Annotated in this window: 64 protein-coding genes and 2 tRNA genes (2 of these 66 running past the window's edge); 21 read left to right on the top strand and 45 right to left on the bottom strand. The window is 63.3% G+C overall.

The window, feature by feature from the left end; translation table 11 throughout:
• From FJ954_RS27580 to FJ954_RS27560, 5 genes are all read left to right on the top strand, one after another.
• Positions 1 to 567: the final stretch of a cystathionine beta-lyase gene (locus FJ954_RS27580; RefSeq protein WP_140664758.1), read on the top strand. The gene continues 621 nt to the left of window position 1, outside the view; the window shows 567 of its 1,188 coding nt (coding positions 622–1,188); the start codon falls outside the window, past its left edge; the stop codon is at positions 565 to 567.
• A 207-nt stretch (positions 568 to 774) separates the two neighbouring features.
• The gene (locus FJ954_RS27575; protein WP_015318418.1) at positions 775 to 1,854 is read left to right on the top strand and encodes an HPP family protein; all 1,080 of its coding nucleotides are present in this window, start codon (positions 775 to 777) and stop codon (positions 1,852 to 1,854) included.
• Between the two features lie 89 nt (positions 1,855 to 1,943).
• Positions 1,944 to 2,630: an RNA polymerase sigma factor gene (locus tag FJ954_RS27570; RefSeq protein WP_015318419.1), complete on the top strand. Its 687-nt coding sequence runs from the start codon at positions 1,944 to 1,946 to the stop codon at positions 2,628 to 2,630.
• A gap of 106 nt (positions 2,631 to 2,736) precedes the next feature.
• Positions 2,737 to 3,261, top strand: coding sequence for a DUF4142 domain-containing protein (locus tag FJ954_RS27565; protein ID WP_015318420.1), 525 nt, complete (start codon positions 2,737 to 2,739; stop codon positions 3,259 to 3,261).
• Positions 3,258 to 3,578 (top strand): cupredoxin family copper-binding protein, encoded by a 321-nt coding sequence (locus FJ954_RS27560; protein WP_181171288.1) that lies wholly within the window; start codon positions 3,258 to 3,260, stop codon positions 3,576 to 3,578. Before FJ954_RS27565 ends, FJ954_RS27560 begins: the two co-directional genes overlap by 4 nt.
• On the opposite strand, the gene FJ954_RS27555 is transcribed toward FJ954_RS27560, so the two are convergent.
• Positions 3,524 to 4,420, bottom strand: coding sequence for a crotonase/enoyl-CoA hydratase family protein (locus tag FJ954_RS27555; RefSeq protein WP_140664757.1), 897 nt, complete (start codon positions 4,418 to 4,420; stop codon positions 3,524 to 3,526). The genes FJ954_RS27560 and FJ954_RS27555 overlap by 55 nt on opposite strands.
• 84 nt (positions 4,421 to 4,504) lie before the next feature.
• Between FJ954_RS27555 and FJ954_RS27550 the strand changes: the two genes are divergently transcribed.
• On the top strand, positions 4,505 to 5,092 hold the full coding sequence (locus FJ954_RS27550) for a TetR/AcrR family transcriptional regulator (RefSeq protein WP_181177932.1): 588 nt from the start codon (positions 4,505 to 4,507) through the stop codon (positions 5,090 to 5,092).
• Between the two features lie 3 nt (positions 5,093 to 5,095).
• Here the strand turns inward: FJ954_RS27550 and FJ954_RS27545 are convergent, their stop codons facing one another.
• The 6 genes from FJ954_RS27545 to FJ954_RS27520 form a co-directional block, all read right to left on the bottom strand.
• Entirely contained in the window at positions 5,096 to 6,322 is a 1,227-nt protein-coding gene (locus FJ954_RS27545) for an anion transporter (RefSeq protein WP_140664755.1), read from the bottom strand.
• A gap of 153 nt (positions 6,323 to 6,475) precedes the next feature.
• On the bottom strand, positions 6,476 to 7,474 hold the full coding sequence (locus FJ954_RS27540) for a glycosyltransferase family 4 protein (RefSeq protein WP_246681161.1): 999 nt from the start codon (positions 7,472 to 7,474) through the stop codon (positions 6,476 to 6,478).
• A 168-nt stretch (positions 7,475 to 7,642) separates the two neighbouring features.
• Positions 7,643 to 8,431: a GGDEF domain-containing protein gene (locus FJ954_RS27535; protein ID WP_140664753.1), complete on the bottom strand. Its 789-nt coding sequence runs from the start codon at positions 8,429 to 8,431 to the stop codon at positions 7,643 to 7,645.
• Positions 8,432 to 8,631: 200 nt separating this feature from the next.
• The gene (locus FJ954_RS27530) at positions 8,632 to 8,853 is read right to left on the bottom strand and encodes a hypothetical protein (protein WP_015318427.1); all 222 of its coding nucleotides are present in this window, start codon (positions 8,851 to 8,853) and stop codon (positions 8,632 to 8,634) included.
• Positions 8,854 to 9,121: 268 nt separating this feature from the next.
• Positions 9,122 to 9,198 (bottom strand) — tRNA-Arg (locus FJ954_RS27525).
• A 44-nt stretch (positions 9,199 to 9,242) separates the two neighbouring features.
• Positions 9,243 to 9,548, bottom strand: coding sequence for an ETC complex I subunit (locus FJ954_RS27520; protein WP_015318428.1), 306 nt, complete (start codon positions 9,546 to 9,548; stop codon positions 9,243 to 9,245).
• Positions 9,549 to 9,673: 125 nt separating this feature from the next.
• Between FJ954_RS27520 and FJ954_RS27515 the strand changes: the two genes are divergently transcribed.
• A tRNA-Pro gene (locus tag FJ954_RS27515) sits at positions 9,674 to 9,750 on the top strand.
• A 24-nt stretch (positions 9,751 to 9,774) separates the two neighbouring features.
• Complete coding sequence (locus FJ954_RS27510; protein WP_224622123.1) at positions 9,775 to 10,155, top strand: hypothetical protein; 381 nt, start codon at positions 9,775 to 9,777, stop codon at positions 10,153 to 10,155.
• A gap of 28 nt (positions 10,156 to 10,183) precedes the next feature.
• On the opposite strand, the gene FJ954_RS27505 is transcribed toward FJ954_RS27510, so the two are convergent.
• From FJ954_RS27505 to FJ954_RS27485, 5 genes are all read right to left on the bottom strand, one after another.
• A complete protein-coding gene (locus FJ954_RS27505) occupies positions 10,184 to 10,573 on the bottom strand; it encodes a type II toxin-antitoxin system VapC family toxin (RefSeq protein WP_015318430.1) in 390 nt (129 codons plus the stop codon).
• Positions 10,570 to 10,827 (bottom strand): type II toxin-antitoxin system prevent-host-death family antitoxin, encoded by a 258-nt coding sequence (locus tag FJ954_RS27500; RefSeq protein ID WP_015318431.1) that lies wholly within the window; start codon positions 10,825 to 10,827, stop codon positions 10,570 to 10,572. Before FJ954_RS27500 ends, FJ954_RS27505 begins: the two co-directional genes overlap by 4 nt.
• A 331-nt stretch (positions 10,828 to 11,158) precedes the next feature.
• Positions 11,159 to 11,863 (bottom strand): DnaA regulatory inactivator HdaA, encoded by a 705-nt coding sequence (gene hdaA / locus FJ954_RS27495; RefSeq protein WP_140617264.1) that lies wholly within the window; start codon positions 11,861 to 11,863, stop codon positions 11,159 to 11,161.
• Position 11,864: 1 nt separating this feature from the next.
• Complete coding sequence (locus FJ954_RS27490) at positions 11,865 to 13,040, bottom strand: AI-2E family transporter (RefSeq protein WP_041163870.1); 1,176 nt, start codon at positions 13,038 to 13,040, stop codon at positions 11,865 to 11,867.
• A 79-nt stretch (positions 13,041 to 13,119) separates the two neighbouring features.
• Positions 13,120 to 13,674 (bottom strand): CDP-alcohol phosphatidyltransferase family protein, encoded by a 555-nt coding sequence (locus FJ954_RS27485; protein ID WP_015318434.1) that lies wholly within the window; start codon positions 13,672 to 13,674, stop codon positions 13,120 to 13,122.
• A 208-nt stretch (positions 13,675 to 13,882) separates the two neighbouring features.
• Between FJ954_RS27485 and purM the strand changes: the two genes are divergently transcribed.
• Genes purM through FJ954_RS27470 form a run of 3 tightly spaced genes read left to right on the top strand, consistent with a single transcriptional unit; the run spans position 13,883 to position 16,226 of the window.
• Positions 13,883 to 14,992 carry a phosphoribosylformylglycinamidine cyclo-ligase gene (gene purM / locus FJ954_RS27480; protein ID WP_140617178.1) on the top strand — a complete coding sequence of 370 codons (1,110 nt, stop codon included), beginning with the start codon at positions 13,883 to 13,885 and terminating at the stop codon, positions 14,990 to 14,992.
• Positions 14,989 to 15,702, top strand: coding sequence for a phosphoribosylglycinamide formyltransferase (gene purN, locus FJ954_RS27475; protein ID WP_015318436.1), 714 nt, complete (start codon positions 14,989 to 14,991; stop codon positions 15,700 to 15,702). Before purM ends, purN begins: the two co-directional genes overlap by 4 nt.
• Positions 15,703 to 15,716: 14 nt before the next feature.
• The gene (locus FJ954_RS27470; protein WP_015318437.1) at positions 15,717 to 16,226 is read left to right on the top strand and encodes a histidine phosphatase family protein; all 510 of its coding nucleotides are present in this window, start codon (positions 15,717 to 15,719) and stop codon (positions 16,224 to 16,226) included.
• A 50-nt stretch (positions 16,227 to 16,276) separates the two neighbouring features.
• Here FJ954_RS27470 and FJ954_RS27465 read toward each other — a convergent pair whose 3' ends face one another.
• The 4 genes from FJ954_RS27465 to FJ954_RS27450 form a co-directional block, all read right to left on the bottom strand.
• The gene (locus FJ954_RS27465; protein ID WP_140664751.1) at positions 16,277 to 16,516 is read right to left on the bottom strand and encodes a DUF680 domain-containing protein; all 240 of its coding nucleotides are present in this window, start codon (positions 16,514 to 16,516) and stop codon (positions 16,277 to 16,279) included.
• Between the two features lie 205 nt (positions 16,517 to 16,721).
• Entirely contained in the window at positions 16,722 to 16,955 is a 234-nt protein-coding gene (locus FJ954_RS27460) for a DUF680 domain-containing protein (RefSeq protein WP_015318439.1), read from the bottom strand.
• A 442-nt stretch (positions 16,956 to 17,397) separates the two neighbouring features.
• Complete coding sequence (locus FJ954_RS27455) at positions 17,398 to 17,625, bottom strand: DUF680 domain-containing protein (protein ID WP_015318440.1); 228 nt, start codon at positions 17,623 to 17,625, stop codon at positions 17,398 to 17,400.
• A 45-nt stretch (positions 17,626 to 17,670) separates the two neighbouring features.
• Complete coding sequence (locus FJ954_RS27450) at positions 17,671 to 17,871, bottom strand: DUF680 domain-containing protein (RefSeq protein WP_015318441.1); 201 nt, start codon at positions 17,869 to 17,871, stop codon at positions 17,671 to 17,673.
• 479 nt (positions 17,872 to 18,350) lie between these two features.
• Here FJ954_RS27450 and FJ954_RS27445 point away from each other — a divergent pair, with 479 nt between their 5' ends.
• Both FJ954_RS27445 and FJ954_RS27440 read left to right on the top strand, forming a co-directional pair.
• A complete protein-coding gene (locus FJ954_RS27445) occupies positions 18,351 to 19,028 on the top strand; it encodes a response regulator (RefSeq protein ID WP_140617181.1) in 678 nt (225 codons plus the stop codon).
• Between the two features lie 12 nt (positions 19,029 to 19,040).
• Positions 19,041 to 20,393, top strand: coding sequence for a sensor histidine kinase (locus FJ954_RS27440; RefSeq protein WP_140664749.1), 1,353 nt, complete (start codon positions 19,041 to 19,043; stop codon positions 20,391 to 20,393).
• A 45-nt stretch (positions 20,394 to 20,438) separates the two neighbouring features.
• Here FJ954_RS27440 and FJ954_RS27435 read toward each other — a convergent pair whose 3' ends face one another.
• The 6 genes from FJ954_RS27435 to FJ954_RS31750 all read right to left on the bottom strand — a co-directional run bounded on the left by FJ954_RS27435 (position 20,439) and on the right by FJ954_RS31750 (position 26,660).
• On the bottom strand, positions 20,439 to 21,317 hold the full coding sequence (locus FJ954_RS27435; protein ID WP_140664748.1) for an ABC transporter permease: 879 nt from the start codon (positions 21,315 to 21,317) through the stop codon (positions 20,439 to 20,441).
• Between the two features lie 14 nt (positions 21,318 to 21,331).
• Entirely contained in the window at positions 21,332 to 22,186 is an 855-nt protein-coding gene (locus tag FJ954_RS27430) for an ABC transporter ATP-binding protein (protein WP_015318445.1), read from the bottom strand.
• Positions 22,187 to 22,346: 160 nt separating this feature from the next.
• A complete protein-coding gene (locus tag FJ954_RS27425) occupies positions 22,347 to 23,360 on the bottom strand; it encodes an ABC transporter substrate-binding protein (protein ID WP_015318446.1) in 1,014 nt (337 codons plus the stop codon).
• Between the two features lie 175 nt (positions 23,361 to 23,535).
• Entirely contained in the window at positions 23,536 to 24,315 is a 780-nt protein-coding gene (gene dapB / locus FJ954_RS27420; protein ID WP_140664746.1) for a 4-hydroxy-tetrahydrodipicolinate reductase, read from the bottom strand.
• Positions 24,316 to 24,324: 9 nt separating this feature from the next.
• Positions 24,325 to 26,418, bottom strand: a complete 2,094-nt coding sequence (locus FJ954_RS27415; protein WP_140664744.1) for an ATP-dependent helicase — start codon at positions 26,416 to 26,418, stop codon at positions 24,325 to 24,327.
• Positions 26,419 to 26,486: 68 nt separating this feature from the next.
• Entirely contained in the window at positions 26,487 to 26,660 is a 174-nt protein-coding gene (locus FJ954_RS31750) for a hypothetical protein (RefSeq protein WP_015318449.1), read from the bottom strand.
• 109 nt (positions 26,661 to 26,769) lie between these two features.
• Between FJ954_RS31750 and FJ954_RS31745 the strand changes: the two genes are divergently transcribed.
• A complete protein-coding gene (locus FJ954_RS31745; RefSeq protein ID WP_015318450.1) occupies positions 26,770 to 26,910 on the top strand; it encodes a hypothetical protein in 141 nt (46 codons plus the stop codon).
• 33 nt (positions 26,911 to 26,943) lie between these two features.
• Here the strand turns inward: FJ954_RS31745 and FJ954_RS27410 are convergent, their stop codons facing one another.
• The 4 genes from FJ954_RS27410 to FJ954_RS27395 all read right to left on the bottom strand — a co-directional run bounded on the left by FJ954_RS27410 (position 26,944) and on the right by FJ954_RS27395 (position 31,047).
• Complete coding sequence (locus tag FJ954_RS27410) at positions 26,944 to 27,114, bottom strand: hypothetical protein (RefSeq protein ID WP_224525574.1); 171 nt, start codon at positions 27,112 to 27,114, stop codon at positions 26,944 to 26,946.
• A 309-nt stretch (positions 27,115 to 27,423) separates the two neighbouring features.
• Positions 27,424 to 28,584 (bottom strand): M20 aminoacylase family protein, encoded by a 1,161-nt coding sequence (locus FJ954_RS27405; RefSeq protein WP_140664743.1) that lies wholly within the window; start codon positions 28,582 to 28,584, stop codon positions 27,424 to 27,426.
• Positions 28,577 to 29,824 carry a Zn-dependent hydrolase gene (locus tag FJ954_RS27400; RefSeq protein WP_041163871.1) on the bottom strand — a complete coding sequence of 416 codons (1,248 nt, stop codon included), beginning with the start codon at positions 29,822 to 29,824 and terminating at the stop codon, positions 28,577 to 28,579. Before FJ954_RS27400 ends, FJ954_RS27405 begins: the two co-directional genes overlap by 8 nt.
• Positions 29,825 to 29,838: 14 nt before the next feature.
• A complete protein-coding gene (locus FJ954_RS27395) occupies positions 29,839 to 31,047 on the bottom strand; it encodes a diaminopropionate ammonia-lyase (protein WP_140664741.1) in 1,209 nt (402 codons plus the stop codon).
• 104 nt (positions 31,048 to 31,151) lie between these two features.
• Between FJ954_RS27395 and FJ954_RS27390 the strand changes: the two genes are divergently transcribed.
• Positions 31,152 to 31,631, top strand: a complete 480-nt coding sequence (locus tag FJ954_RS27390) for an Lrp/AsnC family transcriptional regulator (protein ID WP_140664738.1) — start codon at positions 31,152 to 31,154, stop codon at positions 31,629 to 31,631.
• Between the two features lie 61 nt (positions 31,632 to 31,692).
• A complete protein-coding gene (locus tag FJ954_RS27385; RefSeq protein ID WP_140664736.1) occupies positions 31,693 to 32,835 on the top strand; it encodes an NAD(P)/FAD-dependent oxidoreductase in 1,143 nt (380 codons plus the stop codon).
• A 14-nt stretch (positions 32,836 to 32,849) separates the two neighbouring features.
• On the opposite strand, the gene speB is transcribed toward FJ954_RS27385, so the two are convergent.
• The 7 genes from speB to FJ954_RS31740 form a co-directional block, all read right to left on the bottom strand.
• Complete coding sequence (gene speB / locus FJ954_RS27380; protein WP_140664733.1) at positions 32,850 to 33,659, bottom strand: agmatinase; 810 nt, start codon at positions 33,657 to 33,659, stop codon at positions 32,850 to 32,852.
• A 59-nt stretch (positions 33,660 to 33,718) separates the two neighbouring features.
• Entirely contained in the window at positions 33,719 to 35,839 is a 2,121-nt protein-coding gene (locus FJ954_RS27375) for a molybdopterin oxidoreductase family protein (RefSeq protein ID WP_140664730.1), read from the bottom strand.
• 82 nt (positions 35,840 to 35,921) lie between these two features.
• Complete coding sequence (locus FJ954_RS27370; protein WP_140664728.1) at positions 35,922 to 37,799, bottom strand: ABC-F family ATP-binding cassette domain-containing protein; 1,878 nt, start codon at positions 37,797 to 37,799, stop codon at positions 35,922 to 35,924.
• A 133-nt stretch (positions 37,800 to 37,932) separates the two neighbouring features.
• Positions 37,933 to 38,385, bottom strand: a complete 453-nt coding sequence (locus FJ954_RS27365) for a MucR family transcriptional regulator (protein WP_140664810.1) — start codon at positions 38,383 to 38,385, stop codon at positions 37,933 to 37,935.
• 161 nt (positions 38,386 to 38,546) lie between these two features.
• Positions 38,547 to 38,750, bottom strand: coding sequence for a hypothetical protein (locus FJ954_RS27360; RefSeq protein WP_015318460.1), 204 nt, complete (start codon positions 38,748 to 38,750; stop codon positions 38,547 to 38,549).
• Positions 38,743 to 39,669, bottom strand: coding sequence for a DMT family transporter (locus FJ954_RS27355; RefSeq protein WP_140664725.1), 927 nt, complete (start codon positions 39,667 to 39,669; stop codon positions 38,743 to 38,745). The genes FJ954_RS27360 and FJ954_RS27355 overlap by 8 nt, the downstream gene beginning before the upstream one ends.
• Before the next feature lie 42 nt (positions 39,670 to 39,711).
• Entirely contained in the window at positions 39,712 to 40,545 is an 834-nt protein-coding gene (locus FJ954_RS31740) for a hypothetical protein (protein WP_181177931.1), read from the bottom strand.
• Positions 40,546 to 40,655: 110 nt separating this feature from the next.
• Here FJ954_RS31740 and FJ954_RS27340 point away from each other — a divergent pair, with 110 nt between their 5' ends.
• Positions 40,656 to 41,615, top strand: a complete 960-nt coding sequence (locus FJ954_RS27340) for a LysR substrate-binding domain-containing protein (protein ID WP_015318463.1) — start codon at positions 40,656 to 40,658, stop codon at positions 41,613 to 41,615.
• Positions 41,616 to 41,675: 60 nt separating this feature from the next.
• On the opposite strand, the gene FJ954_RS27335 is transcribed toward FJ954_RS27340, so the two are convergent.
• Positions 41,676 to 42,188 carry a DinB family protein gene (locus FJ954_RS27335; RefSeq protein ID WP_140664719.1) on the bottom strand — a complete coding sequence of 171 codons (513 nt, stop codon included), beginning with the start codon at positions 42,186 to 42,188 and terminating at the stop codon, positions 41,676 to 41,678.
• A gap of 64 nt (positions 42,189 to 42,252) precedes the next feature.
• Here FJ954_RS27335 and FJ954_RS27330 point away from each other — a divergent pair, with 64 nt between their 5' ends.
• Positions 42,253 to 42,945 carry a glutathione S-transferase family protein gene (locus FJ954_RS27330; RefSeq protein WP_140664716.1) on the top strand — a complete coding sequence of 231 codons (693 nt, stop codon included), beginning with the start codon at positions 42,253 to 42,255 and terminating at the stop codon, positions 42,943 to 42,945.
• Between the two features lie 91 nt (positions 42,946 to 43,036).
• Here the strand turns inward: FJ954_RS27330 and FJ954_RS27325 are convergent, their stop codons facing one another.
• Positions 43,037 to 43,309 (bottom strand): DUF2934 domain-containing protein, encoded by a 273-nt coding sequence (locus FJ954_RS27325; RefSeq protein ID WP_140664713.1) that lies wholly within the window; start codon positions 43,307 to 43,309, stop codon positions 43,037 to 43,039.
• 292 nt (positions 43,310 to 43,601) lie between these two features.
• Here FJ954_RS27325 and ndk point away from each other — a divergent pair, with 292 nt between their 5' ends.
• The gene (ndk, locus tag FJ954_RS27320; protein WP_015318467.1) at positions 43,602 to 44,024 is read left to right on the top strand and encodes a nucleoside-diphosphate kinase; all 423 of its coding nucleotides are present in this window, start codon (positions 43,602 to 43,604) and stop codon (positions 44,022 to 44,024) included.
• On the opposite strand, the gene FJ954_RS31870 is transcribed toward ndk, so the two are convergent.
• From FJ954_RS31870 to FJ954_RS27290, 6 genes are all read right to left on the bottom strand, one after another.
• On the bottom strand, positions 43,987 to 44,274 hold the full coding sequence (locus FJ954_RS31870; RefSeq protein WP_140664710.1) for an alpha/beta hydrolase: 288 nt from the start codon (positions 44,272 to 44,274) through the stop codon (positions 43,987 to 43,989). The two genes, ndk and FJ954_RS31870, sit on opposite strands and share 38 nt — an antisense overlap.
• A 4-nt stretch (positions 44,275 to 44,278) precedes the next feature.
• Entirely contained in the window at positions 44,279 to 44,761 is a 483-nt protein-coding gene (locus FJ954_RS27310) for a molybdenum cofactor biosynthesis protein MoaE (RefSeq protein ID WP_140664708.1), read from the bottom strand.
• 5 nt (positions 44,762 to 44,766) lie between these two features.
• Positions 44,767 to 45,024: a molybdopterin converting factor subunit 1 gene (gene moaD, locus FJ954_RS27305; protein WP_140664705.1), complete on the bottom strand. Its 258-nt coding sequence runs from the start codon at positions 45,022 to 45,024 to the stop codon at positions 44,767 to 44,769.
• 1 nt (position 45,025) lies between these two features.
• A complete protein-coding gene (gene pgsA, locus FJ954_RS27300) occupies positions 45,026 to 45,622 on the bottom strand; it encodes a CDP-diacylglycerol--glycerol-3-phosphate 3-phosphatidyltransferase (protein WP_015318470.1) in 597 nt (198 codons plus the stop codon).
• Between the two features lie 98 nt (positions 45,623 to 45,720).
• Positions 45,721 to 47,805, bottom strand: coding sequence for an excinuclease ABC subunit UvrC (gene uvrC / locus FJ954_RS27295; protein ID WP_140664702.1), 2,085 nt, complete (start codon positions 47,803 to 47,805; stop codon positions 45,721 to 45,723).
• Positions 47,802 to 48,566 (bottom strand): SDR family oxidoreductase, encoded by a 765-nt coding sequence (locus tag FJ954_RS27290; RefSeq protein ID WP_140664699.1) that lies wholly within the window; start codon positions 48,564 to 48,566, stop codon positions 47,802 to 47,804. Before FJ954_RS27290 ends, uvrC begins: the two co-directional genes overlap by 4 nt.
• Before the next feature lie 412 nt (positions 48,567 to 48,978).
• Here FJ954_RS27290 and FJ954_RS27285 point away from each other — a divergent pair, with 412 nt between their 5' ends.
• Positions 48,979 to 49,635 (top strand): outer membrane protein, encoded by a 657-nt coding sequence (locus FJ954_RS27285; protein WP_015318473.1) that lies wholly within the window; start codon positions 48,979 to 48,981, stop codon positions 49,633 to 49,635.
• 60 nt (positions 49,636 to 49,695) lie between these two features.
• Here FJ954_RS27285 and FJ954_RS27280 read toward each other — a convergent pair whose 3' ends face one another.
• Both FJ954_RS27280 and FJ954_RS27275 read right to left on the bottom strand, forming a co-directional pair.
• Positions 49,696 to 50,292, bottom strand: coding sequence for a glutathione S-transferase family protein (locus FJ954_RS27280; RefSeq protein WP_140664697.1), 597 nt, complete (start codon positions 50,290 to 50,292; stop codon positions 49,696 to 49,698).
• Positions 50,293 to 50,726: 434 nt separating this feature from the next.
• Complete coding sequence (locus FJ954_RS27275; protein WP_181177930.1) at positions 50,727 to 51,104, bottom strand: hypothetical protein; 378 nt, start codon at positions 51,102 to 51,104, stop codon at positions 50,727 to 50,729.
• A gap of 634 nt (positions 51,105 to 51,738) precedes the next feature.
• Between FJ954_RS27275 and FJ954_RS27270 the strand changes: the two genes are divergently transcribed.
• On the top strand, positions 51,739 to 52,050 hold the full coding sequence (locus tag FJ954_RS27270; RefSeq protein WP_140664692.1) for a transcriptional regulator: 312 nt from the start codon (positions 51,739 to 51,741) through the stop codon (positions 52,048 to 52,050).
• Positions 52,051 to 52,291: 241 nt separating this feature from the next.
• Here FJ954_RS27270 and FJ954_RS27260 read toward each other — a convergent pair whose 3' ends face one another.
• A complete protein-coding gene (locus FJ954_RS27260; protein WP_140664686.1) occupies positions 52,292 to 52,744 on the bottom strand; it encodes a hypothetical protein in 453 nt (150 codons plus the stop codon).
• A 184-nt stretch (positions 52,745 to 52,928) separates the two neighbouring features.
• On the bottom strand, positions 52,929 to 53,089 hold the 3' end of the coding sequence (locus FJ954_RS27255) for a 23S rRNA (adenine(2030)-N(6))-methyltransferase RlmJ (protein ID WP_140664684.1). It continues 706 nt past the right edge of the window; only the last 161 of its 867 coding nucleotides appear in the window; its start codon lies beyond the right edge, outside the window; it ends in the stop codon at positions 52,929 to 52,931.

The following is a 53,089-nucleotide window of genomic DNA, read 5'->3' as shown; positions in this document are numbered from 1 at the left end:
CATGCGGCGACGAAATATCCGGCGGGCCATTCCGACGTGCTGCTCGGCACGGTCTCGGCCAATGAGGCCTGCTGGACGCAACTCTACGAGAGCTTTTGCACGCTTGGCTGCTGTGCTGGACCCGACGACGTCTACCAGGTGCTGCGCGGCCTGCGCACGATGGGTGTGCGGCTGGACCGTCACCAGCGCAGCGCACTCGCCATCGCCTCGTGGCTCGAAGGCGAAAAGGGCGTGGCGCGCGTGCTCCACCCTGCCCTTCCCAGCCATCCCGACCACGATCTCTGGAAGCGCGACTTCCGCGGTTCGAGCGGCATCTTTTCCATCGTGCTGGCCGGTGGTGGCCAGCAGGAGCAGCACGCTTTCCTCGACGCACTGCGGATCTTCGGTCTCGGCTACTCCTGGGGAGGCTATGAGAGCCTCGCGGTGCCGGTCTGGCTTGGCGACCGCGTCGTTGCGAAAGGCCCTTACGAAGGTCCGCTGATACGACTGCAGATCGGCCTCGAGGATATCGACGACTTGAAAGCCGACATCCGGCGCGGGCTTGCGGCAGCGGCGCGCGCGGGCTGACCTCAAACAGAGTCAGCAAAGGGCCGCAAGCCCTTGACGCTGATGACAAAGCGCGAGGCGCTGCCAGCACTCCGGCGAAGATCGGTGCGCAATATTATTCTCCTACGTCATGACTTTACGGATTTGTTTGACTTTCAAATCGGCGAATTCGGCTGCATTGCGTGCCGCACGCATCCTCGACAGATTCAGTCCTCGCAAAGTTTTCCAATGGCCTTTCGTCTTTTTGTCCCCATCCTCGCCGGCGCCACGCTGCGCGAACGCATCCTGGCGTGTATCGGCGCCACGATCGGCATCGCGCTGACGGGCGTGATCAGCGGGCTGGCGATGGGCGGCGGCCCGCATGTGGCCCTGCTGGTCGCGCCGATGGGCGCATCCGCCGTGCTTCTGTTCGCCGTACCGGCCAGCCCGTTGGCGCAACCCTGGTCGATCATCGGCGGAAATTCCATATCGGCGCTGGTCGGCGTGACCGTGGCGCATTTCATCCATGATCCGGTGATGGCCTCAGGGCTCGCGGTGGCGCTCGCCATCGCCGCGATGTCGTTCACGCGCTGTCTTCATCCGCCAGGCGGCGCCGCCGCGCTGACGGCGGTGCTCGGCGGCCCGGCCGTCATCAGCGCGGGCTTCCTGTTCCCGTTCGTGCCGGTGGCCTTGAATTCGACCATACTGGTGGCGCTTGGCTTCCTTTTCCACAAGCTGGCGCGGCGCAATTACCCGCATGTCGCGGCACCAGCCGCCAACAGCCACGGCACCGCCGATCCGCCGGCTCAGCAGCGCGTCGGTTTCCGGCCCGAGGATATCGACGCGGCGCTGACCACACTTGACGAGACCTTCGACATCGACCGCGACGACCTCGAACGGTTGCTGAGACAAGTCGAACTGCAGGCCATGGTGCGCTCGCACCGCACGCTGCTGTGCGAGGACATCATGTCGCGCGACGTGGTTTCGGTGTCCGAGCAAGCCACCGCCGACGAGGCGCGCCAGCAACTGATCGATCACAATATCCGTACCTTGCCGGTGGTCGACGCGGATGCCCGGCTGGTTGGCGCCGTTGGCCTGCGCGAGCTGACGAAAGCTACCGACACGGTGAAGAGCGTCATGGCAAAAGCCGGCACCGCCTCGCCCGAGACACCGGCGATGAGCCTGCTCCCAGTGCTGACCGACGGCCGCAGCCATGCCGTGGTCATCGTCGACGGCGAGCGGCATATTCTCGGCCTGATCACGCAGACCGACCTCTTGGCGGTGGCCGCACGCATGCAGCGGGCAGACAAGGGATTGGCGGCAGCCTAGAATAGGGAACCCGGATCCCTCTGGCCCGGGAACCTTTTGCCGGCAGGCGCATCCAATGTGCAGCATTTGCACGAGGAGATCCGGTCGCGATGAGCAAGCAGCCAATGCCCGCCACGGTGCCCGCGGTTGCCGAAAGCCTTTCCGGCGACATGCAGCTCGTCCACCGCGCGCTGACCCGTGACCCGGATGCATTTCGCGCCATCATGAAGGTATACAACCAGCGGCTCTACCGCATCGCGCGCGGCATTCTGCGCAACGACGCCGAAGCCGAGGACGTCGTCCAGGAGGCCTATGTCAGCGCCTTCGCCAGCCTGGCGGCGTTTCGCGGCCAATCCACGCTCGCCACCTGGCTGTCGCGCATCGTCATCAACGAAGCGCTCGGCCGCCTGCGCAAGAGACGTCGCACGGTGGAGATGCCTGCCGATCCGGAAGCGCGGATAATCAGGTTTCCCCTCAAATCCAACGACGATCCGGAGCGGACGATGGCGCAGCGGCAGATTCTCGCACTTGTCGAACGGGCGACCGACAGCCTGCCCGACATCTACCGCATGGTCTTCGTCGCCCGCGTCATCGAGGGCCTGAGCATGGAGGAAACCGCCGATTTGCTTGGCGTGCGGCCAGAGACCGTCAAGACGAGGCTGCACCGGGCGCGCGCCCTGTTGCGCAAGGCGCTGGACGATGAAATCGGCCCTGTGCTGCTCGATGCCTTCCCCTTCGCCGGTCGGCGCTGCGAGCGACTGACCCAGGCGGTGATGGGACGGCTGGGTTTCGAATGATGCCGTCCTGATTTTCCGGGAACGTTTCTCCCCGCCCCGCATCCAATGAGCGTCAACTGCAAATTCGAGCCCGGCGCCTCCGCGCGGCCGGGCCAAGGAGGATGCCATGTTCACCCGATATACCGTCGCCCTTGCCGCCCTGCTTCTCGTCGGCGCTGCCCCGGTCTCGCAAGCCGCCGACAAGCCGACCGACCCGCAGATCGCCCATATCGCCTATACAGCAGGCGTCCTCGACATCGAGGCGGCCAAGCAGGCGATCAAGAAGTCAAAGAGCAAGGAGGTCGTCGATTTCGCCAAGGACATGGAGCGCGACCACGAAGCGGTGAACAAGCAGGCGCTCGATCTCGTCAAGAAGCTCAAGGTGAAGCCCGAGGACAACGCTACCAGCCAGGCGCTGACGAAGGCGGCGAAGGAGGAACGTGCCAAGCTCGCCAAGCTGAAAGGGGCGGCCTTCGACAAGGCTTATATCGAAAACGAGGTCGCCTATCACAAGCAGGTCAATGGCGCGCTCGAAACCCTGCTCATACCGTCGGCCAGCAATGCCGAGTTGAAGAGCCTGCTCGAGACCGGCCTCAAGATCTTCCAGGGCCATGAGCAGCATGCCGAACACGTCGCCGGCATGCTGAAATGAAAACGGGCGCCTTGGATCATCTGGCGCTGCTGGTCGTGCTGGCGTTGGTATTCACAGCGCCGGCAGCGGCGGCAACCATCCAGGTCACCGTCGACAAGCTCGTCTTTTCGCCGGCCAGCGTCGATGCCAAGGTCGGCGACACGATCGAGTGGGTGAACAAGGATGTGATCGCCCACACGGCCACCGTGAAGGGCGGCTGGGAGGTGATAATCCCGCCGAAGAAGTCGGCAAGCATGACGCTGAAGACGGCGCAAACGGTCGACTATTTCTGCCGCTTCCACCCCAACATGAAAGGACGCTTGCTGGTGGCGCCGTGATCCAGGGCCGAGGAGGCCCGCCTTGCCTCCTCGGGCCGCGCGACATGCGTCCAGGACCCGTCGTGTCCAGGCCTGTGCCTGCTGATCCAGGCATCTAGCGCCTCGTGCAAATCGGCTGTCGGGGCCATACGGGCGAACTGCTCGGCCTCGACCAGCAAGCCTTCGGCGATGCTCAGATTGAGCCCTCGCGTTACCGCCGTGAGGATGCCCGCAGCTGCCAGTCCGGAGTGCCGAAGGATACGCCTGGCCAGATTGAACGCAGCCGGCATCAGATCGTCATGCGGGACCACCTGATTGACGAGGCCAAGGTCAAGAGCCCGCTGTGGCGGAAACCAGTCGCCGGTCAAAAGCAGTTCGAGCGCGCGCTTGCGCCCGGCGAGCCTGGGCAGGCGCTGCGTTCCGCCGAAAGTCGGCGGCATTGCCAGAGTGATCTCCGGCTTGGCGAACAGCGCGCGGTCGCTGGCAATTGCTAGCGGCACGGCCTCCGTGATTTCGCAGCCGCCGCCGAAGGCGAGGCCGTTGACGGCTGCGATGACAGGCTTGCGAAAGCCTTCCAGCCTTGCCGTCAGCCGTTGTCCCCGCATGACGAAGTCTCGCAGCGCTGTCTCGGCGCCCAGCGCCACGCTGGCCGAGAACTCCTCTATGTCGGCGCCCGCCGAGAAGGCCCGCTCGCCGGCGCCCGTCAGAATGACTGCCCGGATGCGGTCGTCGACTTCAATGTCGTCGAGTGTCGCGAGCAGGCGATCGATCAGCGCATAGTTCAACGCGTTCAGCTTTTCCGGGCGGTTGAGGGAAAGGACGGCAATGCCTTCCCTGTTTTCGTTCAGGACAAGATCGGTCATCTGGCTTCCTCCAGCATGGTGATGAGATGGAAGGTTACGCCATTCGCGCCTTGTGTATATTCACTAGTCGGTATACTTAAACCCATGCCCGAAGCACAAAGTCCTACCCGCAAGCGCATTGTCGACGCAGCAACCAGGTTGTTTTACGCGGAGGGGATCGGCCGTGTCAGCGTCGATGCCGTCGCCGAGGAAGCGGGTCTCACGAAGCGGACGCTCTACTACCACTTCAAGAGCAAGGACGACCTCATCGCAGCCTATCTCGACGGCCGCGATCAGCCCAATCTGAAACGGATGGCCGGCTGGTTCGAGGCTGAACAAGGTGGTGTGGACAGCAAGGTCCAAGCCATCTTCGCCAACCTGGCCCGGGCCACGCGCCATCCGAAATGGAAGGGATGCGGCTTCCTGCGCACCGCCGCGGAGCTTGCCTCGATGCCAGGGCACCCGGCGGTCAAGGTCGGGGCGCGCCACAAAAGCAATTTCGAGACATGGCTGGCGGCAGAATTGTCCGGCCACCATGTCGAGGGGCCGCGGGCGCTGGCGCGCGAGATCGTGCTGCTGATCGACGGCTGCTTTTCGATCATGCTCATCCATCGCAACCCCGACTACGTCGAAGCAGCCGGACGAGCCGCGGCCACGCTTGTCAGGGCGCGAATGTCGGGCAGCCAGGCCTAGGGGCTACCCCCCGAACGCCAGCCATCCCGTACCGGCCAAGAGCGTAATCAACGTCAGCGGCAGGCCGACCTTGAAGAAGGCGCCGAAAGACAACGGCGTGCCTGCGGCCTTGGACTGCTCGGCGACGATCAGATTGGCGACCGAGCCGAGCAACGTGAAGTTACCGGCGAGCGTCGAGCTCATGGCCACGACCAGCCAGGCGCGCTCGGGGTTTTCCAGGCCGGGTATGAAAGGCCTGAGCGCCAGCACGGCCGGAACATTGCTCATGACGTTGGACAACACGGCGGTGAAACCCGACAGCCTCCAGACATCGTCGAGCCCGATGTTCTTGGCCGAGGCGATCATCTCAGGTGTCAGCAGCGTCTTTTCCGCGCCGGCAACCACCACGAACAGTCCCGCGAACATGAACAGCAGCGGTCCGTCGATCTCGCGGTAGATGCGCGATGGCTTGATGGCGCGGGTCAGCAGCAGAATGGCGCCGCCGATGAGCGCCGCCTTGGCTACGGGAACACCAGCGAAGAAGGCGATCGCCAGTCCGACGCAGACGACCACCGCCTTCAGCACCTGGCCGCGATGCATGCGGCCGCGCGAGATGTGTGGCGTCAGTTCGCCGTTGCGGGTAAATTCGGCACGGTAGACGATGCGCACGATGACGATGACCGCGACAAGGCCGAACAAGGCGACCGGCGCGAGTGCCGCCGAAAAGGCCGGATAGGAAATGCCCGACAGCGCGCCGATGACCATGTTCTGCGGATTGCCCGTGATGGTGGCGACGCTGCCGCAGTTCGAAGCGGTGGCGGTGGCGATCAGATAGGGGATCGGATTGCGGTTGATAACGCGGGTAACGTGGACGACGATCGGCGCCATGACCAGGCAGATGGCATCGTTGACCAGGAAGGCCGACAGCACGCCGGTGAGGAGCGTCACCATCACCAGCAGCATGAACGGTGCATGCGCGTGCTCGATGGCGACGGCGCCAAGACCGCGAAAGGCACCCGACACCTTCAGATGAGCCACGACGATCATCATGCCGAGCAGAAGCGTGATGGTGTCGAAATTTATGGCCCGGTAGGCATCCTCCATGCTGAGCGCGCCGATGGCGATCATGGCCGCGCCGCCAAGCAGCGCGATACCTGCCCGGTCGAGCCGCAAGCCGGGTATGCGGCCGATTGCGACGCCGGCGTAAGTCAAGATCAGGATCAGCAGTGCCGCGGCGCCCGTCAATGTCATCGATAGAAGCCCTGCTCGATCTGTCTGCGCGCCGATGCCGGCCGCCCCGCGATTCACGTGATGCCAGCTTTAGCGCGATGTCGGGATCGATGCCAAACGGGGTACGTGGATTGCTGGCCGAGGGTGTCTGGAAAGCCGGACGGCGTGGCGCCGCTAACGCCGATAGAAGTCCAACCGCTGTTGCACCGCCCGCGGTGAAAACAGCTGCTCGACGGTTCGCCGCGCCTTCTGACCGACGGCCAACCGCAGTGCCGGGTCGGCTTTAAGCTCGGCCAGGATCCGTGCTGCCTGTTGCGTCGTTTCGAACAGGAAACCGTTTTCGCCATGCCTGATATGATCGGCGTAGCCGCCATGCGAATGGCAAACGACCGGCAGGCCGCAGGCCATCGCCTCGAACACCACACGGCCGAACGTCTCCACATGCGAGCCGGTGCGATAATAGAAGACGTCGAGCGTCGGCAAAAACTGTTCGGCGGCAAATTCACCCTGCGGCAGGAGCTCGAGTTGCGAATGCGGCGCGAGCCTGTCCTTGAGCGGCATGCCGCCCTGAATCCGCACCGCATCGCCATCGGCCAGCAATGCCTCATAGAGCGCCACATCGTCAGCATGATGCTTGTCCGCCGTATCGCGGCTCAGTCGCCCCACCGTGAACGGACCGTTTGGCCTTACCTGCCGTGGCGAGAAGCGCTCGATGTCGATGGGTGACGGATGCACGACGCCCTCGACCCGCAGCATGCGCTTCTGAAAGTCGGAGATCAGCACCAGTTCGGCACCGGGCCAACCCAGCAGGCGCGGCCTGTGGGTCGTCAGGGCGATGATCTTGGGATGAAAGGTGTTGAAGACATAGATCAGCCGGCGCGGTCGCGGGATCAGATAAGGCCACATCTTGTTGCGCCAATGCGCACCGAGAAAGACATAGGTGCCGCCAGCCGGCACATTGCGTGTTGCCGGCGAGACGCGGCGTATCGGAAATTCCTGCATCAGGCCTTCGGATACGCGCGACGAGGTCGCCCAGAGGCGCACCTGGGGTTCGGCGCTCAACAGCCGATACAACTCCAGGGTTTCGCGCTCACTGCCGCCAAACGGGTTCTGAAAGCCGTTGAATAAGTGGATCATGATCGCGGTGCTTACCGGCCCGGGGCGTTTGGCCATTCAATTCCCTGCATCCGCGGGCCGTGCCGTGCCCGCGAACCGCACGATCGAGGGACTCAAGAAGCAGGAGTGTTTCTGGCGATGCTCCATACATCACTTGCGCGGAGGAAGCACACAGACAGGTATGCGTCAAGGAAGCGGTCGTGCCAGCCGGCTGCGAGGCTGCCCTCAGTGGACGGTGGCGGCGCTGAGCGGAGACACTAGAGCGGCTTCCGCCGGATCGAAGCTGACCTGATCGCGTCCATTCGACTTGGCGGCATAAAGCCGTCTGTCGGCGGCGGAGAATATTGCCTCGTAGGTGGTCGGCCCGCTGAAGCTGGTGCCGCCGATGCTGACGGAAAGCGGACAGGACCGGCCATCCGGCGAAAAGTCCATTTCGCGTATCCGTCGGCGGATGCCTTCGGCAACCAGCCAGGATTGCGAGGGGTCGACGCCGGGAAGGAATACACCGAACTCCTCACCGCCGATCCGGCCGACGATATCGGTGCCACGCAGCTGGCCTTTGATCGCCTGCGCGATCAGTTTGAGCGCCTGGTCGCCGCAATCATGGCCGAGGCGGTCGTTGATCGACTTGAAGTGGTCGGCATCGATGATCAGCAGCGCGCCGGTACGGGTCTCTTCCTGCTTGCGGGTCTGTTCGAGATAGGCCTCGACCAGCATCGAGAAGGCGCCGCGGTTCAGCACCGCCGTCAGGCTGTCCGTCGCGGCAATGACGCTGAGGTCGCGCTGAGCTATCGCCAGTTGGCGGATCTTCCACATCAGGAAAAACAGAAACGAGCCGCCGAGCACCAAGGGCAGCAGAAGGTCGGTCAGCTTAGCGCGCCAGACAGACTCGGGCGAAAGATACGGGAAATTGAACGAATCGACGAAAAACGCCACGGCAATGAAGAATGCCGTGCCGGCGGCGGTGACGGCCATCACCCTGCCCCAGCTGGTGGGCGACAGGTCCAGCTTCATCCCTTTTCACTCCGTTAGCCGTCCCTACTATGACGTGCCAACGCAAACAAAATGATAAGACTTTCCTTTCAATTCGAGATCAGGTGACGACGAGACGAGATCAGGGGCCGGGCGCTGGAGCACGATCGCCCAACAGGCGGCCGTGCCCCAATGGAGGACGCGATTTGCTCACCGGATTTCGGACAAGGGAAATTCCGAAGTCAGCGGCTGGGCGCCGGCCCAACCGCTTCGGCGACGAAGGATGCCGCGATCAGGTCGTCGGCATCCAGTTGCAAGGAACCGTCGCCAGATCCCATGATGGCGGCCACCTTGTGAAAGGTTTTCATTTCATGGCCGGAAATTTCGGCGTCTTGCATTCGGGCCCTGAGATCGGCGATACGCCGCCCCAAGGCAGGGGACGTTCCAATTTCACGTTTCGACATAGCCTTGTTTCTCCTCCCCCAACCCGCGCTTGTTTTGCCCACCCGTTCGCTTGCCCGCATAGTGCCTTTTATGAGGCTCCACGAATACAAGGCCCCGAACGCGTAGTCTTGGCCAAGGTTCCAACAGGGCCGGATCACGAAATAATTCCAGAGCCCTGTGCGGGCCGAACTCTGTTCCGGCTTCCGGTAAGCGGCGTGGCAGCACTGGCAGGCAGGGGTAGGATCGCGCGACCGCGTGAGGTCATGCAACATAAGCCATTGAAATTATTGGCGATCCCGACAGGATTCGAACCTGTGACCATCGGCTTAGAAGGCCGGTGCTCTATCCAGCTGAGCTACGGGACCGTCGGCCGGCCAACGGCCGGCTGGATGCTTGGGCCTGCCGCCTTTCAGTGCGTCCAGGGCGTCCTGCGGTCATAGCGGAAATTCTCCGCATAAGAAATCTGGCGGCGCTTGGTCTCTTTCGGTTCCTCGACACGGAAGGCGAGCCCTTCCTTTTCGGCGTAGGCGACCGCTTCTTCGCGCGTGTCGAAGGTGAGCCGGATCTGGCTTCTCATGTCACCCGACGTGGTGTAGCCCATCAAGGGATCGATCTTCTTGCGCATCTCGGGGTCGAATTCCAGCACCCAATGGCCGGTCTTGGCCTTGCCGGACTGCATCGCGGTTTTGGCTGGGCTGAAAATGCGCGCGGACATGGCCACCTCTTTGTTGTGCAAGGCGGCATCGCCGCCTCTTCGCCCGTCATTACTGCGCATTGGCAGCGGCGGCAAGGTTTTTGCACTTGCCATGTACCACCGAAATGAATAGGCAACAGACCGTTCGGAGTGTAGCGCAGGCTGGTAGCGCATCTGGTTTGGGACCAGAGGGTCGGGAGTTCGAATCTCTCCACTCCGACCATTTCTCATTTAAAATGCGACACCGATGGCACCGAAGGGGTTTTGGCCCTTATCCGCGTGTCATTATTTCAGGCTCGCTTCCATCGCCATTGCTGGCTTAAGCTGCGGCAAACGGGGGGTGGCGGTGCTTGGGATAGATGCTTGGGTGTCGCTGTTCGGGCCGGCCTATTTCGCGTATGCGGGCGTGACGGTTCCGTTCATGGTGGCATGGGCGATCGCCTGTGCCGCCTTGGCGACGTGGAACAATCGCGAGAGCCGCAGGCACGGCAGGCTCGCACCTGGCATCGTCGCCTCCCGTTCGTGGGCAGCCAGCATCGGGATTTTTGTGCTGGTCGCGGCCTGCTATATTGCCGCGCACTCGGCCGTCTATCTGTTGGTCCGGCATTTCGTCAGAATGTGGCTGTGATTGGCCGCAAGCTCACCGGCCGGCAGTGTTACGTTGAGAGCACACCCTCTATATCGGTTTTCGAAAAATCGGCTCCGACATACAACAGCCGGCAAGCGTGCTCCTTCGCCACCTCGTAGGAGAAACAATCGCCGAAATTGAGCGCGGCCGGATGGCTGCCCTTGCCCCATCGCGCATAGGCTTCGGCGATACGCCGGGCCGAGGCCGGCGTTACCACCACCACCTCGAAACCAAGCCCGTCAATCAGGCTGGACAGCTCGGCGGCGACGCCACGATGGGCCGCGACGATCAGCGCCTCGGCAACGGTGCCGGCGGAGATCAGGAGGTCGTTCTCGGCTGCGAGCGCGGCCATGCAGGCGTCGGCCTGAAGTTCATTCAGGACGATCGCCATAAGCGCCGACGTATCGACCGCGATCATTCTGGCATGCCGTCATCGCCATAAAGGAAGTCCTGGCTGCGGGCAGCGGATGGTCCGGCCTTCATCTTGGCCGCCCCTGCCGCACGCGCCGCTTCCATGAGCGTCCGGCGACCTTCCTTGCCGGGCATTGCCTTGATGGGAACCAGCCGCACGGCCGCATGGCCGTGACGGGTCAGAATGACCTCGTCGCCCGCCTCAGCGCGGCGCACCAGCTCGGTCAGCTGTCCCTTGGCGTCGGTAACGGATACCTGCATCGAATACTCCGCATGGACCATTCTCCGGTCCAAATCTTTCAATCGAGAAATAGACCATCGAGTGGTCTATTTCAAGAGTTTCGACAATGCGGGGGTGGTCCGTGTCGTTGGGATGGATGTCCGCTGCGGCGGCACCCGCTCGACGCATTTTGAACGCAAGCTCGCCGGGCGAGAACCCCAAGCGCCTCATTCCCGGCGAGCCTACAACCTGATTTGGAACGCAATCAGGACCGGGGTCAGCCGGCAAGCTCACGCAGCAAGATGGATGCCAGTCTTGTTTCCCAAAATGGGACTGAGGTCGAGACGGAGGACCGCCGGAACCCTGAAGTCATCAAATCTCGAACTCGCCCTGCCCTTCGTCCATGGCATTGACGGTTTCGGCGGCCAATGCCCTGGTGATCGGCATCTTGCGCTCCAGGGCGGTACGATCCAGGCGCTCCACCACACGCATCGCGGTTGCCAGAGAACGCTCGATGCGCCGCACCAAATACTGCACGACATGCGGCTCGACCTCGACCTGGCGGTCGGCGAACAGCTTGGTGATGACACCGGCGAGCAGGAGATCATCGGGCTCATGGATCTCGACGGTCGCCGCAGCCTTGAGCCGCGATGCAAGATCGGGCAGCGATACACCCCAGGCCGAGGGAAAGCGGCGTGCGGTCAAAAGCAGCGTCGAGCCGGCGCCACGCACCGCATTGATGAGATGGAACAGGCCCAGTTCGTCGACCGCGCGTGCGTCGACATCATCGATCAGGGCCGGGCGGGCACCAAGATTTGCGATGCTGTCGCCAATGCGCCTGGCGTCGACAGTCACCGCCTTGGCGCGCGCACCCCAGATCGAGGCCAGATGCGTCTTGCCGGAGCCGGCTGGGCCCGCCAGCACGACCACCGGTGCTGGCCAATCCGGCCAGCGGTCGACCAGTGCGGCCGCCTGGTTGTTGGTACCGGAGACGACCAGCTCGTCACGCGAGTAACCGGTGCCATGGCCGAGATCGAGCGGCAACTGGCGTGGCGGGTCGGTTCGCTGCGCGGTCACTTCAGCGACGCGGTTGCGAGCGGTGGCCGCCGCCGCGATCGGCTGGCAATGCCGGCGCGGGTTCTGTCGCATGGCCTTTGTAGAGCGGCGATTCGAGATAACGGGCGATGGCAAATCGCACCAGCACCGCAACCGCCGCCGAAGCCGGCACGGCAATCAAAAGGCCGACGAAGCCGAACAGAGCGCCGAAGGCGAACAGCGCGAACATCAGCCATACAGGATGCAGGCCGACGCTTTTGCCGACCAGCCTGGGCTGCAGGATGTTGCCTTCGATGAACTGGCCGATGAAGAAGACCACCGCAACCGCGACGATCATCGTCCAGTCCGGCCAGAACTGAACGAAGGCGACGCCGACGGCCAGCACCAGCCCGGTCAATGAGCCGACATAGGGGATGAAGGAGATCAGCCCGGCGAACAGGCCGATGAGGATGGCGAAGTTCAGCCCGGTCAGCGTAAGGCCGGTGGCGTACATGGCGCCCAGCACCAGGCAGAGCGTACCCTGGCCGCGCACGAAGCCAGCGGTGGCGGTGTTGACGTCGCGCGCGATGGCGCGGACCGTGGCGACGTTGTCGCGCGGCACCCAGCTGTCGATGACCGCCACCATGCGGTCCCAGTCGAGCAGCATGTAGAAGGCCACGACCGGCGTCACCACGAACAGGCTGACCACCGAGACCAGCGCCACGCCCGAACTCCAGATCGAAGTGAAAACCGTCGTGAGCAGGCCGAAACCGGAGGTCAGCAGCGAGTTCAGCCCATCGCGCAAGCCATTGGCGTTGACGCCGAATTTCTGTTCCAGCCACTTCGGATCAAAGGAGGTGATCAGGCTCTGCAGCCGGGTCAGGTACTCCGGCAGCTTGCCGGCGAAATCGGCCATCTGTGTCGCCAGCACCGGAATGAGGATGACGAAGGCCAGCACCAGCACGATCAGGAAGGTGATGAGGATGACCACCGTCGCCATGAAGCGGCTGAGGCCGAGCCGCTGCAGACGGTCGGCGACCGGATCGAGGAAATAGGCAAGCACCATGCCGGCGACGAAGGGCAGCAGGATGTCGCTGAACACATAAAGGAAGAGCGCCAGGATCGCGGCCCCCGCCAGCCAGAAGAATATCTGGCGGCGGAACGTGGACGAGGCCTCGGCCTCTGCCGCCGTCTCGCCTTCCGGCACGACGACAACCATCTGGCCGTCGTCGGTCTTGCCCAGCGCCGCCGCCTTGCGGGCGGCCGGCTTGCGGGCAGGCTTGCCGTCGATGGGCTTGTCAGCCTGATTTACCGCCTTCGCCATAGCCGCTCATATGCCTCAGCCAAGCCACGAGATAGGCCGCGGCCGAAGCCACGGTCAAGACCCCGGACAGCAATATGAGGCCTGGCCGCAGAGGGTCGAGGTGCACGGCAAAGGCGAGTTCGCCCAGCACAACCGCCGCCAGCACGATCTGGACGGCGGTATTCGCCTTGGAGACCAGGAACGGTTTGATCTCGACCGGATGGGCCATCGCCGTGGACAACAGGACCGCGCAGACGATCAAGGCGTCACGCGACACCATGGTGACGACCAGCCACAGCGGCAACTGCCCGATGATGCCCATGACGACGAACACCGAAACCAGCAGCAGCTTGTCGGCGATCGGATCGAGATAGGCGCCGAACCTGGACTGCTGGTTGAAGCGGCGGGCGATGAAGCCGTCGACGCCGTCGGAAATGCCGGCAACGACGAAGCCGGCAAAGGCCCAGTCCCAACGCGCCTGCAGCATGGCCAACACCACGGCAGGCACCAGGACAACGCGCAGCATGGTGATCAGGTTGGGGATGGTCAACGCATTGTCCCGCCGTATTATGCGTTGAGATAGATGAGGGAGATGGAGGGCCGAGGCAAGGGAGAGCCGGCTGGCCAGCCGCAAGCACTGAGTGCGATGCCCCCGGCTATCCACGCTTTTGTCGGCCAAACGAAGCCCGGTTCGGCCGTTATCCTTGCGGACCGAAACCGTTCATGCGAAGAGCCCGCAAACGAGCAGGAACATTGCGATGAGCAAGCGCGAAACCGGCCAGCATAAAACGGGCCAGAACAAAACGGCCAAGCGCGGAAACGGGCTCACCTATGCGCAGGCGGGCGTCGATATCGATGCCGGCAACCTCATGGTCGAGAAGATCAAGCCGCTGGTGCGCGCGACGCGCAGGCCGGGCGCGGATGGCGAGATCGGCGGCTTCGGCGGCCTGTTCGATCTGAAAGCGGCCGGTTTCACCGATCCGGTGCTGGTAGCAGCCAATGACGGCGTCGGCACCAAGCTCAAGATCGCCATCGAGGCGGGAAAACACGACACGATCGGCATCGACCTTGTCGCCATGTGCGTCAACGACATCGTCGTGCAGGGCGCCGAACCGCTGTTCTTCCTCGACTATTTCGCCACCGGCAAACTCGATCCCGATCAGGGTGCCGCGATTGTCGGCGGCATCGCACAGGGCTGCCGTCAGGCCGGCTGCGCGCTGATCGGCGGCGAGACGGCGGAAATGCCGGGCATGTATCACGGCAAGGATTATGACCTTGCTGGCTTTGCCGTGGGTGCGGCCGAACGCGGCCAGCTCCTGCCCACCGACGACATCGTCGAGGGCGACGTGCTGCTCGGGCTGGCCTCTTCTGGCCTGCATTCGAATGGTTTCTCGCTGGTGCGCCGCATCGTCGCCGCCAGCGGTCTGGCGTGGAACGATCCAGCACCGTTCAACGACGAGGCGACGCTTGCCGAGGCACTGCTCGAACCCACCCGCATCTACGTCAAGTCGATCCTCAAGGCGATCCGCAACACGCATGGCATCAAGGCGCTGGCGCACATCACCGGCGGCGGTTTTCCGGAAAACATTCCGCGCGTGCTGCCCAAGGACTTTTCCGCCGAACTTGACCTCAATGCCATCGACGTGCCGCCGGTGTTTTCCTGGCTGGCCAAGACAGGCGGCGTGGCGCCGGAGGAGATGATGCGCACCTTCAATTGCGGCATCGGCATGATTTTGGCTGTCGCTTCCGGTCAGGCGGCGCAGGTCGCTGCCGTGCTGCAGGAAGCCGGCGAGACGGTGACGCCGATCGGCCGCATCGTGCCGCGCCGCGACGCCGGCGTCATCTATCGGGGCTCGATCGGCCTATGAGCACGCAGAGAAAACGCACCGTTGTCCTGATTTCGGGGCGCGGCTCCAACATGACCGCGCTGATCGCGGCGGCCAGCGATCCGGCCTTCCCGGCCGAGATTGCCGGCGTCATTTCCGACAAGGCGGACGCCGCCGGCCTCGGCATCGCCAGGGCACGCGGCATCGCCACCCAGGTCATTTCCCGCGCCGACCATGGCAGCAAGCAGGCGCATGACGCGGCGATCGACGCGGCACTTGCGGCCTTCAACGCCGACATCGTGGCGCTGGCCGGCTATATGCGCATCCTGACCCCCGGCTTTGTCCAGAAATGGCAGGGCCGCATGATCAACATCCACCCTGCCCTGCTGCCGGCCTTCAAGGGGCTCGACACCCATGCGCGCGCGTTGGCCGCCGGCATCCGCATCCATGGCTGCACGGTGCATTTCGTCACGTCCGAGATGGATGATGGCCCGATCATCGCGCAAGCGGCCGTGCCGGTGATGGTCGGCGACAATGCCGATACGCTGGCCGCGCGCGTGCTCAAGGCAGAGCACCGGCTCTACCCGCTGGCGCTTGGACTGGTCGCCGAAGGCAAGGCACGCATGGAGGCCGGGCATACGGTTCTTGCCCACTTCGCCGACGATGCCGACAACGGCACCTCGGTGGTGATGGCGCCCGATCCGCTGCGCGAGGAAGCCGACCTCGAGCACCTGGCGCGGATCACGCCCTGAGCGAGAGCGCAGCGATGAAACAGCTGCTCCTGCTGCGTCATGCCAAATCGAGTTGGGACGACCCTGACCTCGACGATTTCGACCGACCGCTGGCGGAACGTGGGTTGAAGGCGGCCCGGCTGATCGGCCGCGAGCTTGGAGCGCGCAACTGGCTGCCGGATCAGGCGCTGGTGTCGCCGGCGCTGCGCACCCGCGATACCTGGCGGCTGGTGGCGGCGGAACTGCCAGTGCATCCCCGGGTCGCGTTTGCCGAGGCGCTCTACGATGCCGCAGCGGCGGATATTCTGGGTCAGCTACGCAAAGCGGACCCTTCGACCAGCTGCCTGCTGGTTCTCGGCCACAATCCGGGCCTTGAGGAGCTGGCAAAACAGCTTGCCGGACCGGGATCGGAGGCGAAGGCGCGCAAGAGGCTCGAGGAAAAGTTTCCGACAGCAGCCCTCGCGCGCTTCGTCCTTGAAGACGATTGGTCCGGGGTGTCGGCCGCCAGGCTGACACATTGCCTGCGGCCGAAGGATCTGAGCTAGAAGTCTAATGTCCGCGGGTGCGGCAGATCAGACCCGCCGCAGCCGCGACATCAGTTACCCCAGATGCCCTGGCCAGGCTCGGGCCAGTCGGTGGCTGGCTTCATCTTGGTGTCGGCGGTCTTGTGTTTGATCATATCCGTGTCGTTGACGGCGCCCGTGGCGGCGTGATCCACGCCGGCGACCGGGGCGACCGGCTGGTTGGCATTGTAGGAGCCATAGTGGTCGCTGCCGGCGAATGCACCCCCGGCTGCGACAAGGATAGCGGCGGTAGCGAGAGCAAGTCTGTTCATTTCAATCTCCTGTTCATCCGTTGGGCGGCGTCTTGGGAGGACGGTTCCGCTGAGGAGAAGACCAGAAGCAGCCTGGTTTTATTCCTGGACGTGAGATGTTTCTGCCGACTGGTAAGATCGGCGGCCTTCGGTCTGAACCTCAAAACAAGAGCGGCGGGCCAGGCCCACCGCTCTTTGTCGTCAAGCCAGGCGAGGCCGGCGTGGATCAGTTGCCCCAGTTGCCCTGGCCGGGATCAGGCTGATTGGAATCGGGCGTCAGCTTGAAACCGCGGTGTTCGACCGGCTTGCGGATCGAAGCCGTATAGCTGTGGTCGATTTTACCCGCGGGCGCGGTGACCGCCGGCTGATTGACATTGTCAGAGCCATAATTGTCGCTGCCGGCGAAGGCGCCGCCCGTGGCAACGAGAATGGCGGCGGCGGTAAGTGCGATCCTGTTCATTTCTTTACTCCGATAGGTCTGGTCTGTCCGTCAAGTGGCGTGCCTTTGGGAGGAATTTCGCGTCGCTCGGACCAGCTGAAAGTGGGTTTTTCGTTCGTCGGCTTCCAATCACGAAGATGTTCCTTCACGGCCCGATTTCGGACATCGAGGCTGGGGCACGGATTCGGCAGAAGTGTTTTTTATCAACGCTATCAGTCTCTTGTTGCGCAACTCACGGAGTATCACGCTTTGTTTCGCCGAGGGGGCGTTCGCCGGGCGTTCACGGAGCGTCAACATTAATTGAACCGATTGGTTCGATCCGTGATCGGCGCGCTGGCCGGCACTTGTTCGACGGCTCTCCGGCACGACTGAACCCGACTGGCTCGCCTGATTCCATTTGTCACAAAACAAGAGCGGCGGGCCAGGCCCACCGCTCTTTGTAGTCACGCGATGCTAGAAGGGATTAGCGGCCCCAGATGCCCTGGCCCGACTGAGCCGGAACGTTGGCATTGGCATCGGCCTGCGCCTTGTCCGCCTTCAGGATCGAACCGGTGTGGAAGGTGTCGACGTTGGAGGTCGACTGGCTGGCAACCGGCTGGTTGGCGTTGTCGGAACCGTAGTTGTCGCTGCCGGCAAAAGCGGTGCCAGTGGCAACGAGGATGGCAGCGGCGGTGAGTGCGATCTTGGTCATTTCAAGTACTCCTGAATTCAAAGTTGGATGGATTGGCAGTCGCGATTAGCGGCCGAAGAGGTTGCGGTCAGCGCCCTGCGGAGCCTGGACCGACGCGGCCGTCGACTTCGAGGTCGAAGCAGTGACCGAATGGTCGACAGTGGCGGCAGGCTGGTTGGCGTTGGCCGAGCCATAATTGTCGCTGCCGGCAAAAGCAGTGCCCGTGGCAACGAGGATGGCGGCGGCGGTAAGAGCGATCTTGGTCATTTTATTTACTCCAGAATTTCTTTGTTCTGTCCGTCTAGTGGCGTGCCCCTTGGGAGGATTTCGCGTCGCTCGGACCACCTCCAAATGGGGAAGGCCTTTTGGAATTACCAGTCGCGTCGGTTTTGCAGTATTTCATCATATTATGGACAATGCATATTGCATTGCAGCATTTTCAGCCTGAATTCTCAAACATTTTCAGGAGATTAGCGTTTCTCCCGCAGACGCAAACACCAACCGACTCACGCCTATTGTTCACTGTTTACGATACAATCCGTCAACCAGAACCGAACCGTTCGGTTCGATTTATGTTTCAAACGAGGCATCTAGCCCGCGAAAAACCATCGCCGGCCGCAGCCAAGCCGCATTTGCCTTGCGTTGCGATCGATACTATCGATCATCCGGGTCCGATTGCCGAATGGATCGTCGATCGAGCCTTGGTGGCCGTTGAGACCGAAGTGGATGCTGGAACGGCAATAGACATGCGATTGCTGCTTGTGGAGGACAATCGCGAACTGGCGGACTGGCTAGGCAAGACCTTGCGCCAGGCGAATTATGTCGTCGACATCGTCCATGACGGCGAGGATGTCGAGCACGCGCTTGCCGCCGGCGACCACGCGCTTGTCATTCTCGACCTTGCGTTGCCCCGCATGGGCGGACTGGAAGTGCTGCGCATGCTGCGAGCCCGCGGCAACCGGGTGCCGGTGATCGTACTGACTGCCAATGCCAGCCTCGATGGCCGGGTCAAAGGCCTCAACGAAGGCGCCGACGACTATCTGGCGAAGCCCTTCCAGGTAGAGGAACTCGAAGCGCGCATCCGCGTGCAACTGCGCCGCGCCAATGACCGGACGGCACCGGTCGTTGCCTGCGGCGACCTCATCTTCGACACCAACACCAGGCTGTTTTCGCTCGGCGGTGAAACACTGGCCCTGACACCGCGCGAACATGCAGTGCTTGAACAATTGATGATCAAGGCGGGACGTACGGTAAGCAAGGCCGCCCTGTCGGCGGCGATCTACGATTTCGAGACCGACGCCGATCCAAGCGCCATCGAGATCTATGTGCACCGTGTGCGCAAGAAGCTCGAGGGGTCGCGGGTCCAGATCACCACTTTGCGTGGCCTCGGCTATCTCTTGCGCCATGAGGATCTGGCGCCATGATGATTTGGCGCTATGAAGACTAACAGCCTGCGTCTGCAATTGCTGGCCTGGGTCGTGCTCCCCCTGGCCGGGCTTGCGACCATCAATCTGTGGACCAGCCAGCGCAACGCTCTGGCGACCGCCGATCTGGTCACCGACCGCATGCTGGTCGGCTCGGCCCGCGCCATCGCCGAGCAGGTCGCCATGGCCGATGGCGTACTCGATGCCACCATCCCGCCGGCGGCGATCGAGATGTTCGATACCGGCGATCGCGACAGCGTCTACTATCGCGTCGAGACCGCCGGAGGACGGTTGCTGACCGGTTACCCCGATTTGCCGCAAGCGCCGCGGCATGCGAGCGTCGAGGCGAGCTATCGCGACCATATGTTGCGGCTCTTGACGCTCAGCCACGCGGTGATCGGCGCCGGCGGCGATTCCCCCATAACGGTCACCGTGGGCATAACGCTCTCCGGGCATGATGCGATGGTGAAGCGGCTGTGGTTCAGCGCCTTCGTCCAGCAACTGGCGCTGGTGGCGATCGCCGGCGTGTTCGTGCTGCTTGGCCTGCGCCGCGGCCTGGCGCCATTGATGAGCCTGCGCGACGCGGTGCGTTCGCCAAGCCGAAGCGACCTCGATCCGGTTGACGTGCCGGGCGCGCAGAGCGAAATCCGGCCTCTGATAGAGGCGCTCAACGCCTACATGGAACGGGTGCGCGCGCAGATGGGAGCGCAGCGCCGTTTCATCGCCAATGCCGCACATCAATTGCGCACGCCGCTGGCGCTGCTATCGACGCAGGCAAGCTATGCGCTACGCGAAACCGCCATCGATGCGCGCCAGGAAGCGCTGGTGGCGCTGCAGGCCAGCTCCGGCAAGCTGGCGCGGCTGGCCGAACAATTGCTCACCCTGTCGCGTGCCGAGCCTGGCAGCCGGCGGCCACGCGCCGATCGCATCGACCTGACAGAAGCCGCCCGCCATGTACTGGAAACGCAGGCGCCCGCGGCGATCGCCCGCAAGATCGATCTCGGGCTGGAGGAAACAGGGCCGGTTGCAGTCATTGGCGACGGCACCATGCTGCGCGAGATGATCGTCAATCTTGTCGACAACGCGCTGCGTTACTCGACGGCAGGCGCCAGCGTGACGGTGAAGCTGGCCGCCATCGATAGCGAAGCCGTGTTGACGGTAGCCGATGACGGACCCGGCATCCCGGCCGAAGAGCGGGATCACGTGTTCGAGCGCTTTTATCGCATCGCCGGTTCGACCGAGGAAGGCAGCGGCCTGGGCCTCGCCATCGTGCGCGAGGTTGTCGAGAATGCCGGCGGCCGCGTCACCCTCGGGGATGGCGCGGCCGGCGGTCTGGTGGTCGAGGTCAGGTTGCCCCTGGCCTGAACCGACCCGCACCAAGCGCGGGCTCGTACTGTCCTCGGAACAAAATCAGGTGCCCTGCTCGTTGAACGGCGCCGGCCGCCACTTGACGACATAGTTCTCGAAGCGGGTGATGATGAATTCCACCACCAGCGCCATAACCGCCAGGATGATCATGGCGGCGAAGACGCCATTGGCGTTGAAGGCGCCCTGCGCGGTCGAGATCAGCAGGCCCATGCCTTGCTTGGCGCCGAGGAATTCGCCGACCACGGCGCCGACCAAGGCAAAGCCGAAGCTGACATGCAGGCTGGCCAGGATCCAGCTCATCGCCGACGGGATAATGACGGTGCGGGTGATCTGGAACGGCGAGGCACCGAGGATCTGGGCGTTGGCGATCATCGCCCTGTCGGCCTCGCGAACCCCCTGGAAGGCGTTGGCGAAAACGACGAAGAACACCATCACCACGGCGAGCGCCACTTTCGAGGCCATGCCGAGGCCGAGCGCGATGATGAAGACAGAGCCGAGCACGACGCGCGGCACGGAATTGGCGATCTTGATGTAGATCGAAAAGACATCGGCCAGCAGCCGGTTGCGGCCGAGAATGATGCCGGCGGCGATGCCGCCCAGTGCGCCGATGGCGAAGCCGAGGAAGGTTTCCTCCAGCGTCACATAGATCTGCAGCCAGAGCGGTCCCTGCGAGGTGCCCTCGGTGATCCAGGACCAGATCTGTTCCCAGATGCCCGAGGGGCTGGCGAAGAAGAACGGGTCGATGATGTTATAGTCGGCGCCGAGTTCCCACAGGCCAAGGAACGCAACGAGGATAGCCAGGCGCAGGCCGATGACCAAAGCATGGCGGCGGCGCAGCCGGGCCCTCGCCCGGGCCTCGGCAACGGCAATGGAGGCATCGCGGACGGCGGCAAGGGAAGCGGTGGGAGAGATAGCGGTCATGTTGGTGTCTCCTCTCAATGCCCGCTCTGCAAGGTGCGGCTCTGGCCGAGCTGCACTTCTTCGCGCAGGTCGTTCCAGATCACCTTGGCGATCTCGACGAATTTCGGGTCGTAACGGATGTCGGCCATGACACGCGGACGCGGCAGGTCGATGCGGTAGACGCTCTTGACCGTTCCCGGCCCGGCGGTGAGTACATAGACCTTGTCGGCCAGCGCCACCGCCTCCTCCAGATCGTGGGTGACGAAGACGACGGAGGATTTCTGTTCCGACCACAGGCCGAGCAATTCGTCCTGCATGGCCGTGCGCGTCTGCATGTCGAGCGCACTGAACGGCTCGTCCATAAGCAGAATCTTCGGCTGGTTGATGAAGGTCTGGGCAAGGGCGACGCGCTTGCGCATGCCGCCCGAAAGCTGGTGCGGATAATGTTTTTCGAAGCGGCCGAGGCCGACGCGGGCGATCCAGTCGCGGGCCCGATCATAGGCCTGCGCCTTGGGGATCCCGCGATAAAGCGGACCGGCGGCGACATTGTCGATGACGCTTCGCCAGGGAAAAAGCGCATCGGCCTGGAAGACGAAACCGATGTCGCGGCTGATATCGGTGACCGGTTTGCCCATGACGCGGACATGACCTGTGGTCGGCCGCAGCAGGCCGGTGACGAGGTTGAGCGTCGTCGACTTGCCGCAGCCGGTCGGCCCGACGACGCAGGCGAATTCGCCACGCGCCACCGTCATGGTGAAGTCGCGGATCGCCGTCATCATATGGCCGTCGGGCGTGACGAAGCGTAGCGTCACATCATCGATGGCGATCGCGGCATCGGCCGGCGGCGCGGCCTGAGACAACTTCTCAGCCGCCATCGTTTGCACTTGCATGGCATACTCCTGTGGCGATGATGCGAGAATGCCTGCGGCCAAAACTTGTGGTCGCCATCTCTCGACATCGGTAGGCGCGCCGCTGCCAAATCGATTCAGGCCAGCGGCGCAACTTGTTGTTCCTCAAGGGCGAACCGGGTAACCCGCCTCGCCTGCCTGCCTACTTGGCGGCGTCGACGAATTCCGTCGTGAAGGTTTTCGACAGGTCGATCTGCTTGCCCTGCAGGCTCTTGGAGAAGGTCGACAGAACTTTCAGCACCGTCTCGGGGCCATCGGCCGGCATGCGTCCGTCGGGCGTGAACATCGCCTTGCCGCCGGCGAGCCCCTGGATATAGAGATCCTTGTTGCCGGCGTAATAGTCCTTCGGCATCTTGTCGGCGATCTCCTCGGCCGAATGGCCGGCGATGAACTTCATCGTCTTGACGAAGGCATTGGCGAGCTTCTGTGCTTCGTCCTTGTGGCCTTCGACCCAGGAAGACTGGACGTAGAAGGATGCCGCAGGATAGTCGCCGCCCAGCGCTTCCTTGGTCTTTTCGGGCGTGCGCATGTCGACCAGGACACTGGCCTCGCCGGTCTTGAGCAATTTCGCGATGGTCGGCTCCGTGGTCATGCCGGCCTGAATTTGGTCCTGCTTGACGGCGGCGATGAAGGTGTTGCCGGCGCCTACCGGCAGCAGCGTGTAATCACCCGGCTTCAGGCCGCTGCGGACGGCAAGATATTGCGTCAGGAAATCGGTCGACGACCCAAGCCCGGTGACGCCCAGCGTGGCGCCCTTGAAGTCGGCCGGCGACTTGATCTCCGGGTGCTTGGCGGAGACCAGTTCGACCTCGCCAGGGGCCTGGCTGAACTGGACGATCGACTCGATGTATTTGCCCTTTGACTGTAGGTCGACAGTGTGGTCATAAAAGCCGACAACGCCCTGCACGGCGCCGGCCAGCAATTCATTCTCGGCCTCGACGCCGGCTCGCGAGTTGATCAGTTCGACGTCGAGCCCCTCATCCTTGAAGTAGCCGAGCTGCTGGGTGAGCACGGCCGGCAGGTAAATCTGCTTTTCCATGCCGCCGACAATGATGGTGATCTTGTCCGCGGCGCACGCCGCGGTCGCGCCCGTGCCGACAATGGCGAGCGTCAGCGCCGCCGAACGCAAGATGCACTTCGAGATCAAACCGGTCATGTAACTTCCTCCACCTGGGCGGCGCGCCATCCAGGCTGCGCCGCATTCCTCCTGCCGGCCACTCCCGCACCGGTCACGCGGCGAACGCCGCAATGAATCAATTGCATGCCCAAGCTTTCAGCTGGCTTTCAGCCACTTTAGCAACCGGGGAATGAAAACAGCCAGGATTTGCTGGTTACGATGCGCCAAAACCCAATACGTCGCGCATGTCGTATTCGCCGGGAGCGCGGCCCGCCACCCACAATGCCGCGGCGATGGCGCCGCGTGCAAACATGATGCGGTCACCAGCCGAATGCGCCAAGGTGACGGTCTCGCCTTCCGTGCAGAAGCTGACGCTGTGCTCACCAATGATGGCGCCGCCCCGCGCCACCGCGAAGCCTATCTCGCCCGCCGGCCGCGCGCCGGTGACGCCATCGCGGACGCGCCTCGCAACCGTCTCCAGCCCGATTTCGCGTCCGCCGGCAACAGCCTGCCCCAGCATCAGCGCCGTGCCCGAAGGCGCGTCGATCTTGTGGCGATGATGCGCCTCGAAAATCTCCGCATCCCAGTCATCGGGGTCGAGCGCCCGCGCTGCCTGTTCGACCAATCCGACCAGCATGTTGAGCCCGAGCGAGAAGCTGCCGGAGCGCACGATGGCAATGGTTTCCGCGGCATGGGCGATGGTGGCCATCTCGGCGGCCTCGAAGCCCGTCGAGCCAATCACCAGGGCTGGCCCGCCCCTCCCGGCACACAATCTGGCCAGTTCCACGGAGGCCGCCGGCGTGGTGAAGTCGACCACCACGTCGGCTGTGGCGAGCGCCTCGTCGCGGCTCACCAGCCCGTCGCCGACACTGCCCGGACGGTGAAAGCAGCCGGTGAGCGCCAGACGCACATCGGCCCGCACCGCATCCGCCATCTGGCGACCCATGCGGCCGAGAGCGCCTGATATGGCGATCCTGATCGGCGGCTGCGGCATCGGCTCCTGCTATTTCCACATGCCGCGCATGCGCGCGCCAATGTCGACGCGCACCTCCGGCCGAGGCGCCCTGCCCTGCGCCGCTTGCGCGGCCGGCCACGAAAGCTGCTGGAACGCGGCGAGGATGGAGGCCGGAATGAAACGGGTGCGCGAGGCGTAGACATGGCGGTCGCCGCGTGCCGCCTGGCCATGCGGAAAGAAGCGCTGCGGCATGATGAGGTTGAGATTGTCCTTGGCCCGTGTCATCGCCACGTAGAGCAACCGTCGCTCCTCCTCGATATCTTCCTTGGTGCCGACACCGAGATCGGCCGGAATGCAGCCATCGACCGTGTTCAGCACGAAGACGTTCTTCCACTCCTGGCCCTTGGCCGAGTGGATGGTCGACAGGATCAAATAGTCCTCGTCGCGATGCGGAGGGCCGGCCTGATCGCTGGTTGCGTCCGGCGGATCGAGCGTCAGCTCGGTCAGGAAGCGTTCGCGCGAAGCATAGCCCAAGCCGATTTGCTCGAGTTGCAGCAGGTCGGCGCGGCGCGTGATCGCATCCTCGTGGATGCGCTCCAGATGTGGTTCGTACCACAGCCTGACCTGTTCGAGATCGGCCGGCCATTTGGCGCCGGCGCGCAAGCCGGAATAGAGCGAGACGAAGCCGGGCCAGTCGTCGGCGGCGCGCTGCGGCGGACGCCAGCCGGCCAGTCCCATCGCCTCGTCCAGCGCCGACGTCATGGCCTCGACGATCTGCGCGGCGGCGGAAGGGCCGATGCCGGGAAGAAGCTGCAGCACGCGAAAGCCGGCGACACGATCGCGCGGATTTTCGGCAAAGCGCAGCACCGCCAGCACGTCCTTGACATGCGCGGCATCGAGGAATTTCAGGCCACCGAACTTGACGAAAGGAATGTTGCGCCGCGTCAGCTCGATCTCCAGCGGCCCGCTGTGGTGCGAGGCGCGAAACAGCACCGCCTGCGACTTCAGCGCGGTACCGGCCTCGCGCTCGGCAAGGATGGCGTCGCAGACGAAGTTCGCTTGTTCGACCTCGTCGCGCACGGTCACAAGTCTCGGTTTGTCGGCGGATTTGCGTTCCGACCACAGGTTCTTGGTGAAGCGCTCCGAGGCTTCGCCGATGACAGCGTTGGCGGCCGCCAGAATGGTCTCGGTCGAGCGATAATTGCGCTCCAGCATCACCACATCGGCGGTCTGCGCAAACTGTCCGGGGAAGTCGAGGATGTTGCGCACCTCGGCGGCCCGGAACGAATAGATCGACTGCGCGTCGTCACCGACGACCGTCAGCCCGGCGCCGTCGGGCTTGAGTGCCATCAGGATCGAGGCCTGCAGCCGGTTGGTGTCCTGATATTCGTCGACCAGCACATGGTCGAACCGTCCGCCCAGATGCGTGGCGATTTCAGGCTCGGCTGTCATCTGCGCCCAGTAGAGCAGCAAATCGTCGTAATCGAGCACATTCTGCGCCTGCTTGGCCTCGACGTAACCGGCAAACAATTGCTTGAGCGGCTCGGCCCAGCCGGCGCACCAGGGGAAGGCGGACCCCAGTACCTCACCCAGCGGCGCCTGCGCGTTGACGGCGCGCGAATAGATGGCAAGGCAGGTGCCTTTGGTCGGAAAGCGCGCTTCCGTCCTGGAGAAACCGAGTTCGTGGCGCACGAGATTCATCAGATCGGCGGAATCCTCGCGATCATGGATGGTGAAGGCCGGATCGAGGCCGATCTCCAGCGCATAGTCCCGCAGCAGCCGCGCGCCGATACCATGAAAAGTGCCGGCCCAGGTCAGTGCGTCCGTGATCACCGCGGCGTCGCGGCCGAGCACTTCGCCGGCGATGCGCTCGACACGTCTCGCCATTTCGGATGCGGCGCGCCGCGAAAACGTCATCAGCAGGATGCGGCGCGGGTCGGCTCCCTTGACGATCAAGTGGGCGACGCGGTGCGCCAGCGTGTTGGTCTTGCCGGAGCCGGCGCCGGCGATAACCAGCAGCGGGCCTGCAATCTTGCCGTCGCCATGTTCGACGGCCTGGCGTTGGGCGTCGTTCAGCCGGGCGAGATAAGCCGGCTGGCCGGTCTGTTCCAAAAACGTCGAATCATGGGCGGCGAGGTTCATCGCCCATCAAGCATCGTTTCCGCTTTGTTCGCAACAGAGAAGCAGCTCCGCCAATACAGCGGGAGCAATCAGCGTTTCGGGTCAACGCCCATCGACGCCGACTGCCGGCGCAGCGCCTCGCGGTCGTTTGCGGGCGCTGGCAGCAAGAGCGGATCGACACTGTCGGGAACCTCGTCGATCATCTTGCGGGCGAGACGGTAAGTGACAAAGGCCAGCGTGCCAACCAGAAGCAAACGGATCATGCGGCGGTCCTCCTTCGCTGGGTCAACCTGAGGCAGGGGATTTTGTTCCCTCGGCGCAATCGTGCAACCAAACCGACACCGCCTCGTTCTGCGGGTGGAGGAAGTAGCCATGAAAAAGCTGGGACTGATCCTCGCGCTGGTGACTTTGGCTTTCTCGGCCTGCGACAACAAATTGCCGCCGACAAAGGCGACTGGGGCCGATCAAGATCTCGCCATTCCTGTCGTGAACAATGGCATTGCCAGCCAGTGAATGGAGCATTGCGCAAAAACGATTGCGGGATCTTCACCGCATTGCCGCGATGCATTCCTCGAGACGCTCGAGGCGGAACTTGGCATTGCGCAGCTCGTGGCCTGCGTCCTGGCGCAGCTGTCGTGTCTGCGCCGAGGCGGCGGTCAAGTCTCGTTCGAGTTGAGCGATGCGGGCGCGCACCCGCCGCGCTTCGTCCTGACGCACCGCCTTTATCCAGCTCCGCCCGCGCATCTATGAACCCGCAGCATCCAAAAGCGTGCCACAGCCATGACAGTAAAACCCTAACTTCCGCCGAGCGCGAGCGTTCTAACTTTAACGAAATCTAATTTAGCATGCAGGAGAGAAGGCCGGCGCCGCTTGGGAGGTAATCTGATAGCGCCGGCCAGGCGGATATCAGGTCCGCCGCGTGAGCGAGGCTAGCTGAGTCTTGCCGTAGCGTCATGCCAGATCAAGGATTTCGGCCTTTCCCCGGCGTTTTCCCCCGCTAAATGCCGCGAAAATCCCCCCGGGGGTTCAAGTCCCAAGCCGCTGCCTGGCGATGGCGGCATGGAAACTGGCGCCGAACAACAGCCCGTCGTCGTCGAAGTCGTAACTGGAATTGTGAAGCGGTGCCGAGGCCTCGCCGTTGCCGAGGAAGACGAAGCAGCCCGGCACGTGGTCGAGGAAGCGGGCGAAATCCTCCGACGCCGTCATCGGCTCGCGGGCGACCGCGATATTGCCGCGTTCGAAAACAGTCCCGGCGGCGGCAAAGGCCGCGTCGACCAGTTCGGCATCGTTGCGCAAAGGCACGAATTCCCTGGTGTAGTTGACCTCGGCGGCAACGTTGTAAGCGGTAGCGATGCCTTCGGCGATGATGCGCATCTGGCATTCGATCTTGGCGCTCACCTCGGGGCGGAAGCTGCGCGCGTCGCCAAGGATGCGGGCGATGCCCGGCAGTGCGTTGCGGGTGCCATCGGTGATCAGTTCGGTCACCGAAACCACGGAGATGTCGGCCGGGCTCAGCCGGCGCGAGACGATGGTCTGCAGGTTGGTAACCAGCGCACAGGCGGCGACCAGCGTTTCCTGACCCGAATGCGGCCGCGCAGCGTGACCGCCCAATCCCCTGAGCACGATCTCGAAGACGTCTTCGGCCGACATGACCGGGCCGGCGCGGGTCTCGAAATGTCCGACCGGCAAGCCCGGCATGTTGTGCAGGCCAAAGATCTCGTCGAAGGGAAAGCGCTGCATCAGGCCATCGTCGAGCATCGCCAACGCGCCTTTTCCCCATTCCTCCGCCGGCTGGAAGATGAAGCGCACGGTGCCGTCGAAACCGCCCTCCCCGGCCATGAGCTTGGCCGCACCGAGCAGCATCGCCGTGTGGCCGTCATGGCCGCAGGCATGCATGATTCCGGGATTGCCGGAGCGGTATGGCGCGGTTGATTGCTCTGATATGCGCAGAGCATCCATGTCGGCCCGCAGCGCGATCGCGCGGTTGCCGCTGCCGCGCTTCAAAGTCCCGACGACGCCGGTGCCGCCGACACCCTCGGCGACATCGTCCAGTCCGAATTCGCGCAGCTTGGCGGCGACGAAGGCCGCGGTGCGCTCCTCCTCGAAGCCGAATTCAGGGTGCGCGTGCAGATCATGCCGCCATTCGGTCATCTCCAGCTTCAGCACATCACGATCGATTTCAGCCATCGCCTGATACCTCCTGATCCGCAAGCTGGGCAACGATATCAAGCAGGATGTTGGCGCCGGCGACAAGCTCGGCATCGGCGGTATGTTCGCGCGGATTGTGGCTGATGCCACCGGCGCTCGGCACGAAAATCATCGCCGCGGGCGCGAGGCGCGCCATCATCTGCGCATCGTGGCCGGCGCCCGAGGTCATGCGCTTGGACGCGTACCCGCGCTTCTTCGCGGCAGCTTCGATCAATTCGACAATGCTTATATCGAAGATCACCGGCTCGAAGCGGGCCAGCCGCTCGACCGAGATCGCGACGCCACCATCGGCGGCCAGGTTCTCAAGAAACGCGGCGAGTGCGGCTTCCTCGGCTTGCAGGCGATGCTCGAAAGGGTCGCGCAGGTCGACGGTGAAGACGGCGCGCGAGGGAATGACATTGATGGCGTTTGGCTCGAAACGCATCGTTCCGACCGTTGCAACGGTCGGCGTGTTCGAGGCTTTGGCGCGGTCGTGCAGGAACGTGACGACACGCGCGGCCGCATGCCCGGCGTCATTGCGCATCGACATCGGCGTGGTGCCGGCGTGGTTGGCGACGCCGTCTATGGTGATGCGCTGCCAGGAGATGCCTTGCAGGTTTTCCACAGCACCGATCGGCACGCCTTCGCGTTCCAGAACCGGGCCCTGCTCGATATGCAATTCGAGATAGACGTGCGGCTTGAGGAAGCCTGGCTCCTCGTCGCCGGCATAGCCGATGCGGGCCAGTTCCTCTCCCAGCACGCTTCCGTCGGTGCCGACGGCCGCCAGCGCCTCGTCGATACCGACGCCGCCGGCATGGACCAGTGAACCCATCATGTCGGGGGAATAGCGAACCCCTTCCTCGTTGGTGAAGGCGGCGACCGCGAGCGGTCGCGACGGGACAAGAGCCGACGCCTTCAACGTCTCGATCACCTCCAGCCCGGCGAGCACGCCGTAGCAGCCGTCATAAATGCCGGCATCGATGACGGTGTCGATATGCGAGCCGACGAGGATCGGCGCATGGCCGGCATTCGCCGGCGCCTGCCAGACGCCGAAGATATTTCCCATGCGATCGATGGCGATTTCGAGACCGGCCTCGCGCAGCCAGCCGACGAAGCGGTCGCGACCCAGCCTGTCGGCGTCGGAGGCGGCCAGCCGCACCAATCTGCCCTCGCCATCACGACCGATGCCGCCGAGCTCGCGGATGCGGCCAAGCAGCCTTTGTGCGTCGATCGAGGTCATGGCATCGATCAAGGTCATGGCGTCGCTCCAGAAAGCACCTTGCCGGCAAGCACATCCGCCGGACTCGTGCCGACGAGTTCGGCATAGCGGCGGGGATCTGTCGCGCCTTCGGTGTTGACGACCAGCACGCGCGAACTGGCGTCGAGGCCAAGCTCGGCCTTGTGATCGGTCATCGCCCGGATCAGCCCGGCAAGGCCGACCCCGCCGCTTTCACCGGCGACGATGGCCGGATCGTTGCCGGCCGGGCGTGCCAGCCGCCGCATCACGGCGATGGCTTCGTCCTCGTCGACGGTCATGAAGGCATCGGCGACGCGTGCCAGCACGCGCCAGGCGACCGGCGAGGCCTCGTAGCATTCGAGCATCGCCATGACTGTCGCCTCGCCATGCGCGATCTTGACCGGATGCCCGGCCTTGGCGGCGCCGAAAACGCAGGCGGCACGGGCGGGTTCCACCACCGTGAAAACCGGCCTGGCTTCGCCAAGCACGATGGCGAGATGGCCGGCGACCGCCGCCGCGATGCCGCCGACGCCGGCCTGCACGAAGACATGGGTCGGCGGTTCGGAGACCTGGCCCAGCGCCTCGCGCACGATCGCCGTGTAGCCCTGCATGACGAGGCCCGGAATGCGTTCGTAGCCCGGCCATGAGGTATCGGAAACCACCGTCCAGCCCTTCTCCGCGGCGACGCGCGCCGCCTGCCTGACCGAATCGTCGTAATTGCCGTCGACGCGGATCATCTCCGCCCCATAGCGGGCGATGGCCGCGACGCGCCCGTCGCTGACGCCGGCATGGACAAAGATCGCTGCCTTTGCGCCGACAAGCTCGGCGCCTTGCGCGACGGAGCGGCCATGATTGCCGTCGGTAGCGCAAGCAACCGTCATGGTCGCCGCGACCGACCGGACTTCGGGCCGATCGAGATCGCCGACATCGACGGAGCGGCCGAGCCGCTTGCTTGCCTCCTCCAGGACCAGGCGGAAGACCGCATAGGCGCCGCCCAGCGCCTTGAAGCTGCCTAGGCCGAGGCGAAAGCCCTCATCCTTGACATGCAAGGTGCCGAGACCGAGTTCGCCAGCCAACGCCGGCAGGGCGTGCAGCGGCGTCGCCAAGTGATTGTCACGGCGGGCAAGGAAACGCTCGACAGTGTCCGCCCCGGCGATGCCGAGGGTTTCGGCATCGGCCTCGTCCAGCGGCTGGCGGTGCAAGGCATGGCGATTGGGCAGGAACATTGGCGGTCTCTCTTTGGGTCATCCAAGACAAGATATTGCAAACCATGCGCAAAAAGCGCCGTAATATGGCTCTCGAAATGCAAGTTTGTTTCGTCAGGAGAGCAATGTCTCGGTCGCCAGCCTCACTCGACAGTTTCGATCTCGCCATCCTCGCCATCCTGCAGCGGGACAACACGACGCCGCAACGGCTGATCGGCGAGGCGGTGAACTTGTCGGCGCCAGCCGTGCAGCGCCGCATCAAGCGCATGGAGCAGACCGGCGTCATTACCGGCAATGTCGCCATTGTCGAGCCGGCGGCCGTCGGCCAGCCGATCACTATCTTCGTCGAGGTGGAGCTCGAGAGCGAACGCACCGAACTGATCGACGAGGCCAAGCGGCAATTCTCGGCGGAGCCGCAAGTACAGCAATGCTATTATGTCACCGGCGAGGCCGACTTCATCCTCGTCATCGCCGTGGCCGACATGGGCGCCTACGAGGCGCTGACGCGAAAACTGTTCTTCGGCAGCAACAATGTGCGGAAGTTCCGCACCTTCGTCGCCATGGACCGCGTCAAGGTCGGGTTGACGGTGCCCCTGCCTGGATGAGCCGGTGCACCCTTGCCACGTTTCTGACATTCTGGATCGCCAATTGGAGGGGGAGGCGCGCATGGGCGAAACCACGAAAGTCGCGATCATCGGTGCCGGGCCGGCGGGCCTGGCGGTTGCCGCATGTCTTCGCCAGGCCGGGCAGGATTTCGTCATGCTTGAAAAGGAGCAGCAGGCCGCGCCAGCCTGGCGGCGTCACTATGACCGTGTGCATCTGCATACGACCAAGCGTTACTCCTCGCTGCCCTTCGTTCCCTTCCCAAGGGATTATCCGCGCTATGTGCCGCGCCAGCTCGTGGTCGAGTATCTCGACGCCTATGCAAAACGCTTCGCCCTGGAGCCCCGCTTCGGCGAAACGGTGCGGGCGATCACCCGGGAGGGCCGCGGTTGGCGGGTGGAATCGACCTCCGTCGCCTTACGCGCTTCGCATGTGGTGATCGCGTCCGGCTACAATGCCGAACCCTTGCTGCCCAGATTTGCCGGCATCGAGGCCTTCAAGGGCAAGACGCTGCACAGCGCCGACTATCGCAACGCCGCGCCTTTTGCCGGCCAATCGGTGCTGGTCGTCGGCATGGGCAATACCGGCGCGGAGATTGCGCTCGACCTGGTGGAAGGCGGCGCCCGACCGACGATCTCGGTGCGCGGGGGCGTTCACATCGTCCCGCGCGAACTGTTCGGCGTGCCGATCCAGATGGTCGGCATGGCGACGCGGCTCGGGCCGCAGCGCATCAACGACGCGCTGTTTCCCGTCATCCTCGATCTGGTGCTGGGGAGGCTGGAGAAGTTTGGGCTCAGACGGCCGAAGCAGGGACTGCTGCAGCAGATCGCCCTTGCGTCGCGCATTCCGGTGATCGATGTCGGCACCATCGGCAAGATCCGGGAAGGTGCGATCAAGGTGGCGCCCGACATCGCCGAAATCTCGGAACGCGGTGCCCGTTTTGCGGACGGCAAGCACGGCGAATTCGACGCCATCCTCTTCGCCACCGGCTATCGGCCGGGCTATGCCAGGTTCCTCGAACCCGGCGTGGAGCCCGGCCCCAGCGGCGTCAATGCCCGAGCTTCGGATCTCGGCCTTTATCTGGTCGGCTTTCACAACGCGGTCACCGGGCTGTTGCGCGAAATCGGCATCGAGGCCCAGGCGGTCGCCGATGACATCCGCCAACGGCAAAACAGGAAAAAGGTGGCCGAAACCCTGCCGGTGTGATCCCAGGCGCGCCCTCAATCCACCACGGGCGATGTCCTGAGCATCATGCCGGCGATCTCCTTCGTCAGTTTGGCGGCGACAAGCGCCGTCATGTTGGAGAGGTCCTGGCTCGGATTGTATTCAACGATATCAGCGGCAACGATCGGCTGGTTGATGCCTTGAATCAGGTTGATGACCTGCCGCGTCGACAGGCCGCCGGGCTCGCGGTGAGAGACACCGGGCGCAAAGGCTGGATCGAGCCCGTCGAGATCCATCGAGATATAAACCGGAGTCTTGAGATCAAGCGTCAGGCTTGCGCCGAAATGCGCGGCCTCCACGACCTCGACGCCAAAGCGCTTGAACTGATCGCGGTGATGGTCGTTCACGGCGCGCAGGCCGATCTGGATCAGCCGGTCGGCTAGCCGTTCCTCCATGATGCGCGCGAAGGGCGAGGTGTGCGAACGCGGATTGTCACCGTAGGCATGATAGATGTCGGGGTGGGCATCGATATGCACGATCGTCAGGCTCGGGTGGCGACGGCGCACCGCGCGCAGCACCGGCCAGGTGATCGCGTGGTCGCCGCCCAGGCTGATCAGCGGGTGGCCTGCGTCCAGGGCGCGACCGACTTCGCTTTCGATGCGCTGCCAGGGATCGCCCGGTTGGGTGAAGTCGATGTCGCCATGATCAACGAAGCGGCCGGTCAGGTCGAAGCCGGTCTCGCTCCATGAGGAGTAAGCATCGCTGGTGAGTTCGCGCCTGATGAGCGGCGGCGCCTTGGCCGCACCCTGGAGATAGGATGAATTCTCGTCATGCGGTATTCCCAGAAGCGAAATCGCGCCAGCCATCGACACTCTCCCATTGCGACGGACGAATTGACATCAGGCGCAATCGATAATCGCGGCCGCTATGCACTCAGCTCTTGCGCCCGGCGCAGCCAGACCTTGTTGTCGTGAAAGGCAGCGCCGCCATAGGGTGCGGGGGCGTCGGCGCCGGTCAGTACATTGATGCCCTCGCCGCGCTCATGCGCGCTGTTCGGCCAGATACCCTCGGCGATCACGACGCCGCGCTTGATGCCGCCGAACAGTCTGGCGTGCAGCACCACCTCGCCGCGCATGTTGCCGATCTCGACACGGTCGCCCTCGGCCAGCCCTAGAGCCGCCGCGTCCTCGGGATGCAGCAGGAGTTCCGGGCGGACCTCCTTGGCCTTCGACACCGGTGTTTCGGAAAAGGTCGAGTTGAGGAAGTTGCGCGCCGGCGAGGTCGTCAGCCGGAACGGATGGGCTTCGTCAGCCACCTCGATCAGGTCGACATGATCAGGAAATTCGGGCAATCGCGCCACCGGGCCGAACAGGCCCATGCTCTTCGGCGGCCGGTTCGGAGCCGCCTGGCCGGTCCAGTCGGCGCGAAAACGGAATTTCCCATCCGCATGGCCAAAGCCCCGGATGAAATGCGCCGTGTCGAAATCCGGCTGCAGATCAATCCACTTCTGCTCTTCCAAGCTGGCGAAGCTGCCCAACCCGCGCTTGCCAAGGATGATGTCGATATGCTGCTGCTCGGTCAGCCCGAAGCCCGGCCTGTCGGCGACACCAAGGCGCCCGGCCAGCTGCTCGATGACGAAATGGTTGGTGCGCGGCCCTTCCGGCGGTTCGATCAGCTTGGGGCCGAGCGTGATGTGCTGGTTGCCGCCGCCCTTGTAGATGTCGTCATGCTCGACGAACATCGTCGCCGGCAGCACGACGTCGGCCAGCTTGGCCGTGTCGGTCATGAACTGCTCGTGCACGCAGGTGAACAAATCGTCTCGCAAAAATCCCTGCTTCACCAGCCGCTGCTCGGGCGCGACATTCACCGGATTGGTGTTCTGGATCAGCATCGCCGTCACCGGCGGTCCGCCATAGAGCGCGTCACTGGCGCCGGTCAGCACCGGGCCGATGCGGGAATGGTCGAGATAGCGGATCGAGGGATCGCGCATGCGCGTGCCCTCGAGCACCTCCTGGTTGAGCTTGAAGATGCCGGAATTGGAATGGAAGGCGCCGCCGCCCTCATACTGCCAGGCGCCGGTGACGGCGGCGATGCATGCCGCGGCATGCATGTTGACGGCGCCGTTGCGCTGGCGGGCAAAGCCGTAGCCTAGGCGAAAATAGGTCTTTTTCGTCGCGCCGACGAGGCGCGCGAAGGTCTCGATCTCGGCGACCGTCAAACCAGTGATATCAGCCGCCCATTCCGGCGTGCGGGTAACGAGATGCGCCTCCAGGCCCGTCGGATCGTCCGTATATTTCCGCAGATAGGCGCGGTCGGCCAGGCCCTCGCGAAACAGGACGTGCATGACGGCACAAGCGAGTGCGCCGTCGGTGCCGGGCTTCAGGACCAGACCGATGTCGGCCTGCTTCATCGTCGCATTCTCATAGACGTCGATGACCACGATCTTCGCGCCGCGTTCCTTGCGCGCCTTGATGGCGTGGGTCATCACATTGACCTGCGTGACCACGGCGTTGGTGCCCCAGATCACCACGCAGTCGGATTTCGCCATCTCCCGCGGGTCCGGTCCGCGCAGCGCGCCTGCCCCCATCATCCAGCCGGTCCAGGCGAGATTGGTGCAGATCGAGCCGAAGAAGCCCGAGTATTTTTTCGCGTGGCGCAACCTCTCGATGCCGTCGCGCTGCACCAGCCCCATCGTGCCGGCATAGTAATAGGGCCAGACCGTCTCCGAGCCGTACTTCGCTTCGGCCGCGTCGAATTTCTCGGCGACGAGATCGAGAGCGGCCTCCCAGCTAGATTCCTGCCAGACGCCCTCGCCCTTGGCGCCCTTGCGCACCAGCGGCTTCAGCAGACGATCGGGATGATGGACGCGGTCGGCATAGCGGGCGACCTTGGCGCAGACGACGCCCGACGTGTAGCTGTTGGCCTTGGCGCCATGGACCCGGCCGATGCGGTTGCCGTCGAGCAGTTCGACCTCGAGAGCACAGGTCGACGGGCAATCATGCGGACAGGCCGAATGGCCGACGCGGAGGTTGGCGTGCTGGTTCATGGTCCCTGTTTAGCGGGTTTCGGGAGTGGCGTGTAGGGCCAGATAATCAGCCAATCTCCCCCTCGTCGGGAGACTACGCATCCTACTCCGCCGTGCCTTCCTCATATTCGGCCGACATGGTCAGCCATTTTTCCTCGTGGCCTGCCAGCGTCTGCGCAAGCTGCGAGCGCTCCTTGGCGAGCCGCGTCGCGGTCGAGGGATCCTTTTCATAGACCGACGGATTGGACAGCTCGTCCTCGATGCCGTCGATGCGCTTGCGGATGCGATCCATCAGCGCCTCGGTGGCGCGGATTTCCTTGGCCAGCGGTTCGAAGGCGGCGCGGCGTGCGGCCGCGTCGCGGCGACGGTCGGCTTTTGACGCCTTGTCCGCTTCGCGCTTGCCACGGCGGTCGCTGGAGACGCCGGTGACCAGCGTCTTGTAATCCTCCAAGTCGCCGTCATAGGGATTGACCGCACCGTCCTTGACCAGCCACAGCCGGTCGGCGGTCGCTTCCAGCAGATGGCGGTCGTGCGAAATCAGGATAACGGCGCCGGGAAATTCGTTCAGCGCATGGATCAGCGATTCGCGGCTGTCGATGTCGAGATGGTTGGTCGGTTCGTCGAGGATGAACAGGTTCGGGCCCTCGAAGGCAGACAGGCCCATCAGAAGGCGCGCCTTCTCGCCACCGGACAGGTCCTTGGCGGGCGTGTTCATTTTCTCTGTCGTGAGGCCGAACTGGGCGACGCGGCCGCGCACTTTCGATTCCGGCGCCTCCGGCATCAGCCGGCGGACGTGCTCATAGGCATTTTCCTCAGGACGCAGATCGTCGAGCTGGTGCTGGGCGAAGATCGCCACCTTCAAACCCGGCGCCACCGTCATGGTGCCGGTTTCCTGCTTCAGACGACCCGACAGAAGTTTGGCGAAGGTCGACTTGCCGTTGCCATTGGCACCGAGCAGCGCGATGCGGTCGTCGGCATCGATGCGCAGCGTCATCTTCTTCAGGATCGGCTGACCCTCGGTGTAGCCGACATTGACGTTGTTCAGCGCCACGATCGGCGAGGCCACGGTCTTCACAGGCTCGGGGAAAGAGAACGGCCGTACCGTGTCGTTGACGATGGCCGAGATCGGCTTCATCTTTTCCAGCGCCTTGATGCGCGACTGTGCCTGCCTTGCCTTGGAGGCCTTTGCGCGAAAACGCTCGACGAAGGATTCCATATGCTTGCGGGCGGCTTCCTGCTTGACCCTGCCCTTTTCCTGCAATTCCTTCTGCTCGGTATACTGGCGCTCGAACTGGTTGTAGCCGCCGCGCCAGAACGTCAGCTTCTTCTGGTCGAGATGAACGATCGAATTGACGGCACGGTTGAGCAGATCCCGGTCGTGCGAAATCAGAAGCACCGTGTGCGGATACTTTGAAACATAGTTCTCAAGCCACAACGTCCCTTCAAGGTCGAGATAGTTGGTCGGCTCGTCCAGCAACAGAAGGTCGGGCTCTGAAAACAGCACGGCGGCCAACGCAACGCGCATGCGCCAGCCGCCGGAGAAGGACGAGGCCGGACGGCGCTGCGCGGCGTCGTCGAAGCCGAGGCCGGCCAGGATGGTGGCCGCGCGAGACTCGGCCGAATGGGCGTCGATATCGGCCAGCCGCATGTGGATGTCGGCGATGCGGTGCGGATCGGTGGCGGTCTTTTCCTCTTCGAGGAGCGCGGAACGTTCGAGGTCGGCCTTGAGCACGATCTCGATCAGCGGGTCCTCGGTGCCGGGCGCTTCCTGCGCCACCTGACCGATCCGCGTATTCTTCGGCAGGCTGATCGAACCCGTCTCGGAGGGAAAATCGCCTGTTATGGCCTTGAACAGCGTCGTCTTGCCGGTCCCGTTGCGACCGACAAGACCGGCCTTGGTGCCGGCCGGCAGGGTGAGCGAGGCGTGGTCGAGAAGCAGGCGCCCCGCCATGCGGAGCGAGAGGTCGTTGATGATAAGCATGGCCGCGCTTTTGCACCGGACATCAACGCTTCGCAAGACCTTGCGGGCCAGTTGGCCGCACAAGGCCTGGAAACGGCGCCCACAACCGCGCCGTCAGAGCCGCGACAGCGCCCGCCGTGCAGTCGGCAAGGCCTCAGGCAGCCGCCCTGCCGCGCTTTGTCGTCTTGGCCACGACTGCCGGCGCAGCGGCCGGCTTGCGGCCAAGTCCCGTCGACTTCGCCAACGCCGACCGGGTCGCGGAGTAATTCGGCGCGACCATCGGGTAGTCCGGCGGCAAGCCCCATTTGGCGCGATAGTCGTCAGGGCTCAAGCCGTAGTCCGTCCTGAGATGTCGCTTGAGCGACTTGAACTTCTTTCCGTCCTCCAGGCAGATGATGTAGTCGGGAAACACCGACCTTTTCGGATTTACGGCCGGAACAAGGCTCGGGCTTTCCACGACAGCCGCACCAGCCAGCTTTCGGACCGAGGCGCTGACGCTGGCAATCAAGTCAGGCAGGCCCGAAGCCGGGAGCGGATTGTTGCCTACATAAGCCGAGACAATATCGGCGGTTAGCTCGATAACGATCTTATCCTCGATATTTGACAATTCTTTCACCCTATTTGCGACAAAGTCGTCTACCCCAGTGAAGACTTTTGTCGATGTATCTCTTTAACCGTGCCCCCAACGGACCCGCCAAGTCCCAAAACGAATCAAGACTTGGCGCCAACTACTTTTATGGGAAATCGACCTCGTGCAAATTAGAAAATCTAATACTTGGATACGGCAGACTTGGTTGAACGGCTGTCAGCCAATATCTCAAGAATACGCTTCCAGCGGGCACAACGCCCGAAATCCTTCTGCTCGATCGCCTTTTCGGCCTTCATCGCGGCGTAAAGTGGTGCCTCGGCGCCAAATTCCTTGATCAGCCAATGCGCTTCCTGCCTGGCGAGACGTTCATTGTCGTCAAACATAATTTTCCGCCTCCGAACGTTCCAGTCCGACCGCGATGCAACTGCCTATGACAAGGACGGCTCCGGCAATGGCTGTCGTCGTCAACCGTTCGCCGGACAAGGTCAGCAGCAGTGTCGAAGCGATCGGCGTGAGATAGGCAATGACAGCCACCTTCCCGCTGCCTCCCAGTTTCAGGGCCCGCGACCAGAAGTAATAACCAAGCCCCATAGGGCCGGCACCGAGATAGAGCCCGAGGGCCAGATCCACGCCGGTGGGCCAGGCGACGCCTTCGCGAACGGACCATATAAGCGTCAAGGCGACGCCAACCAGCGACGATGGCAGCAACAGGCGGTCCGGCGAAGTGGCGAGCCGTCCCACCATCACCGAATAGAAAGCCATGCACAGCGCGGAGCCGAATGCGCACAGATAGCCGGCGAGATCACCCTGAAACCAGGTGCGGTCGCGGCCTCCCGAAATCACCAGCGCGACGCCGACGAACCCAAGGGCCGCTGCAAGGCCCAGCAAAGCCGGACGCCGGGGATTTTCGAAGGCGATCACGACCGCGGCAACCATCAAGGGCCAGGTGTAGGCCACGAGATTGGCTTCGATCACCGGCATCGAGGCGAAGGCGATATATTGCAGCACCATGGTGCCGACCAGACCGATGAAGCCGACCGCGAGCGGCACCAGCGCGGTGCTCGCCGTGATTGCCGTGGCTTTCTCCCGGCTCATCAACCGGATGGCCGCGAAGACCAGCGCGGCCCCTGCAAATTGCAGGAACTGCACCTGCGACACCGGGTGACTGGCCAGCAGGGATTTGCCGACCAGCGCATTTGTCGACCACAACGCCACCGCGCCGGTGGCGAAGACCAGCGCGGACATCGAGCCTGATCCATGCCGAAAGAAGCGCCATGGGGCTCTATCTCTGCGTTCGACCATGATCCTGTCCGAAAACCGGCTCCCTTTCCGGATCATGGATCGTTACCATGAATCCCTGGCCCCACCCGGAACCGGTGCTTCGGCCGGGGCCGGCATCGGATGTTCCGCCTCGAACCGGCGATAGGCCGGCAGCTGATTGGTCCACACGTCCTCGGCCAGTTCATTGACCCATTCGCGGTCGTGATCGTTGTCGGCGGCAAGGTAAAACATCCTGTTGTCGTCGACATAGGGCTTGGCCACGGAGCGCTGGTTGAGCACCAGGGTGACGCGTTCGCCGAACTGGATCGGCGCCGTGCGGTGCAGGACGCCAAGGAACTGCCCGAGCGTCGCATATCTCATCTTGTGATCGATGCGCATGATACGGTTGCGCGGAATCTCGCGGCCGGATTCGAGAATGGCGCGGCCGGTCTCGGAATCATCGCAATAGATTTCGAGATGGCCGCCGACCAGCGGATCGCTGATCGACAGCGGAATGAGTTCGGTGACCGGAACGCCGTCGCAATGCCATTCGACGGCGCCATCCCTGGGATTCATGAAGGTGACGGTCGAACCGACGATCGACAGCGGATAGGGTTCCAGCTTCGTCCCCATCATGTCGGACAGTCGCTCCAGGCGCAACTTGTCGTTCAGCAACTCCTTGATTTCAGGTATGAAACGGTCGGCGCCGGTGATGAAGGTCAGATCGAGATGCTTGTGCACGGCATGGCTGGCCTTGAGCTTCAGGGCGGCCTCCTCGATCGCGGCAAGCAGTACCGGATCATAGCCATGCAGATACTGCGCAACGCCGAAGCTCGACACCTTCCAGGCGGTTTCGTGGCCGATAATGGCCTCGCGGCTCATCGCATAGCGCAATTCGGGTATCGTATGTGCGTTCATTGTACTTCTCCAAGTGGGGGCAAACACTTGGCTAACAGTCGATTAAATTAGCTCCCCCTGTAAAATTAGGAATGCTAGTGCTACCGTAAGCCAAGCTTAAGGTCGAAACCGTGCGTCTGCTCAGTCAGGTCAACCTCAATTCGCTGAAAATCGTGGAGAGTGCTGCGAGGCACGGCAATTTCACGCGTGCCGGAGAAGAACAGTTCATCACCGCATCGGCGGTCAGCCAGCGCGTCAAGAGCCTGGAGGACCAGCTGCGTTTCAAGATTTTTCAGCGCGGCGGCAATGCGGTGTCGCTGACACCGGAGGGCGAGACCTATGTCTCGCGCGTTCGCGAGGCGCTGGAGCGTATCGTCGCCGCCAGCATGGAAGCGACAGGGCAATCACAGGAACATGTGCTGAAAATATCCGTGCTGCCGACATTTGCCGCGCGCTGGCTGTTTCCGCGCCTGCCGCTGTTCCAGCAGCAACATCCCGATATCGTGATGCGGGTTTCGACCTCGTACGCGACGCATGAGTTCACGACTTCCGAATTCGATCTGGAAATCCGCTATGGCGACGGCCATTTCAACGGACTGCCGTCCGACCTGCTGTTTCGGGAAGACCTGACCCCGGTGTGCAACCGCAAACTGTTCCATGAGGTTCTCGGCGACAAGCCCGTGTCAAAGGTGACGCCGGACGACCTCAAGCACTTCACGCTGCTGCATTCCGACACCTGCACCCAGAACTGGCAATCCTGGCTTGGTTTCGCCGGGGCCAGTTTTGTGCTCAGCGAGACCAAAAGCATCTATTTCGACTCGTGCATGATGTCCTACGAGGCGGCCAATGCCGGAATGGGTTTTGCCGTCGCCAACCGTGCCTATATGGCCAGCGACATCCGCGCCGAGAGGCTGGTCGCTCCCTTTGCCGTCCACCATCCGAACACGGCCGGCTGGTATTTCGTCTCGCCCCACAAGAGCCTTGCCGCGCGCAAGGTGCTGCGGTTCAAGCAATGGGTGATGGCGGAAGCGGCTCTGACACAGAGCCAATTGGATGGCGAAGTCACCGGCCTGGCTTCGGCGGCTGTGTGAAAATGCGGCGATAGTCCGCGCCAACCGTTCGCCATCGAATTTAGAACGAAACCATCTGGATCAGGCGAAAGCTCTGCCTTCCTCGGTGCGCTGGAAATGCGCCAGATCCAGCGGCACCGACGGGCGACCCAGGACCGTCAGGATCATATGCGCCTGGCCGCGGTGATGGGTCTGGTGGTTGAAGACATGAGCCAGCGCGGGCGCCAGGCGTTGCGAGACGGTGCGCATGTCCGATACGGTCATATAGGTGAAACGACCCGACAGCGCCTTGTCGCTCAAGCCGCTGAGCCAGTCGATAATCCGCCGGTCCTCGGCCTCGCGCGCTGTCCTCAGGACAGGCAAGGCCCGGTACAATATAGCGTCCAATGTCGTCGGCGCGGCGCCTTCGCCGGTGAAGCGCTTCATCCAGATGCGATCGGCGGCGAGCAGGTGGTTGAGCGTGCCCATCAGCGAGCCGAAGAAGGCGCCGACGTCGCGATTGAATTCCTCGTCGTTGAGATCGTCGGCGGCATCGTAGATGCGGCCATTGGCCCATTGATTGTATGCCGCAAACATCATGAAGTGCTGTTTCATTTTTTCCCGCCGGTCCGTTTCGGGTGTCGGGAGCGATACCTAGACTGCAAAGGAACCCGCGCCAATGACCATTCTGCTTTACGAACTCGTCGGGCGTGACGAGGGCCGCCCGTTCAGCCCACATTGCTGGAAGGCAACAATGGCGCTGGCCCACAAGGGGCTCGAAATGTCGACCGCGCCGACGCGTTTTCTCGAAGTGCCCGCCGTTGAGGGCGGCGTTTCGAAAACCGTTCCGGTGATCCGCGACGGCGACAAAGTCGTCACCGATTCCTTTGCCATCGCGCTCTATCTCGAGGAGGCCTATCCGGATCGGCCTAGCCTGTTTGGCGGCGAAGGCGGCAAGGCGATGGCGCGCTTCATCGAGCGCTGGTCGCAATCGACGATCCACCCTTACGTCACCACGGCGGCGCTCGTCGACCTTCATGCCATGCAAGACGAACAGAATGGCTCGTATTTCCGCCAGAGCCGGGAGCAGCGCTTCGGCAAGCGGCTGGAGGATGTCGTCGCCGCACGCGACGCCGGCCTGGCAACCTTCCGGGCGGCACTGGAGCCGCTGCGCTCCATGTTGAGCTACCAGCCATTCATCGGCGGCGCCTCGCCGCTATTTGCCGACTATATCGTCTTCGGCGCATTGCAATGGGCGCGCATCGCATCGCCGTACAAGTTGCTCGAAGACAGCGACGTGGTGGCGCAGTGGTTCACCCGCTGCCTCGACCTGCATGGCGGGCTTGGACGAAAGGTTGCGGCGGCGGCGTGACGCCGCAAAGGCCTTCTATCCGCAGGGCAGATCGAGCCTGTCAGCCTGTTGCGAAAATCAGGGGCCGAACAGCTGACCTTACTTCGCCGCCTTACTTCGCCGCCTTCTTTGGCTTGCTGGCTTTCGGCTCGCTGGCTTTGGCGACGAGCTTTTCTTGCTTGGGCGCGGCTTTTGCCTTGCTGGCGCCAGGTGCCTTCTTGGCCGGCTTCTTGCCCACCGTCGGCTTCCCCGCGTCCTCCCGGTCTACATCGGCTGCCGCCTGGTGCCAATGGCGTTCGTGCTGACCGGCCGGGTGCCCTTCTTCCTGCCAGATCTGATGTGCACGGTTGCGAATGCGCTCCTGACGATCGTCTGTCATGGTCATGTTGTCTCCATTCGGGCCGACTTCAGCGCGGCGCCGACCGGGCGACTATAGCAAGCAAACCGTTGCTGTGCAGCCGTCTGATGCCGACGGCCGACGGGATCAGCCACGGAAGCACCGACCATTCCGGCCCTGCGCTGTCGCTCCGGGCGTTCGTCGTCTGGAAAGTCAAACAATTGGCTTTCCGAACGCTTGGCGGACCACGCCTCACCCGCTCCTCACCCCTCTTGGCAATCAGCCGGGCGGCTTGTATAGAGCCCGCCACTCTCAATTCGAATTCAGACAAGGACGACCCATGGCGCTCGAACGCACTTTTTCCATGATCAAGCCGGACGCGACGCGGCGCAATCTCACCGGCGCCATCACCAGGATGCTGGAAGAGGCCGGCCTGCGCGTTATCGCCTCGCGCCGGGTGTGGATGAGCCGCCGCGAGGCGGAGGGCTTCTACGCCGTCCACAAGGAGCGCCCGTTCTTCGGCGAACTGGTGGACTCCATGTCCTCGGGCCCGACCATCGTGCAGGTGCTGGAAGGTGAGAACGCCATCGCCAGGAACCGCGAAGTGATGGGCGCCACCAATCCGGCCAACGCTGCCGAAGACACCATCCGCAAGGTGCATGCGCTCTCGATCGGTGAGAATTCGGTGCACGGCTCGGATGCGCCGGAAACGGCCGCGCAGGAGATCAAGTACTGGTTCTCGGATACCGAAATCGTCGGCTGAGCCGACACTGCACGTTCCATGCGAGAAGGCCGGTGTTTCGCCGGCCTTTTTCTTTGCTGGCGGTCAAACTCTCGCGCACGAATCGCAGCACATCGGCATGCAGCCGATCCATATGGGTGTACATGAGGCCATGCGGCGCGCCCTCGTAAACGAGGAAACGGCAGTCCGGAATGAGCCTGGCGGACGGAATGCCCGTCAGCTCGATGGGCGCCGAGCGGTCGCGGTTGCCATGGACGAGCAAGGTCGGCACGGTATTATTCGGATGGCGGCCGCTTCCAGCGCTGGGCTGCCTGGGCATCGGTTTCCTTGGCCTCGACCCAGCCGCCCTCGGAGCCGTCGGTGCGATGTTCCTTCTTCCAGAAGGGTGCACGCGACTTGAGGTAGTCCATGAGGAAGTCCGCCGCCTCGAACGCCGCCTGGCGGTGCGCCGAAGCGGCTACCACCAGCACGATGTTCTCCCCCGGCGCGATCTTGCCATGGCGATGGATGACGGTGAGGCCTTGCAGCGGCCAGCGCTCGCTGGCTTCGGTTGCGATGCGGCCGATCTCGGCTTCAGCCATGCCCGGATAGTGCTCGAGTTCGAGTGCCGAGAGCGCGCCCTGCTCGTCGCGGCACAGGCCTGAGAAGGTGACCACCGCGCCAATGTCGACGCGGCCTTGCGTCAGTGCGGCGATCTCGGCGGCGACGTCGAAATCCTGGCGCTGAATGCGCACGGTCGCTGCCAGGACGCCCGGCATGACTGTCAGCCCCCGGTCATCGGCGGGAACAGCGCGATTTCGCGCGCGCCCGATATCTTCTCGCGGTGGTCGACATGTTCTTGGTCGATGGCAACGCGGATCACGTCGGGATATTGCAATGCGTGTTCGTAGCCTTCGCCGCGCGACCGCAGCCAGCGCAAGAGGTCGGCGACCGTCTCTATGCCGGCCGGCAGTTCGACATCTTCTTCCGGCATGCCGATCCGTTCGCGAACCCAGGCAAAGTAGATGAGACGGGTCGTCATCTCACTCGTCCATGATGTGCTTGAGGCCGGCGCGGAAATAGTCGTAGCCGGTGTAGAGCGTCACGAGGGCCGCGATCCACAGCAGCACGAGACCGGTCTGCGTTGTCAGCGGGAAGACCTTGTCGCCGGCCGGCCCCGCCAGCAGGAAAGCGATGGCGACCATCTGAATGGTGGTCTTCCACTTGGCGAGCTGCGTCACCGGCACCGAGACCTTGAGTGCCGCCAGATATTCGCGCAGGCCAGAAACCAGGATTTCGCGGCACAGGATGATGATGGCCGCCCACAGCGACCAGCCGGCGATGCCGGCATGGCGGTCGGTGTCGGCCGCAAGCAGCAAGAGGCACGTGGCGACCAGCAGCTTGTCGGCGATCGGATCGAGCATCTTGCCGATGTTGGAGGTCTGCTGCCAGGCACGCGCAAAATAGCCGTCGAAATAATCGGTAACGGACGCCAGCAGGAAAATGACCAGCGCCGACCAGCGAGCGAAGTCGCTCGATTTCAGATGGCCTTCGAGAAAAAAGCACAACACGACCAGCGGCACCGCGACGATACGGGCGTAGGTCAGCATATTAGGCAGGTTGAACGCGCGCTGGGCCATGTCTGGTGGACTCTTTCTGCCTGCGTACTCAAATCAGAAGCTGTTGTAGGGGGTCAACAGGCCAGATTCGACTGGCCAGCTGAAAGTGGCGAATTTTTTCAACTTTCGTGGAAATGATTGTAGACCAATTTGGCGACCTGCTCGGAAATGCCATCGACTTTTCTCAGATCCTCGATCGCGGCGCGGCTGACCGCCTTGGCGGTTCCGAATGCCAGCAGCAGGGCGCGCTTACGGCCGGGGCCGATGCCGGCGATTTCATCGAGCGGGCTCTTGACCATCTCCTTCTTGCGGCGGGCCCGGTGCGAGCCGATGGCGAAGCGGTGGACCTCGTCGCGCAGCCGCTGGACGAAATAGAGCACGGGGTCGCGAACCGGCAATGAAAACGAGTCCCTGCCCCTGACGAAGAAACGCTCGCGGCCGGCATCGCGGTCCTGCCCCTTGGCGATGCCGATGGCGACGACCCGGTCCTCGATGCCGAGATCCGACAGGATCTTGCGCACCGCCGTCATCTGGCCTTGGCCGCCATCGATCAGGATGACGTCCGGCCATGCCGGGAAGCTGCCGGAAATGTCGTCCTCGATATCATCGCCCGCCTCGGCCGCCATTGCCTCGCCCGCTGCCGCATCCTCAGCCACGGCGACATCGCCATGCTCCTTGAGCAGCCGCGAAAAACGCCGCTCCATCACTTCGCGCATCATGCCGAAATCGTCGCCCGGCGTGATCTCGGTCGAGCGGATGTTGAATTTTCTGTACTGGTTTTTCACAAAGCCTTCCGGCCCGGCGACGACCATGGCGCCGACGGCGTTGGTGCCCATGATGTGCGAATTGTCGTAAACCTCGATGCGCACCGGCGGCTTGGCGAGGCCGAAGGTCTCGGCAAAGCCGGCAAGCAACCGCGCTTGCGTCGAGGTTTCGGCCAGGCGACGGCCGAGTGCCTCACGCGCATTCTGCAGGGCGTTGTCGGTCAGGTCCTTCTTCTCGCCGCGCTGCGGCACGGAAATCGCCACCTTGCGGCCGGCGCGGGTCGAGAGCGCCTCGGCCAGCAGTTCCTGGTCCTCGACGGTCTGCGACAAGAGAATGGCACGCGGTGTCGGTTTGTCGTCATAGAATTGCGCCAGGAACGAGCCCAGGACTTCCGATCCCTCCAGCGCCGGATCGGCCTTCGGGAAATAGGCGCGGTTGCCCCAGTTCTGGCCGGTGCGGAAGAAAAACACCTGGATGCAGACCTGGCCGCCTTCCTGGTGGATGGCGAACACATCGGCCTCGTCGACGGTCGCCGGGTTGATGCCCTGATGGCTCTGCACGTGCGACAGGGCCGCCAGACGGTCGCGATAGATGGCGGCGCGCTCGAAATCGAGGTCTTGCGAAGCCTGCTGCATGGCAGCCGAAATCTCAGTCTTCACCTTCTGGCTGCGGCCGGACAAAAAGTCCTTCGCTTCGGCGACCAACCCGGCATAACCCTCATGCGAAATTTCGCCGGTGCACGGACCCGCGCAGCGCTTGATCTGGTAGAGCAGGCATGGCCGCGTGCGGTTCTCGTAGAAAGAATTGGTGCAGCTTCTGAGCAGGAAGGCGCGCTGCAGGGAATTGATGGTGCGGCCGACGGCACCGGCCGAGGCAAAGGGGCCGAAATAGTCGCCCTTTCGCGACCGCGCGCCGCGATGCTTGTAAATGCCGGGCGAGACATGGTCGCCGGTCAAAAGGATATACGGGAACGACTTGTCGTCCCGCATCAGCACATTGAATCGCGGCCGCAAACGCTTGATGAGATTGGCTTCGAGAAGCAGCGCCTCGATCTCGGTGCGGGTGACGACGAATTCCATCGTCGACGTCTCGCGCACCATGCGGCCGATGCGGTTGGTGTGGAATCTGCCTTGCGCGTAGTTGGTGACACGCTTCTTCAGGCTGCGCGCCTTGCCGACGTAGAGCACGTCGCCGGCGGCGTTCATCATCCGGTAGACGCCGGGCGCATTGGGCAGCCGCTTGACCAGCGTCTGGATCACCTCGGCGCCGACCATGCCTTCGGCGTCGCCCGCATGCGGCGTCCAGTCGATGGCCGTGAAGGCGACATCCGGGCCAACCGGTTCGACGATCTCCTCCAGCGCCTCGTCCTCGAGGTCGATTTCGGGAGGAAGATCATCGGCGCCGCCGCGCGCCTTGTTCTTGTGATCCAAAGGACTCATTTCGCCATGCCTGTCACATCGGGCGTCTGCCATGCAAGATGCTGGCCGCCGTCGAGCGCGATCATCTGACCGGTGACCGAGCGCGCCTCCCAGAGATAGCGGATGGTGGCGCCGAATTCCGGCAATTCCGGGCCGCGCCTCAGAATGAGGCCAGCGACCTGCGCGTCAAAATCCGAATCGTCCTGGCGCACGTTCTTCAGCGTCGGGCCTGGCCCGATCGCATTGACGCGGATGCGCGGCCCGAGCGCCTGGGCCAACATCTGCGTCTGCGTCCACAATGCCGATTTCGATAGCGCATAGGAAAAATAGCGCGGCGTCGGCCGCCAGACGCGCTGGTCGATGATGTTGACGATCAGCCCCTCCTGCCCTTCCGGCAAGGAACGGGCGAAGTTCTGCGCCAACAGCGCCGGGGTTTTCAGGTGAATGGCAAAATGGCGGTCCCAGGCGCGCCAGTCGAAATCCTCGACGGAATCATCGACGAAGAGCGAAGCATTGTTGACCAGCAGCGAGATTGGACCCAGCGCGGCCTCCGCCTGGCCGACGAGGTCGCCGACGGCATCCATGTCGGTCAGGTCGGCCGCAACCACGGCGGCGCGCCCGCCCGACCGGTTGATCCCCGTGGCCAGCGCATCCGCCGCATCGTGAGAGCGATTGGAATGGATGGCGACCGCAAAGCCATGACTGGCGAGGTCCTCGACAATCACCTTGCCGATCCGTTTCGCCCCACCGGTCACCAGCGCCACGGCAGTGGCTTTGCTCATATGTGTCAATCCTCAATTTCGGCCCGAAAACGCGACGCTGGCGAAATATGGCCCGGCATGCGTTAAACGACGTTCGCACCTGGGGCAACATTGTGGCGAAGTGCCCAGTTCGACGTGCCGGGCCCTCTTGGACTCGCAACCGCCGGACCGCAATATAGGTCGCTGGAGTCCTTGCACCAAGCCGCGTGCAGCGCAGCACGAACTTGCTGCTGACATTTCGCTGTTGCGAAGATGCAACGTCAAGGTTCTGCCTCATTCGCGCCGGGGAATGACCCAAGTTCAGGTTCGGTTCAGCCGCATTTTGACACGACATTTGGAACCGACGAACGCCAGATCCGTTTCACCCCCCGGACGGGTCGATGGCGATCGTGAGAAACAAGCCTGTGTCCTGTGGCTTAAGGAGTAAAGAACAATGCAAGCCAATCTCAAATTCGCACGGCCGCTGGCTGTTGCGCTCGGGCTCTTCGCCCTCGGTGGTACCGCTTATGCCGCGGACGTCGTTTCGGAAGAGCCGCCGGCACCCGCTCCGGTTGCCGAACTTCCGGTCGCCTCGTGGGCCGGTCCCTATGCCGGTATCAACCTTGGCTACGGCTTCGGCGGCAAGACCAAGGAAAAGGATTTCGGCGTTTCGACCGACACCAAGGGTTTTGTCGGCAGTGTCTTCGGCGGCTATCAGTGGCAGCAGGAGAACTTCGTGTACGGCGGTGAAGCCGAACTCGGCTACAACGGCGTCAAGGGTGACGACAACGGCATCCACTCCAAGGGCGGCTTCGAAGGCTCGCTGCGTGCCCGTCTCGGCTACGCCGTGACCCCGGAAATCCTGCTCTACGGCACCGGCGGTCTCGCCGGCAAAAGCCAGAAGGTGGAAGACTCGGTCCTTCTCGCCAGCGACCGCGCCACCATGCTCGGCTGGACGGCAGGCGTCGGCACCGACATCAAGCTGACCGACAATGTCTTCGGCCGCGTCGAGTATCGCTACACCGACTTCGGCAGCAAGAGCTTCGACGGTATCGGCAAGGTCAAGGCGACGGACAACCGCGTCACCTTCGGCCTCGGTATGAAGTTCTAAGTCGTTCAAGCCACGACACGAAAAGCCGGGCCTCGCGCCCGGCTTTTTTGTGCCGATCGCTCAGGCCGGAACCGCGGACTTCAGCTCCGGGAATTTTTCGTCGAAACGCGCCGCCCAGCGGGTCAACCGGCCGCGCCCCTTCTCCCACCGTCCGCCAAAGCGGAGCGAGAGATAGCCGAGGCAGGCACGCAATGCCAACTGACCGGCCGTGATCTTCTTCGGCAGCTTTGGCGGATTGGCGTTGAGCAGATCGAGTGCCGCCATGATCTTCGCCCACTGCCGGTCGAGCCAGGGCTGATAGACCATCTCTTCAGGCCGGGTGCGGCGTTCGTAGACCATCGACAGCGCGCAATCGCAGATACCGTCCGCCAGCGCCTCCAGCACTTCCGCTTCCAGACGCTTGTCGGGATTGCGTGGAAACAAGACGTTCTTCGAAATCCGGTTGAGGTGCTGGGTGATGGCGCGGCTGTCGTGAACCGAACGGCCATCGTCGAGCACCAGCACCGGGATCTTGCCGAGCGGATTGGCGCCGATCAGTTCGGCCGGCCTGTCCTCGGTCTTGACCGGCACCTCATGGAGGGCGATTCCGGCATAGGCCGCTGCCATCCTTACCTTGGAGCTGTAGGGAGAGGCGGACGCGTAGAGCAGCTTCGGCATGATCGGTTTCCTGTTTGCAAACATCCAGTGTTGACCGCAGGACTGTCGCGATCAATTGCCAGAGTGCAAAAAAACAGCGGCCAGAAACCGGCTGCGGTTTCCGCCCTGGCATCACGACAAGCCTGATGCCGGTACTCTGGAAAGTATCAGCAGGCCACGACAAAAAGTCGCCCGATTCGAACGTGCGCCTACACTTCTCTGGCACCCACGCTTCGCAGGCGCTAAGCGTCACGCCGATACATTCGCCAACCACCGCGAGGAGCAAAAAAGTTGGGCGAGCGAGGCAGCCAACCGGCGCCTCGCTTTGCTTGCCCCTCGGCCCCTTCCCGACGCTCAGCCCAGAGGGCTGAACCCGTTGCCGAACATGCTCCGATCCAGAGCGTCAGAGCGTCCTTGCCGGATCCCGAAGGACACGCGACGCCCCAACGATCCGTCTACTTCTTGGCCGGAGCCTTCGCCTTCGCAGGCGCTGCCTTTGCCTTCGGCGCTGGGGCTTTCTTCACCGCCGGCTTGGTCGCGGCGGCGGCTGCTTTGGCAGCTGGCTTGGCCGCCGGCTTCTTGGCCGGTGCCGCTTTTGCTGCCGGCCTCGCCGCGGCTTTCGCGGGAGCCGCCTTCTTGGCAGCGGGTTTGGCTGTGGGTTTGGCCGTCGCCTTGGCAGCAGGCTTCTTGGCCGGCGCCGCTTTCGCCGCCGCTTTCGCGGGCGCCGCCTTCTTCACTGCCGGCTTCGCGACAGTCTTGGCGGCCGCCGGTTTCTTGGCCGGCGCCTTCGCTGCCGGCTTTGCCGCCGCCTTGGCAGGCGCTGCTTTCTTCACTGCTGTTGCGGCCTTCGCCGCGACTGCTTTTGCGGGTGCTTTCTTTGCCGGTGCCTTGGATGCCGGCGCTTTAGATGACTGCTTAGCCATGTCATGCCCCTTCACGTTATGCCGATGGCCGTGAATGACCCCGGCGCGCAATGCATATCTGACTCGCGTCTCGCTAGCCAGCGAAGCAATGGTATGATTTTCTCAACTTAAATTTTAGTTGCGATCCACACACAATCACACTCATCATCGCAAAAATCCGCTGCTGATCTTCTGACGTCGCCAGCAAATCGATACCGGCATTCCCGATGCGATCTCGCCATCAAGATCCGAAGATTAGCGAGCGGCTTCACGCGTGATCCTTGGCCGTGAACATCATAACCCGCCGCGTCATCGAAGCGATCATCTTTTGCAGGCGCGCGGTTCGCGCGGATCACGAGCGCGATGCGACGGTCGATCTGAAGATCACCTTGTCAAGCATGGCTTGAGCATCGGCTTTCCGACTGACAGAATACTCTGTAGAACAGAGTATTCTGTATGAGATGCGATTGCGCCGTCGGTTTCGGCCATACAGAAGCAAATGGCACCGCAAAATCGCCAAGCCATATGGCGACAACCCAAGGCTTTGCCGCATTGGAGCCTGTTGATGAGCGCCGATGACATTATCCACCAGAGTACACGGCTCAGGATCATGGCCGTCCTGAACATGCTGAAAAGGCGCGAGACCCTGGAGTTCGTCCAGTTGAAAGCCATGATCGAAGTCACCGACGGCAATCTCGGAGCACATCTCGATACGCTGGCCAGAGCTGGCTATGTCGATATTGAAAAGCTTTTCGTCGGACGCCGGCCGCAGACACGGATCAGGGTCACGACGGCCGGGCGGCGGGCCTTTCGCGGTCACATTGCCTTTCTTCGCAAGATCATCGATCAGGCAGAGGCAACGCGTCGCAGAAAATAGCAAAGCGACGAGCCTTGGTTCACCGCCTCACGATACGGCGAGCCGCCCGTCGACAGTTCGACGGCGGCGGAATTGCCGCGTGTTTCGACAAGGAGCGCGTTGTCATCACGGCTGATAGCCGAGACAGATGGCGCCGAGCGCGACGCCGGCGCAGGCGCCGACCCGCCGGGGCGTCAGCGTCTCGCCTGCGCCCCCTTCAGGCCGCAGGCGCGAAAAAGATCGTAAGGAGAACGAGGTGCGTTCAGCGCAGGACGCGGCAACGGCCGTTATAGACCATCCAGCGATCGAAGCCCGAGACGCAGAACTCGACATTGTCGCCGATGGAGGCAAAGCCCTGGCCTTCCTCGATCAGATAGAAGATCGACCGGTCCCGGCCATCCGACAGGCTGACGGTTGCCCGGCAATAGTGACGGCCGATCGGCCATTCCTCGCTCGCCTGCTGATAACGGTGCTGGCGAATGTCACGAAAATCGGTGATACCGACGTCGGGCAGATGGGGCACGTGATGCACCTGGTAGGAGAACCGATGCGTGATCTTGCTCAGCACCCATGTCTCGCCACAGATGCTGCCATCGTCCTCAGTATAGACGCCGAGGTCGGCCGCCTGGACCGCCCGGGTGACACCGAGAGGCGCGGCAAGGGGCGTGCAGAGCGAAATCAGGGCAGCAAGTGCGGATTTGGCGAAGCGAGTCATGGCAGCCTCTCAAGGTCGATTGCGCGCACTGTGCGGATTCGCTCGGCGGCGGTCAAGCGGTTGCCGAAACAATGGTTTCCAGAAACCGGCGCCGGGCAGTTGCTGTAAGCAGCAACCCGCGGGTAACGGCTAAGTTCCCCAAGACTGATCGTGCGGTCGTAAGGAACGCGGCGATCGAAACTGGCTATTCCGGCGGCGGGACCTGCTCGCCGGCCAGCCATTCCAGCGACCAGTGGGCCGGCTTGGCCACGGCGAGCAATTTGTGCAGTGCCGGCAGCATGGTTCGCAGTTCGCCTTCCAGCGTGAAGGGCGGATTGACCACCACCATGCCGGTGCCATCGAGGC

Origin of the sequence: Mesorhizobium sp. B2-3-15, assembly GCF_006442875.1 — a bacterium.
Taxonomy (GTDB): Bacteria; Pseudomonadota; Alphaproteobacteria; order Rhizobiales; family Rhizobiaceae; genus Mesorhizobium; species Mesorhizobium australicum.
This window is presented reverse-complemented; position numbering and strand designations above follow the sequence as displayed.

Excerpts from the sequence above, each read along its gene's own strand:
- FJ954_RS27470 (WP_015318437.1), top strand. The coding sequence starts at position 15,717 with ATGAAACAGCTGCTCCTGCTGCGTCATGCCAAATCGAGTTGGGACGAC.
- FJ954_RS27570 (WP_015318419.1), top strand. The coding sequence starts at position 1,944 with ATGAGCAAGCAGCCAATGCCCGCCACGGTGCCCGCGGTTGCCGAAAGC.
- FJ954_RS27360 (WP_015318460.1), bottom strand. The coding sequence starts at position 38,750 with ATGTTTGACGACAATGAACGTCTCGCCAGGCAGGAAGCGCATTGGCTG.
- FJ954_RS31750 (WP_015318449.1), bottom strand. The coding sequence starts at position 26,660 with ATGATCCGTTTGCTTCTGGTTGGCACGCTGGCCTTTGTCACTTACCGT.
- FJ954_RS27430 (WP_015318445.1), bottom strand. The coding sequence starts at position 22,186 with ATGCAAGTGCAAACGATGGCGGCTGAGAAGTTGTCTCAGGCCGCGCCG.
- FJ954_RS27500 (WP_015318431.1), bottom strand. The coding sequence starts at position 10,827 with ATGCAGGTATCCGTTACCGACGCCAAGGGACAGCTGACCGAGCTGGTG.
- FJ954_RS27555 (WP_140664757.1), bottom strand. The coding sequence starts at position 4,420 with ATGACCGATCTTGTCCTGAACGAAAACAGGGAAGGCATTGCCGTCCTT.
- purM (WP_140617178.1), top strand. The coding sequence starts at position 13,883 with ATGAGCAAGCGCGAAACCGGCCAGCATAAAACGGGCCAGAACAAAACG.
- uvrC (WP_140664702.1), bottom strand. The coding sequence starts at position 47,805 with ATGAGTCCTTTGGATCACAAGAACAAGGCGCGCGGCGGCGCCGATGAT.
- purN (WP_015318436.1), top strand. The coding sequence starts at position 14,989 with ATGAGCACGCAGAGAAAACGCACCGTTGTCCTGATTTCGGGGCGCGGC.
- FJ954_RS27330 (WP_140664716.1), top strand. The coding sequence starts at position 42,253 with ATGACCATTCTGCTTTACGAACTCGTCGGGCGTGACGAGGGCCGCCCG.
- FJ954_RS27455 (WP_015318440.1), bottom strand. The coding sequence starts at position 17,625 with ATGACCAAGATCGCACTCACCGCCGCTGCCATCCTCGTTGCCACTGGC.
- FJ954_RS27280 (WP_140664697.1), bottom strand. The coding sequence starts at position 50,292 with ATGCCGAAGCTGCTCTACGCGTCCGCCTCTCCCTACAGCTCCAAGGTA.
- FJ954_RS27460 (WP_015318439.1), bottom strand. The coding sequence starts at position 16,955 with ATGAACAGGATCGCACTTACCGCCGCCGCCATTCTCGTTGCCACGGGC.
- FJ954_RS27510 (WP_224622123.1), top strand. The coding sequence starts at position 9,775 with ATGGCACCGAAGGGGTTTTGGCCCTTATCCGCGTGTCATTATTTCAGG.
- FJ954_RS27560 (WP_181171288.1), top strand. The coding sequence starts at position 3,258 with ATGAAAACGGGCGCCTTGGATCATCTGGCGCTGCTGGTCGTGCTGGCG.
- FJ954_RS27395 (WP_140664741.1), bottom strand. The coding sequence starts at position 31,047 with ATGTTCCTGCCCAATCGCCATGCCTTGCACCGCCAGCCGCTGGACGAG.
- FJ954_RS31745 (WP_015318450.1), top strand. The coding sequence starts at position 26,770 with ATGAAAAAGCTGGGACTGATCCTCGCGCTGGTGACTTTGGCTTTCTCG.
- speB (WP_140664733.1), bottom strand. The coding sequence starts at position 33,659 with ATGGCTGGCGCGATTTCGCTTCTGGGAATACCGCATGACGAGAATTCA.
- FJ954_RS27550 (WP_181177932.1), top strand. The coding sequence starts at position 4,505 with ATGCCCGAAGCACAAAGTCCTACCCGCAAGCGCATTGTCGACGCAGCA.
- FJ954_RS27335 (WP_140664719.1), bottom strand. The coding sequence starts at position 42,188 with ATGAAACAGCACTTCATGATGTTTGCGGCATACAATCAATGGGCCAAT.
- FJ954_RS27375 (WP_140664730.1), bottom strand. The coding sequence starts at position 35,839 with ATGAACCAGCACGCCAACCTCCGCGTCGGCCATTCGGCCTGTCCGCAT.
- FJ954_RS31740 (WP_181177931.1), bottom strand. The coding sequence starts at position 40,545 with ATGAACGCACATACGATACCCGAATTGCGCTATGCGATGAGCCGCGAG.
- FJ954_RS27425 (WP_015318446.1), bottom strand. The coding sequence starts at position 23,360 with ATGACCGGTTTGATCTCGAAGTGCATCTTGCGTTCGGCGGCGCTGACG.
- FJ954_RS27445 (WP_140617181.1), top strand. The coding sequence starts at position 18,351 with ATGCGATTGCTGCTTGTGGAGGACAATCGCGAACTGGCGGACTGGCTA.
- FJ954_RS27325 (WP_140664713.1), bottom strand. The coding sequence starts at position 43,309 with ATGACCATGACAGACGATCGTCAGGAGCGCATTCGCAACCGTGCACAT.
- FJ954_RS27465 (WP_140664751.1), bottom strand. The coding sequence starts at position 16,516 with ATGAACAGACTTGCTCTCGCTACCGCCGCTATCCTTGTCGCAGCCGGG.
- FJ954_RS27285 (WP_015318473.1), top strand. The coding sequence starts at position 48,979 with ATGCAAGCCAATCTCAAATTCGCACGGCCGCTGGCTGTTGCGCTCGGG.
- FJ954_RS27565 (WP_015318420.1), top strand. The coding sequence starts at position 2,737 with ATGTTCACCCGATATACCGTCGCCCTTGCCGCCCTGCTTCTCGTCGGC.
- FJ954_RS27440 (WP_140664749.1), top strand. The coding sequence starts at position 19,041 with ATGAAGACTAACAGCCTGCGTCTGCAATTGCTGGCCTGGGTCGTGCTC.
- FJ954_RS27490 (WP_041163870.1), bottom strand. The coding sequence starts at position 13,040 with ATGGTTGTCGTCGTGCCGGAAGGCGAGACGGCGGCAGAGGCCGAGGCC.
- FJ954_RS27530 (WP_015318427.1), bottom strand. The coding sequence starts at position 8,853 with ATGTCGAAACGTGAAATTGGAACGTCCCCTGCCTTGGGGCGGCGTATC.
- dapB (WP_140664746.1), bottom strand. The coding sequence starts at position 24,315 with ATGCCGCAGCCGCCGATCAGGATCGCCATATCAGGCGCTCTCGGCCGC.
- FJ954_RS27370 (WP_140664728.1), bottom strand. The coding sequence starts at position 37,799 with ATGCTTATCATCAACGACCTCTCGCTCCGCATGGCGGGGCGCCTGCTT.
- FJ954_RS27540 (WP_246681161.1), bottom strand. The coding sequence starts at position 7,474 with ATGGCCAAACGCCCCGGGCCGGTAAGCACCGCGATCATGATCCACTTA.
- FJ954_RS27450 (WP_015318441.1), bottom strand. The coding sequence starts at position 17,871 with ATGACCAAGATCGCTCTTACCGCCGCCGCCATCCTCGTTGCCACGGGC.
- FJ954_RS27260 (WP_140664686.1), bottom strand. The coding sequence starts at position 52,744 with ATGACTCGCTTCGCCAAATCCGCACTTGCTGCCCTGATTTCGCTCTGC.
- pgsA (WP_015318470.1), bottom strand. The coding sequence starts at position 45,622 with ATGGCCCAGCGCGCGTTCAACCTGCCTAATATGCTGACCTACGCCCGT.
- FJ954_RS27310 (WP_140664708.1), bottom strand. The coding sequence starts at position 44,761 with ATGCCGGGCGTCCTGGCAGCGACCGTGCGCATTCAGCGCCAGGATTTC.
- FJ954_RS27505 (WP_015318430.1), bottom strand. The coding sequence starts at position 10,573 with ATGATCGCGGTCGATACGTCGGCGCTTATGGCGATCGTCCTGAATGAA.
- FJ954_RS27385 (WP_140664736.1), top strand. The coding sequence starts at position 31,693 with ATGGGCGAAACCACGAAAGTCGCGATCATCGGTGCCGGGCCGGCGGGC.
- FJ954_RS27520 (WP_015318428.1), bottom strand. The coding sequence starts at position 9,548 with ATGTCCGCGCGCATTTTCAGCCCAGCCAAAACCGCGATGCAGTCCGGC.
- FJ954_RS27290 (WP_140664699.1), bottom strand. The coding sequence starts at position 48,566 with ATGAGCAAAGCCACTGCCGTGGCGCTGGTGACCGGTGGGGCGAAACGG.
- FJ954_RS27355 (WP_140664725.1), bottom strand. The coding sequence starts at position 39,669 with ATGGTCGAACGCAGAGATAGAGCCCCATGGCGCTTCTTTCGGCATGGA.
- FJ954_RS27535 (WP_140664753.1), bottom strand. The coding sequence starts at position 8,431 with ATGAAGCTGGACCTGTCGCCCACCAGCTGGGGCAGGGTGATGGCCGTC.
- FJ954_RS27405 (WP_140664743.1), bottom strand. The coding sequence starts at position 28,584 with ATGGCTGAAATCGATCGTGATGTGCTGAAGCTGGAGATGACCGAATGG.
- moaD (WP_140664705.1), bottom strand. The coding sequence starts at position 45,024 with ATGACGACCCGTCTCATCTACTTTGCCTGGGTTCGCGAACGGATCGGC.
- FJ954_RS27575 (WP_015318418.1), top strand. The coding sequence starts at position 775 with ATGGCCTTTCGTCTTTTTGTCCCCATCCTCGCCGGCGCCACGCTGCGC.
- ndk (WP_015318467.1), top strand. The coding sequence starts at position 43,602 with ATGGCGCTCGAACGCACTTTTTCCATGATCAAGCCGGACGCGACGCGG.
- FJ954_RS27435 (WP_140664748.1), bottom strand. The coding sequence starts at position 21,317 with ATGACCGCTATCTCTCCCACCGCTTCCCTTGCCGCCGTCCGCGATGCC.
- FJ954_RS27400 (WP_041163871.1), bottom strand. The coding sequence starts at position 29,824 with ATGACCTCGATCGACGCACAAAGGCTGCTTGGCCGCATCCGCGAGCTC.
- FJ954_RS27545 (WP_140664755.1), bottom strand. The coding sequence starts at position 6,322 with ATGACATTGACGGGCGCCGCGGCACTGCTGATCCTGATCTTGACTTAC.
- FJ954_RS27415 (WP_140664744.1), bottom strand. The coding sequence starts at position 26,418 with ATGAACCTCGCCGCCCATGATTCGACGTTTTTGGAACAGACCGGCCAG.
- FJ954_RS27390 (WP_140664738.1), top strand. The coding sequence starts at position 31,152 with ATGTCTCGGTCGCCAGCCTCACTCGACAGTTTCGATCTCGCCATCCTC.
- FJ954_RS27270 (WP_140664692.1), top strand. The coding sequence starts at position 51,739 with ATGAGCGCCGATGACATTATCCACCAGAGTACACGGCTCAGGATCATG.